Annotated in this window: 60 protein-coding genes and 1 riboswitch (2 of these 61 cut by a window edge); of the genes, 37 read left to right on the top strand and 23 right to left on the bottom strand. The window is 62.2% G+C overall.

Features of this window, described 5'->3' with window-relative positions; translation table 11 throughout:
* Positions 1-349, bottom strand: the 5' portion of a protein-coding gene (locus tag B0B52_RS03035; RefSeq protein WP_077592124.1) for a rhodanese-like domain-containing protein. Its footprint begins 44 nt before the window's first position; only the first 349 of its 393 coding nucleotides appear in the window; it begins with the start codon at positions 347-349; its stop codon lies off the left edge, out of view.
* 100 nt (positions 350-449) lie between these two features.
* Between B0B52_RS03035 and B0B52_RS03030 the strand changes: the two genes are divergently transcribed.
* Complete coding sequence (locus B0B52_RS03030; protein WP_077592123.1) at positions 450-1,496, top strand: homocysteine S-methyltransferase family protein; 1,047 nt, start codon at positions 450-452, stop codon at positions 1,494-1,496.
* Positions 1,497-2,141: 645 nt separating this feature from the next.
* Here the strand turns inward: B0B52_RS03030 and trxA are convergent.
* A complete protein-coding gene (gene trxA, locus B0B52_RS03020; RefSeq protein WP_077592121.1) occupies positions 2,142-3,041 on the bottom strand; it encodes a thioredoxin in 900 nt (299 codons plus the stop codon).
* A 179-nt stretch (positions 3,042-3,220) separates the two neighbouring features.
* Between trxA and purE the strand changes: the two genes are divergently transcribed.
* The 5 genes from purE to thiL all read left to right on the top strand — a co-directional run bounded on the left by purE (position 3,221) and on the right by thiL (position 8,142).
* Positions 3,221-3,730 carry a 5-(carboxyamino)imidazole ribonucleotide mutase gene (gene purE, locus B0B52_RS03015; protein ID WP_077592120.1) on the top strand — a complete coding sequence of 170 codons (510 nt, stop codon included), beginning with the start codon at positions 3,221-3,223 and terminating at the stop codon, positions 3,728-3,730.
* Entirely contained in the window at positions 3,727-4,950 is a 1,224-nt protein-coding gene (locus tag B0B52_RS03010) for a 5-(carboxyamino)imidazole ribonucleotide synthase (protein ID WP_077592119.1), read from the top strand. The genes purE and B0B52_RS03010 overlap by 4 nt, the downstream gene beginning before the upstream one ends.
* Positions 4,947-5,927 carry an L-threonylcarbamoyladenylate synthase gene (locus B0B52_RS03005; protein WP_077592118.1) on the top strand — a complete coding sequence of 327 codons (981 nt, stop codon included), beginning with the start codon at positions 4,947-4,949 and terminating at the stop codon, positions 5,925-5,927. Before B0B52_RS03010 ends, B0B52_RS03005 begins: the two co-directional genes overlap by 4 nt.
* A gap of 245 nt (positions 5,928-6,172) precedes the next feature.
* Positions 6,173-7,018, top strand: a complete 846-nt coding sequence (locus tag B0B52_RS03000) for an ATP-binding protein (protein WP_077592117.1) — start codon at positions 6,173-6,175, stop codon at positions 7,016-7,018.
* Between the two features lie 149 nt (positions 7,019-7,167).
* A complete protein-coding gene (thiL, locus tag B0B52_RS02995) occupies positions 7,168-8,142 on the top strand; it encodes a thiamine-phosphate kinase (protein ID WP_077592116.1) in 975 nt (324 codons plus the stop codon).
* On the opposite strand, the gene B0B52_RS02990 is transcribed toward thiL, so the two are convergent.
* Together B0B52_RS02990 and B0B52_RS02985 are read right to left on the bottom strand one after the other, a co-directional pair.
* Positions 8,130-8,501 (bottom strand): hypothetical protein, encoded by a 372-nt coding sequence (locus tag B0B52_RS02990; protein WP_077592115.1) that lies wholly within the window; start codon positions 8,499-8,501, stop codon positions 8,130-8,132. The two genes, thiL and B0B52_RS02990, sit on opposite strands and share 13 nt — an antisense overlap.
* 1 nt (position 8,502) lies before the next feature.
* Positions 8,503-8,682, bottom strand: coding sequence for a hypothetical protein (locus B0B52_RS02985; protein WP_077592114.1), 180 nt, complete (start codon positions 8,680-8,682; stop codon positions 8,503-8,505).
* Between the two features lie 133 nt (positions 8,683-8,815).
* Between B0B52_RS02985 and B0B52_RS02980 the strand changes: the two genes are divergently transcribed.
* The 3 genes from B0B52_RS02980 to B0B52_RS02970 are packed head-to-tail and all read left to right on the top strand — an operon-like array spanning position 8,816 to position 10,861.
* Positions 8,816-9,733, top strand: coding sequence for a LysR family transcriptional regulator (locus B0B52_RS02980; protein ID WP_077592158.1), 918 nt, complete (start codon positions 8,816-8,818; stop codon positions 9,731-9,733).
* 58 nt (positions 9,734-9,791) lie between these two features.
* Positions 9,792-10,337 (top strand): phosphatidylglycerophosphatase A, encoded by a 546-nt coding sequence (locus B0B52_RS02975; protein ID WP_077592113.1) that lies wholly within the window; start codon positions 9,792-9,794, stop codon positions 10,335-10,337.
* On the top strand, positions 10,334-10,861 hold the full coding sequence (locus tag B0B52_RS02970) for a CinA family protein (RefSeq protein WP_077592112.1): 528 nt from the start codon (positions 10,334-10,336) through the stop codon (positions 10,859-10,861). The genes B0B52_RS02975 and B0B52_RS02970 overlap by 4 nt, the downstream gene beginning before the upstream one ends.
* Here B0B52_RS02970 and B0B52_RS02965 read toward each other — a convergent pair.
* Positions 10,858-12,018: a nitroreductase family protein gene (locus B0B52_RS02965; RefSeq protein WP_077592111.1), complete on the bottom strand. Its 1,161-nt coding sequence runs from the start codon at positions 12,016-12,018 to the stop codon at positions 10,858-10,860. The two genes, B0B52_RS02970 and B0B52_RS02965, sit on opposite strands and share 4 nt — an antisense overlap.
* On the bottom strand, positions 12,015-13,055 hold the full coding sequence (locus B0B52_RS02960) for an epimerase (protein ID WP_174575466.1): 1,041 nt from the start codon (positions 13,053-13,055) through the stop codon (positions 12,015-12,017). The genes B0B52_RS02965 and B0B52_RS02960 overlap by 4 nt, the downstream gene beginning before the upstream one ends.
* A gap of 93 nt (positions 13,056-13,148) precedes the next feature.
* Between B0B52_RS02960 and B0B52_RS02955 the strand changes: the two genes are divergently transcribed.
* From B0B52_RS02955 to B0B52_RS02935, 5 genes are all read left to right on the top strand, one after another.
* The gene (locus B0B52_RS02955; protein WP_077592110.1) at positions 13,149-14,033 is read left to right on the top strand and encodes a LysR family transcriptional regulator; all 885 of its coding nucleotides are present in this window, start codon (positions 13,149-13,151) and stop codon (positions 14,031-14,033) included.
* 126 nt (positions 14,034-14,159) lie between these two features.
* Positions 14,160-14,726 (top strand): hypothetical protein, encoded by a 567-nt coding sequence (locus tag B0B52_RS02950; RefSeq protein ID WP_077592109.1) that lies wholly within the window; start codon positions 14,160-14,162, stop codon positions 14,724-14,726.
* A gap of 154 nt (positions 14,727-14,880) precedes the next feature.
* Positions 14,881-15,201, top strand: coding sequence for a quaternary ammonium compound efflux SMR transporter SugE (gene sugE / locus B0B52_RS02945; RefSeq protein WP_077592108.1), 321 nt, complete (start codon positions 14,881-14,883; stop codon positions 15,199-15,201).
* Positions 15,202-15,319: 118 nt separating this feature from the next.
* Positions 15,320-16,141: a hypothetical protein gene (locus tag B0B52_RS02940; RefSeq protein ID WP_077592107.1), complete on the top strand. Its 822-nt coding sequence runs from the start codon at positions 15,320-15,322 to the stop codon at positions 16,139-16,141.
* A 199-nt stretch (positions 16,142-16,340) separates the two neighbouring features.
* On the top strand, positions 16,341-16,775 hold the full coding sequence (locus B0B52_RS02935) for an FKBP-type peptidyl-prolyl cis-trans isomerase (RefSeq protein ID WP_254425613.1): 435 nt from the start codon (positions 16,341-16,343) through the stop codon (positions 16,773-16,775).
* 127 nt (positions 16,776-16,902) lie between these two features.
* Here the strand turns inward: B0B52_RS02935 and B0B52_RS02930 are convergent, their stop codons facing one another.
* Complete coding sequence (locus tag B0B52_RS02930; protein ID WP_077592105.1) at positions 16,903-17,886, bottom strand: LLM class flavin-dependent oxidoreductase; 984 nt, start codon at positions 17,884-17,886, stop codon at positions 16,903-16,905.
* 172 nt (positions 17,887-18,058) lie between these two features.
* Between B0B52_RS02930 and B0B52_RS02925 the strand changes: the two genes are divergently transcribed.
* From B0B52_RS02925 to B0B52_RS02875, 11 genes are all read left to right on the top strand, one after another.
* Positions 18,059-18,559, top strand: coding sequence for a nuclear transport factor 2 family protein (locus B0B52_RS02925; protein ID WP_077592104.1), 501 nt, complete (start codon positions 18,059-18,061; stop codon positions 18,557-18,559).
* A 2-nt stretch (positions 18,560-18,561) separates the two neighbouring features.
* A complete protein-coding gene (locus B0B52_RS02920; RefSeq protein ID WP_077592103.1) occupies positions 18,562-19,473 on the top strand; it encodes an alpha/beta fold hydrolase in 912 nt (303 codons plus the stop codon).
* 5 nt (positions 19,474-19,478) lie between these two features.
* A complete protein-coding gene (locus B0B52_RS02915; RefSeq protein ID WP_077592102.1) occupies positions 19,479-19,955 on the top strand; it encodes an OsmC family protein in 477 nt (158 codons plus the stop codon).
* The gene (locus B0B52_RS02910; RefSeq protein ID WP_077592101.1) at positions 19,952-20,677 is read left to right on the top strand and encodes a penicillin-insensitive murein endopeptidase; all 726 of its coding nucleotides are present in this window, start codon (positions 19,952-19,954) and stop codon (positions 20,675-20,677) included. The genes B0B52_RS02915 and B0B52_RS02910 overlap by 4 nt, the downstream gene beginning before the upstream one ends.
* A gap of 62 nt (positions 20,678-20,739) precedes the next feature.
* Positions 20,740-21,744, top strand: a complete 1,005-nt coding sequence (locus B0B52_RS02905) for a triacylglycerol lipase (protein WP_077592100.1) — start codon at positions 20,740-20,742, stop codon at positions 21,742-21,744.
* 20 nt (positions 21,745-21,764) lie between these two features.
* Entirely contained in the window at positions 21,765-22,226 is a 462-nt protein-coding gene (locus B0B52_RS02900; protein ID WP_077592099.1) for a GNAT family N-acetyltransferase, read from the top strand.
* A 298-nt stretch (positions 22,227-22,524) separates the two neighbouring features.
* Positions 22,525-23,136, top strand: coding sequence for a hypothetical protein (locus B0B52_RS02895; protein WP_077592098.1), 612 nt, complete (start codon positions 22,525-22,527; stop codon positions 23,134-23,136).
* A 23-nt stretch (positions 23,137-23,159) separates the two neighbouring features.
* Positions 23,160-23,792 carry a hypothetical protein gene (locus tag B0B52_RS02890; RefSeq protein WP_217349768.1) on the top strand — a complete coding sequence of 211 codons (633 nt, stop codon included), beginning with the start codon at positions 23,160-23,162 and terminating at the stop codon, positions 23,790-23,792.
* Positions 23,793-24,029: 237 nt separating this feature from the next.
* Entirely contained in the window at positions 24,030-24,434 is a 405-nt protein-coding gene (locus B0B52_RS02885; protein WP_077592096.1) for a GFA family protein, read from the top strand.
* 232 nt (positions 24,435-24,666) lie between these two features.
* Complete coding sequence (locus tag B0B52_RS02880) at positions 24,667-25,119, top strand: hypothetical protein (RefSeq protein ID WP_139351788.1); 453 nt, start codon at positions 24,667-24,669, stop codon at positions 25,117-25,119.
* Positions 25,120-25,317: 198 nt separating this feature from the next.
* Positions 25,318-25,713 (top strand): VOC family protein, encoded by a 396-nt coding sequence (locus tag B0B52_RS02875; protein WP_077592157.1) that lies wholly within the window; start codon positions 25,318-25,320, stop codon positions 25,711-25,713.
* A gap of 10 nt (positions 25,714-25,723) precedes the next feature.
* Here the strand turns inward: B0B52_RS02875 and B0B52_RS02870 are convergent, their stop codons facing one another.
* Positions 25,724-26,551, bottom strand: coding sequence for a UPF0149 family protein (locus B0B52_RS02870; RefSeq protein WP_077592094.1), 828 nt, complete (start codon positions 26,549-26,551; stop codon positions 25,724-25,726).
* Between the two features lie 87 nt (positions 26,552-26,638).
* Here B0B52_RS02870 and B0B52_RS02865 point away from each other — a divergent pair, with 87 nt between their 5' ends.
* Positions 26,639-28,306, top strand: a complete 1,668-nt coding sequence (locus B0B52_RS02865) for an FMN-binding glutamate synthase family protein (RefSeq protein ID WP_077592093.1) — start codon at positions 26,639-26,641, stop codon at positions 28,304-28,306.
* Positions 28,307-28,457: 151 nt separating this feature from the next.
* On the opposite strand, the gene B0B52_RS02860 is transcribed toward B0B52_RS02865, so the two are convergent.
* Positions 28,458-28,847 (bottom strand): tautomerase family protein, encoded by a 390-nt coding sequence (locus tag B0B52_RS02860; protein ID WP_077592092.1) that lies wholly within the window; start codon positions 28,845-28,847, stop codon positions 28,458-28,460.
* 106 nt (positions 28,848-28,953) lie between these two features.
* Here B0B52_RS02860 and B0B52_RS02855 point away from each other — a divergent pair, with 106 nt between their 5' ends.
* Positions 28,954-29,838 carry a LysR family transcriptional regulator gene (locus B0B52_RS02855; RefSeq protein WP_077592091.1) on the top strand — a complete coding sequence of 295 codons (885 nt, stop codon included), beginning with the start codon at positions 28,954-28,956 and terminating at the stop codon, positions 29,836-29,838.
* Here B0B52_RS02855 and B0B52_RS02850 read toward each other — a convergent pair.
* The 8 genes from B0B52_RS02850 to argS form a co-directional block, all read right to left on the bottom strand.
* Positions 29,835-30,260, bottom strand: coding sequence for a putative toxin-antitoxin system toxin component, PIN family (locus tag B0B52_RS02850; protein WP_077592090.1), 426 nt, complete (start codon positions 30,258-30,260; stop codon positions 29,835-29,837). The two genes, B0B52_RS02855 and B0B52_RS02850, sit on opposite strands and share 4 nt — an antisense overlap.
* Complete coding sequence (locus tag B0B52_RS02845; protein ID WP_077592089.1) at positions 30,261-31,628, bottom strand: class I SAM-dependent RNA methyltransferase; 1,368 nt, start codon at positions 31,626-31,628, stop codon at positions 30,261-30,263.
* The gene (locus B0B52_RS02840) at positions 31,625-33,160 is read right to left on the bottom strand and encodes an RNA polymerase factor sigma-54 (protein WP_077592088.1); all 1,536 of its coding nucleotides are present in this window, start codon (positions 33,158-33,160) and stop codon (positions 31,625-31,627) included. The genes B0B52_RS02845 and B0B52_RS02840 overlap by 4 nt, the downstream gene beginning before the upstream one ends.
* 142 nt (positions 33,161-33,302) lie before the next feature.
* Positions 33,303-34,070 (bottom strand): LPS export ABC transporter ATP-binding protein, encoded by a 768-nt coding sequence (gene lptB / locus B0B52_RS02835; RefSeq protein ID WP_077592087.1) that lies wholly within the window; start codon positions 34,068-34,070, stop codon positions 33,303-33,305.
* 8 nt (positions 34,071-34,078) lie between these two features.
* Positions 34,079-34,705 (bottom strand): lipopolysaccharide transport periplasmic protein LptA, encoded by a 627-nt coding sequence (gene lptA, locus B0B52_RS02830; protein ID WP_077592156.1) that lies wholly within the window; start codon positions 34,703-34,705, stop codon positions 34,079-34,081.
* Positions 34,706-34,907: 202 nt separating this feature from the next.
* A complete protein-coding gene (locus B0B52_RS02825; RefSeq protein ID WP_077592086.1) occupies positions 34,908-35,555 on the bottom strand; it encodes a thiol:disulfide interchange protein DsbA/DsbL in 648 nt (215 codons plus the stop codon).
* Between the two features lie 77 nt (positions 35,556-35,632).
* Entirely contained in the window at positions 35,633-36,262 is a 630-nt protein-coding gene (locus tag B0B52_RS02820; protein ID WP_077592085.1) for an SPOR domain-containing protein, read from the bottom strand.
* A 47-nt stretch (positions 36,263-36,309) separates the two neighbouring features.
* A complete protein-coding gene (argS, locus tag B0B52_RS02815; RefSeq protein WP_077592084.1) occupies positions 36,310-37,986 on the bottom strand; it encodes an arginine--tRNA ligase in 1,677 nt (558 codons plus the stop codon).
* Positions 37,987-38,101: 115 nt separating this feature from the next.
* On the opposite strand from argS, the gene B0B52_RS02810 reads away from it, so the two are divergent.
* Both B0B52_RS02810 and B0B52_RS02805 read left to right on the top strand, forming a co-directional pair.
* Positions 38,102-38,398: a PsiF family protein gene (locus B0B52_RS02810; protein ID WP_077592083.1), complete on the top strand. Its 297-nt coding sequence runs from the start codon at positions 38,102-38,104 to the stop codon at positions 38,396-38,398.
* Positions 38,399-38,489: 91 nt separating this feature from the next.
* A riboswitch (glycine riboswitch) is annotated at positions 38,490-38,583 on the top strand.
* Between the two features lie 216 nt (positions 38,584-38,799).
* Positions 38,800-40,107 (top strand): D-amino acid dehydrogenase, encoded by a 1,308-nt coding sequence (locus B0B52_RS02805; protein WP_077592082.1) that lies wholly within the window; start codon positions 38,800-38,802, stop codon positions 40,105-40,107.
* Positions 40,108-40,143: 36 nt separating this feature from the next.
* Here B0B52_RS02805 and B0B52_RS02800 read toward each other — a convergent pair whose 3' ends face one another.
* The 3 genes from B0B52_RS02800 to B0B52_RS02790 are packed head-to-tail and all read right to left on the bottom strand — an operon-like array spanning position 40,144 to position 42,788.
* On the bottom strand, positions 40,144-40,593 hold the full coding sequence (locus B0B52_RS02800; protein ID WP_077592081.1) for a DUF2214 family protein: 450 nt from the start codon (positions 40,591-40,593) through the stop codon (positions 40,144-40,146).
* A gap of 13 nt (positions 40,594-40,606) precedes the next feature.
* A complete protein-coding gene (locus B0B52_RS02795) occupies positions 40,607-41,530 on the bottom strand; it encodes a LysR family transcriptional regulator (RefSeq protein WP_077592080.1) in 924 nt (307 codons plus the stop codon).
* Between the two features lie 49 nt (positions 41,531-41,579).
* Positions 41,580-42,788, bottom strand: a complete 1,209-nt coding sequence (locus B0B52_RS02790; RefSeq protein WP_077592079.1) for a CaiB/BaiF CoA-transferase family protein — start codon at positions 42,786-42,788, stop codon at positions 41,580-41,582.
* Between B0B52_RS02790 and B0B52_RS22400 the strand changes: the two genes are divergently transcribed.
* Complete coding sequence (locus B0B52_RS22400) at positions 42,787-42,927, top strand: hypothetical protein (RefSeq protein WP_168173463.1); 141 nt, start codon at positions 42,787-42,789, stop codon at positions 42,925-42,927. The genes B0B52_RS02790 and B0B52_RS22400 overlap by 2 nt on opposite strands.
* Positions 42,928-43,134: 207 nt before the next feature.
* Here the strand turns inward: B0B52_RS22400 and B0B52_RS02785 are convergent, their stop codons facing one another.
* A complete protein-coding gene (locus tag B0B52_RS02785) occupies positions 43,135-44,061 on the bottom strand; it encodes an aldose 1-epimerase (protein ID WP_077592078.1) in 927 nt (308 codons plus the stop codon).
* A 52-nt stretch (positions 44,062-44,113) separates the two neighbouring features.
* The gene (locus B0B52_RS02780; protein WP_077592077.1) at positions 44,114-45,055 is read right to left on the bottom strand and encodes an SMP-30/gluconolactonase/LRE family protein; all 942 of its coding nucleotides are present in this window, start codon (positions 45,053-45,055) and stop codon (positions 44,114-44,116) included.
* A gap of 151 nt (positions 45,056-45,206) precedes the next feature.
* Between B0B52_RS02780 and B0B52_RS02775 the strand changes: the two genes are divergently transcribed.
* The gene (locus B0B52_RS02775; RefSeq protein WP_174575467.1) at positions 45,207-45,992 is read left to right on the top strand and encodes an SDR family NAD(P)-dependent oxidoreductase; all 786 of its coding nucleotides are present in this window, start codon (positions 45,207-45,209) and stop codon (positions 45,990-45,992) included.
* A 10-nt stretch (positions 45,993-46,002) separates the two neighbouring features.
* On the opposite strand, the gene B0B52_RS02770 is transcribed toward B0B52_RS02775, so the two are convergent.
* On the bottom strand, positions 46,003-46,962 hold the full coding sequence (locus B0B52_RS02770; RefSeq protein ID WP_077592075.1) for a LysR family transcriptional regulator: 960 nt from the start codon (positions 46,960-46,962) through the stop codon (positions 46,003-46,005).
* A 106-nt stretch (positions 46,963-47,068) separates the two neighbouring features.
* On the opposite strand from B0B52_RS02770, the gene B0B52_RS02765 reads away from it, so the two are divergent.
* From B0B52_RS02765 to B0B52_RS02740, 6 genes are all read left to right on the top strand, one after another.
* A complete protein-coding gene (locus tag B0B52_RS02765; protein WP_077592074.1) occupies positions 47,069-48,520 on the top strand; it encodes an aldehyde dehydrogenase family protein in 1,452 nt (483 codons plus the stop codon).
* Positions 48,521-48,574: 54 nt separating this feature from the next.
* Complete coding sequence (locus tag B0B52_RS02760; protein WP_077592073.1) at positions 48,575-49,540, top strand: ABC transporter substrate-binding protein; 966 nt, start codon at positions 48,575-48,577, stop codon at positions 49,538-49,540.
* Positions 49,541-49,603: 63 nt separating this feature from the next.
* Positions 49,604-50,674, top strand: coding sequence for a multiple monosaccharide ABC transporter substrate-binding protein (gene chvE, locus B0B52_RS02755; protein ID WP_077592072.1), 1,071 nt, complete (start codon positions 49,604-49,606; stop codon positions 50,672-50,674).
* A gap of 105 nt (positions 50,675-50,779) precedes the next feature.
* On the top strand, positions 50,780-52,285 hold the full coding sequence (gene mmsA, locus B0B52_RS02750; RefSeq protein ID WP_077592071.1) for a multiple monosaccharide ABC transporter ATP-binding protein: 1,506 nt from the start codon (positions 50,780-50,782) through the stop codon (positions 52,283-52,285).
* Between the two features lie 156 nt (positions 52,286-52,441).
* Positions 52,442-53,668: a multiple monosaccharide ABC transporter permease gene (mmsB, locus tag B0B52_RS02745; RefSeq protein WP_077592155.1), complete on the top strand. Its 1,227-nt coding sequence runs from the start codon at positions 52,442-52,444 to the stop codon at positions 53,666-53,668.
* Positions 53,665-54,634 carry the 5' portion of a sugar ABC transporter ATP-binding protein gene (locus B0B52_RS02740; protein ID WP_077592070.1) on the top strand. 560 nt of this gene lie beyond the right edge of the window, so the window shows 970 of its 1,530 coding nt (coding positions 1-970); the start codon lies at positions 53,665-53,667; the stop codon falls past the right edge of the window. Before mmsB ends, B0B52_RS02740 begins: the two co-directional genes overlap by 4 nt.

The raw sequence follows: 54,634 nt of genomic DNA, 5'->3' as shown, positions 1-54,634 counted from the left end.
GGGTGGAGCGCTGGAACTGCTCATCCAGCTCTCCCTCAAAGCCGTGCACGACGTTGATCACCTCGCTGAAGCCCGCTGCTTCCAGCGCCTGGCCCGCGGCCAGCGTGCGCTGGCCCGAGCGGCAGATCAGCAGGACCGGCTGCGCCTTGCTGCTGGCTTCGCTTTCCACCGCTGCCGCAAATTTTTGCGCATCAGGCGTCAGGTCGGGGTACTCGTACCAGGGCACGTTGACCACGCCGGGCGGGCGGCCCACGTACAGCGACTCGATTTCCATGCGCACGTCGACAAACAGCGCGTCGGGGTGCTGCTGCAGGTAGTCCCAGGCTTCTTTGGGTTGGAGGTGTTTCATGGTCGGGTCCAGACTGAAGCGCTATTGTCAGGCATGTCAGCGGCCCCGGTCCATAACCGCAGGGTTTGTGGGTGCAGGGGCTGCGCCTTAAAATCGGGGCATGAAGCAAGCCATCTACACCCGCGGAGCCGCGCTCCCTGCCATCCTGGAAAAACGCATTGCCATCCTCGACGGCGCGATGGGCACCATGATCCAGCGCTTCAAGCTCAATGAAGCGCAGTACCGCGGCGAGCGCTTCAAGGACTTCCACAAGGACGTCAAGGGCAACAACGAGTTGCTGAGCCTGACACGCCCGGATGTCATCCAGGACATCCACGAAGGTTACCTGGCCGCCGGCGCCGACATGATCGAGACCAACACCTTCGGCGCCACCACCGTGGCCCAGGCCGACTACGACATGGCCGACCTCGCGGTCGAGATGAACTACGAGTCTGCCCGCATCGCGCGCGCCGCCTGCGACAAGTTCTCCACGCCGGAGAAACCCCGGTTTGTCGTCGGCGCCCTCGGCCCCACCCCCAAAACCGCCAGCATCAGCCCCGACGTCAACGACCCGGGCGCGCGCAACACCAGCTTCGAGGAGCTGCGCAAGGCCTATTACGAACAGACCGAAGCGCTGGTCAAGGGCGGCGCCGACGTGTTGCTGGTCGAAACGATTTTCGACACACTCAACGCCAAGGCCGCGCTGTTTGCGATCGACGAATACTTCGACAACAGCGGCGAGCGCCTGCCGCTCATCATCAGCGGCACGGTCACCGACGCCTCGGGCCGCATCCTGAGCGGCCAGACCGTCACCGCCTTCTGGCACAGCGTGCGCCATGCGCAGCCGCTGGCCATCGGCCTCAATTGCGCCCTGGGTGCGGCGCTGATGCGCCCCTACATCCAGGAGCTGGCGCGTGTGGCCGGCGACACCTACATCAGCTGCTACCCGAACGCCGGTCTGCCCAACCCGATGAGCGACACCGGTTTCGATGAAACACCTGACGTGACTTCTCGCCTCTTGCGCGAGTTTGCCGACGAGGGGCTGGTCAATATCGTGGGGGGCTGCTGCGGGACGACGCCTGAGCACATTGGGGCGATTCATCAGGCGGTTGAGCCGCTGGCGCCTCGGAGCATTCAGCGTGGGTTCTTTTATAAGGAAGCGGCTTAGTTCGCTTTGGCCCAACCGTTGGTGGTGTGACAACAAGCCGGGGGTTGCCCGGCAGCAAGTAACTTTCTTTTGCTTCGCCAAAAGAAAGTCACCAAAGAAAAGGCGACCCCGCTGCCTGCGTCCCCTTCGCTGCGCTACGGGGCGACCTGCGGTGCTCGGTCCAGCCGGGGCCGGGCTCGAACTCGCTACGCTCAGACAATCGCCCGTCCTGATCCGTCTGGACCTCCGCTCCTCGGCGCAGTCAGAAGGGGTGGGGAGCGGAAACGCAATCGGGATCGAGCTCCGGCGAGGACGCGCTTTGCGCGTCCTCGCCTCCCCGAATTGGTATTGGTTTTCGGTCTTCCTTCCCCCACCCGTCGGGCTGGGCCGAGGAGCACAGCCGAAAATGGACCAGGGCGAGCGATTGTCTGAGCGAAGCGAGTTCGAGCTCGACCCCATTTTCGGCGAGCACCGCAGGTTGCCCGTAGCGAAGCGAAGGGACCCAGACCATCGGGTCGCCTTTCTTTTCCTTAGGTTTCTTTGGCGAAGCAAAGAAAAGTAAGTCGCCCGCCGGGGCGAGACCCGGCTTGCTGGCATACCTCAAGGCACGAGCTAACCAACATGGATCCCGGATCAAATCCGGGATGACTCACCAAGAAGGGGGAGTCAGCTCAGTACAACACTGCTCAACCGCCGCCGGTAAGTAGCCACCACCGGATCATCCGGCGGAATCTGCCCGTCGGCGACCTTGACCCTGGGCGGCTCGATGATTTCCAGGATGGACACAAAGGTCTTGCGTGCCAGTTCCTCGTTCCAGGACTTGTCGCGCATCAAAATTTCCAGCAACTCGTCCATCGCCGGCACCCAGCGCTGCTGGCTCATGTGCAGCTGCGCCAGCGCGTAGCGTGCATCGAAATCCCGTTTGTTGGCTGCAAGTTTTGCATCAAATCCGGCTTGAGCCCGTTCCGCGTCTGTGTGAGTAGCTCCTGATTCGATAGCGTTGAACCAGTGCTGCAGGGCTTCGAGCTTGCGCACCACCGATGCCTTGCTGGCCACTGGTGCAAAAGCGGTTTTGGCGTGTTCAAGCTGGCCGTGCTGCAGCAGCAGGCGGATGTAGTCGAAGCGCGCGTTGTCGTTGGCGGGGTCGGTGACGACGGCTGCCTGCAGTTTTTCCAGCACCGCAGCCGGGCTGGTGTCTTCCGGCTCGGCCATTTCTTCCTCGGCAGGTGGCAGCTCTTCGGCCGGCGGCAGGTGTTTGTCGAGAAACTCCTTGACCTTGCCTTCCGGCAGCGCGCCGGCAAAACCATCGACCGGCTGGCCGTTGACCATCAATATGCAGGTCGGGATGCTGCGGATGCCGAAAGCGGCGCCCAGTTGCTGCTCCTGGTCGGAGTCGATCTTGACCAGCTTGAAGCGTCCGCCGTAGGCGATCTCGACCTTCTCCAGGATGGGGCCCAGTGATTTGCAGGGCCCGCACCATGGTGCCCAGAAATCAATCAGCACGGGGGTGGTCATGGAAGCCGCAACGACTTCCTCTTCAAAATTGGCAATGGTGACGTCGATCATGGTGCTGGGCAAATAAGGGTGGATCAGGGAGTTTTCAACAGGCACGGTTGCGCCGCGCAGGGACGATAGCACGCGGCGCGAGGTCCGCAGCCCTGCCTCGGGCCGTCCAGACCGTAAAATCGCCGCTGGCATCGAACGATTGGCGGCATAGACGGCACAGACGGCCCGGAAGGCAACACATGACAACAACACAAGATCAACAGGCGCCGCTGATAGGCGTGGTGATGGGCTCCAGCAGCGACTGGGCCACGATGCAGCATGCCGTGCAGATCCTGAAGCAGTTCGGTGTGGCGCATGAAGCGCGTGTGGTTTCGGCCCACCGCATGCCCGACGAGCTGTTTGCCTATGCAGAACAGGCCGCCGGGCGTGGCTTGCAGGCCATCATTGCAGGCGCCGGCGGCGCGGCGCACCTGCCGGGCATGCTGGCCGCTAAAACCGCGGTCCCCATCCTGGGCGTGCCGGTAGCCAGCAACCATCTGCAGGGCGTCGATTCGCTGCACAGCATCGTGCAAATGCCCAAAGGGGTGCCGGTCGCAACCTTTGCCATCGGCAATGCGGGTGCCGCCAACGCCGCCCTGTTTGCCGTGGCCATGCTGGCCACCCATGACAAAACATTGGCCGACAAGCTGCAGGCTTTCCGCGCCGAACAGACCGCCGCCGCGCGCGCCATGACGCTGCCGCCGGCATGAGTTTTTCGCCGATTTTTCCAGGTTCCACCGACGCGTCGGGCCAGCCCGCCACCCTGGGCGTGATGGGCGGCGGTCAGCTGGGCCGCATGTTTGTGCATGCCGCGCAGCGCCTCGGCTACTTCACCGCGGTGTTGGACCCGGACCCGCAAAGCCCCGCGGGCTGCGTCAGCCACCACCACATCCAGACCGGCTACAGCGACGCGGGCGGCCTGAAACAACTCGCCTCGCTGTGCGCTGCCGTCACCACCGAATTCGAAAACGTGCCGGCCGATGCCCTGCAGGCGCTGGCCGCCAGCCGCCCGGTCGCGCCCGGCGCAGCGGCCGTGGCCATTGCGCAAAACCGCATCGAGGAAAAAGCCCATTTCACGGCCAGCGCCGGCGTGGCGGGTGTGACCTGCGCGCCGTATGCGGTGATTGAAACGGCAACGCAACTGGCGGCGGTGCCGGCCGACCTGCTGCCCGGCATCCTGAAAACCGCGCGCATGGGTTACGACGGCAAAGGCCAGGTGCGCGTTGCCAACATGGCCGAGCTTGCGGTGGCCTGGGCTGATTTGAAGGGCGTGCCCTGCGTGCTGGAAAAGCTGCTGCCACTGAAGGCCGAGTGTTCGGTCATCGTTGCGCGCGGCTGGGACGGGGCCACCACCGGTTTTGCGCCGCAGTACAACGTGCATGTGGGCGGCATCCTCGCCGTCACCGCGGCTTATGAAGGAAATATGCCTTCAGCCCTTGCATTACGGGCGCGAGCAGCTACTGAATCCATAGCAAATCACATAGACTACGTCGGCGTGCTGTGTGTGGAATTTTTTGTGATCGACGACGGCAGCGCCGATGGCGCGCTGGTCGTCAACGAAATGGCGCCGCGCCCGCACAACAGCGGCCACTACACGATGGACGCCTGCGATGTTTCGCAGTTTGACCTGCAGGTGCACGCCATGGCGGGCCTGCCGCTGCCTGCGCCGCGCCAGCATTCCCCGGCCATCATGCTGAATCTGCTGGGCGATGTGTGGTTCGATGCAGCGGGCCAGCCACGCACGCCTGACTGGCAGGCCGTGCTGGCCCTGCCGGGTGCGCACCTGCACCTCTATGGCAAGCTGGAAGCGCGTGCCGGCCGCAAGATGGGCCATCTCGCCATTACCGGCGCGGACATCGCAGGGGTGAAAGCGGCTGCGCGCCAAGCCGCAAAAATCCTGGCCTTGCCCGGCCTGGACTCACTGGGATGATTCGCGACGGCCTTGACCCTGCGGCGATTGCCGAGGCTGCCCGGGTGATCCAGTCCGGCGGCCTGGTCGGCTTTGCCACTGAAACGGTGTATGGCCTGGGTGCCGACGCCTCCAGCGACCAGGCTGTGGCCGGCATCTTCGCGGCCAAGAGCCGGCCCAGTGACCACCCGCTGATTGTTCATGTGGCCGACCCCGCGCAGGTGGCCGACTATGCTGCCAGCGTGCCGCCTTTCGCCAGTCGCCTGATGCAGGTCTTCTGGCCTGGGCCCCTGACGGTGATCCTGCCGCGCAAGTCCGGCGTTGCCGCGGCAGCCGCCGGCGGGCAGGACTCCATTGGCCTGCGCTGCCCCGCGCACCCGGTGGCGCGCGCCCTGCTCAAGGCCTGTGTCACCGGGGTAGCTGCACCCAGCGCCAACCGCTTCGGCCGGGTCAGCCCGACCACCGCGAAACATGTGGCTGAAGAATTCGGCGACAGCCTGCTCGTGCTTGACGGCGGGCCGTGCGAGGTCGGTATCGAGTCCAGCATCGTCGACTGCACACGCGGCCGACCGGTGCTGTTGCGCCCGGGCGTGCTCACACGCGCCCAGCTCGAGGCTGCTTGCGGCCAGCCGGTGCTGAGCAACGAGGAGTTCATGGGCGCCGAAGCCCCGCGCGCTTCCGGCACGCTGGAGTCGCACTACGCCCCCAATGCCAAGGTCCGGCTGATGGATGCCAGCGCCATCCAGACCGCACTCGACCTGCTGGGCCCCGACGCCGCGCACATCGCGGTGTATGCACGCGCAATTGTCCGTATCAAGTCGACGCAGGTGCTTTACCGCCGCATGCCCGACGACGCAGCTGCCACAGCGCAGCAGCTTTTTTCCGTGCTGCGCGGTTTTGACGCGCAAGGTGTCAAGCTGATCTGGATCGAACACCCGCCGGTTGATCCGGCCTGGGATGGCGTGCGTGACCGGCTGGTCCGCGCGGCCGCAAGTTGACGGCCAGCCAGGTTTTCAGTCCAGGCTGATGCCGGCCGGGGCTGACAGAGCCGGGAGCGAGAGTTGTTTGTAGAGAACCTGGCCCAGTCTGCGGCACACGGTCGGTATGGGGTCGCTCAGCTTGACGGCCAACTGCCCTGCAGTGCATAGTGGGCTGGGCCGCATCGACCCCTAAAGGACCTTGATGACATTTGCGTTGAACCTGACAGGCCGCCGGACCCTGGCAGCCGGACCCCGAGGCTGAGATGGCTGCATCCTCAGAATCTCTCGCCGTTAGTGCCGTGCCCGCCATGGCCGCGTTGCTGCAGAAAATACGTGACGGCAGCGACGCTGCTGCGGCAGAACAGGAAATCCTGCGCATCACCGGCCTTCTCGAAGACGAGCTGAACCAGCGCAGCGCCGAAGCGGCGGCAGCCAACAAGGAGCTGGAGAACTTTTCCTATTCGGTCTCGCATGACCTGCGCGCCCCGCTGAGCACGATTGACGGTTTCAGTCGGCTGCTGGAGGGCGCCGTGGCCAAGGGCAATACGGAACGCAGCACGCACTACCTGCAGCGCATACGCCTGGGTGTGGGCAATATCAATGAGCTGATCGCTGCGTTGCTGACGGTGTCGCGTCTGCTGCGCGCGCCCATGACGGTGCAGCCGGTGGACCTGACTGCCATGGTCGACGCGTCGTTTACCAAGCTGCGCGAAACAGAGCCCGAGCGCGCGGTGCAGATCGAGGTGCAGGCTGGGCTCGCTGCGCAGGCAGACCCGACATTGCTTCAGCAACTGGTGGATCAATTGGCCAGCAATGCCTGGAAGTTCACTTCAAAGAAAGAGCGCGCCGAAATCGCTGTCGGTAGCCAGGCCGGGCCGGATGGCGAGACGGTTTACTTCTTCAAGGACAACGGCGCCGGGTTCGACATGGCCCACGCTGAAAAGCTGTTTGGTATTTTCCAGCGCATGCATGTGACGTCGGATTTTCCCGGCATCGGCGCTGGGCTAACTACGGTGCAGCGCATTGTGATGCGGCATGGCGGACGGGTTTGGGCCGAGGCTGCGGCTGAACAAGGTGCCACGATTTATTTCACATTGCCTGGGGGCTGAAGGTTGCGAATTCTTTCCCGCAGATTGTGGTTTTGCCTGCGTCTGCTGGCCGGGACTCGCCCGCCGGGCAACCCCCGGCTGGCAGGCACACCACAACATCTGAATTAACCGAGCGACAAAAAACACCGGTCACCCGTTATGCTCCCCTCATGGGTGAATTCGACCTGATCGCACGTTATTTCAAACGCCCCGCAAAACGCGCGGTGCTCGGCGTCGGTGACGACTGCGCCTTGTTGCAGCCAGCGGAGGGCATGCAGCTGGCCATTTCAACCGACATGCTGGTGGAAGGTCGGCACTTCTTTCCTGATGTGGACCCCTTCACGCTGGGACACAAGGCCCTGGCCGTCAACCTCAGCGACCTCGCCGCCTGTGGCGCGCAGCCGCTGGCCTTCACGCTGGCGCTCGCCATGCCGCGCGCCGACGAAGCCTGGCTGGCCGCCTTTTCGCGTGGCATGTTTGCGCTGGCTGACACGCACGACTGCGAGCTGGTCGGCGGCGACACCACGCAGGGGCCGCTGAACATCTGTATCACCGTGTTTGGCGAGGTACCGCGTGGCCAGGCGCTGCTTCGTTCCGGGGCGCAGGTGGGCGATGACATCTATGCCAGCGGCACGCTGGGTGAAGCCAGGCTGGCACTGGACGCACTGCGCGAGCACGCGCCGCTGCCGGATGAGCTGTTGACGCTGGCCCGCACGCGGCTGGAGCAACCGACTCCGCGGGTGGCGCTGGGCATGGCCCTGCGCGGAATCGCCACCGCAGCCATCGATGTCAGCGACGGGCTGCTGGGCGACCTGGGGCACGTGCTGGAAGCATCAGGTGTCGGTGCATCCATCGACACATCAATTGCTATTCATTTAATAGCTGCCAGCGCCCAAATTACAAGGGCTGAGAAGCTTTTTTCTTATGAAAAGATGCTGGGCTACGTGCTCGCCGGCGGGGACGACTATGAACTCGCCTTCACCGCGCCGCCTTCAGCCCGGCAAGCTGTGCAGGAAGCAGCGCAACAGGCGCGCACCCCGGTGACGCGTATCGGCCAGATCGAGGTTGCGCCGGGCATTCGCCTGCATGACGCCCAGGGACAGGTGCTGCCAAAGCGTTACGCCTCGTTCGATCACTTTGCCTGAACCGGCGTGAGCTTTCGGGCCAGCTGTGTGCGCCCGCCATAACCCCAGTCCGACGCGGGCAACTCGCGCACCACCACATAACTGGCTTCCTCCAGCCGACCGCCGCTGCCGAGCTGACGCTGAAGTTCGCCAAACGCCGCCTGGATAAACGCGGCCTTCTCGTCGGCCGTGTTGGTGCCCGCCGTGATGCTGATCTCCAGCATCACCGTTGGCCGCTCTGCTTCGCGTGCACTTACATACCAGCGGGCGGCCGGCAGATCCTCGATCAAAACCGCGGTGAGCTTAGTCAGGGCCTGCGCGAGTTGCCGGTAACGTGACGGATTCTGGAGTGGTGCTATTTTCAGGCTCAGGGTCGGCATGTCATGCCTCCCGCGGCAGTCGTCGTGCAACTGGGCTGCGCGCTGCGTGGATCAGCTGCTTTGCCAACCGCGCGGCCTGATGCCAGAAGGCCCGGATTGCCTGTCTGCGCAATTCCTGTGCGGCGAGCCTGGCAGCATCGTGCAGGCGTTGATAGTTTTCGTGGTGAAGTTCGCTGTACATGGTGTGGTCCTTTCATGGCCGGTTGGTGAAGGCAACTTTAGGCAAAGCCCTTCCGGCGGGAAACAGCACACGGTGCAATTGGGTTTTGCAAACGCCGCAAAGGCAACGCGTGCAGGCTGGTTACCATGGCACCATGCGCGACCTCAGCTTTGACGACATGCACCTGTTCGCCCGCGTGGCCGAGCTCGGCACACTTTCGGCCGTGGCCCGCGAGCGCGACGTGCCGGTGAGCCAGATCTCGCGCACCCTGACACGCATCGAAAAAGCCTGTGGTGCCCGCCTGATTCATCGCAGCACCCACGGCCTGACACCCACCGTCGAAGGCCAGACCTTTCTGCAGTATTGCCGCCGGCTGACGGGCACGCTCGATGAGCTCGAAGGCGAATTTGCGAGCAAGTCACGCCAGGCCAGTGGCTGGGTACGTGTGGCAGCCAGCACGGTGGTGGCCGAATATCTGCTGATCCCCAGTTTCGAGAGCCTGCAGCAACGCCACCCCGGGTTGTGTGTGGACCTGCTCGTCGAAGACCGGTTGGTGGACATGGCCCACGACGGCATTGACATCGCCATCCGCACCGGCGTTCCCACCTCCGACACCGTGGTGGCGCGGCAGCTCGGCACGCTGGGGCGCAGGCTGTACGCCACGCCCGGCTACCTTCAAGCCCATGGTGCGCCCAAGCACCCGGATGACCTGCACCAGCACCGGCTGATCACCAACAGTGCAGTCACCATGCTCAACCGCTGGCCGTTTGTGATCAAGGGCAAGCCGGTCGTGGTGGTCGCCGAGGGCCATTGGCGTTCGGGCAGCACCGGCATCACGGCGCGGCTGGCCCTGCAGGGCCTGGGCATTTCACGCTTTGCCACCGTGGTGGCCGAACCTCTGGTGCGCCAGGGCCTGCTCGTGCCCGTATTGGCCGATCTGGTTGACGAACAACCCAGCCCCATTTACGCCGTGACGCTCACCAGCCGGCATCGTCTGCCCAAGATCAAGGCCTGCATCGACCACTGGGCCCAGTGGTTCGCCAATGCCGAGGGCGTCCAGCGCCCCCGCTGAAGGGCGTATGACGACCTGCCCATAATCAGTCTTTCGACACCTGCCCCAAGCAATCCCGATGAATCCCTTTCCCAACGCCGCTCCTGCTTCCGCGGAGCCGCCCTCACCACCGCGACGGCCCACAGCCCGTTTCATGCTGTCGCACCCGGCCCACCTGCTGGCGCTGGGCTTTGGCGCAGGTCTGAGCCCGGTGGCTCCGGGGACCGCCGGCACGCTTTGGGCCTGGCTTGCCTACGTGGTGATGGCCTCCTGGCTCACCGAAATGCAAATCGGCTGGCTGATAGGCACGGCCACGCTGGTCGGTTGGTGGGCCAGCACCGTGACCGCCAAGAACATGGGCGTGGCCGATCCCGGCAGCATTGTCTGGGACGAGGTTGTGGCCTTCTGGCTCATCCTCTGGCTGACCATGCCCATGGGACTTTGGGGCCAACTCGCAGCCTTTGTGCTGTTCCGCTTTTTTGATGCGGTGAAGTTCGGCCCCATGGCCTGGGCCGACAGGACCTTCAAGGGTTTTGGCTGGCGCGGGGGCTTCGGCATCATGGTGGACGACCTGGCAGCGGCCTTCTGCACGCTGCTGGTCATTGCGGGCTGGAGGTTCTGGTGAGCAAGGATTTGCTATTAAAAAGTGAGCTGCTTGCGCCCGAACTAGCTGGGCTGGTGGCCGATTTGATGCTCAAAAAGGGCTGGTTGCTCGCCACGGCCGAAAGCTGCACCGGCGGCTTGATCTCCGCGGCCTGCACCGACCTGGCGGGCTCCAGCAACTGGTTCGAGCGGGGCTTTGTCACCTACTCCAACGAAGCCAAGACAGAGATGCTGGGCGTCGACGCCGCCTTGATTACTGCGCACGGGGCCGTCAGCGAAGAAGTTGCGCGCGCCATGGTGCAAGGGGCCATCCAGCATTCCAGAGCCCGGGTCGCCGTTGCGGTCACCGGCGTGGCAGGCCCCACGGGCGGCAGCCGCGCCAAACCGGTAGGCACCGTGTGGTTCGGCTTCATGGTCGATGGGCATCTCAGCAGCGAGATGCAGCGTTTCAGCGGTGACCGCGCGGCGGTTCGCACAGCCACGGTGCAGCACGCGCTGCAGCGGCTGGCGCAACTGTTGGCCGGCACGCCACCGGCATCAAACTAAGCCTTGATGAGGTGCGCCTCCATACCGCGACGCGGTGCAGGCCCGACGGCGGGCGCATAACCCAGCCGTGTCCACATCTGAACCGTGTAGCGCGGCTGCGGCGCTTCCAGCAGGGCGTGGATGTCGGCATAGGGCCGCGCCTGTTCGGGGTATTCCTGCAACGCCTGTGACAGCGGCTGCATCGACAAGCCTTGTGCGGTTGCGGCCAGCTGCGCTCGGGCGTAGGCTCGGCCGGCGTTGACCTGGGTCTTGCGGTCATTGCCTTCGGTCACCATCCAGAAAAACGCCGGCGTGGTCGCGATCTTCGCGTTGAAATCCTTGATCTGCCCGGTGGTGGCCGTGTCATCCGGCCCCGGCGCCTTGCTGCGGTCGAACAGGCCGACTGCCGTCAGCGCGCGCACCATCGGTGTGTTGATGCTCAATCCATCGCGGTGTTCGGCAATCTCACGCGGGCCAACGCGCAGCACCTTGAACGATTCCAGGATGGTCCTGGGCGTGACGAGTTCGATGCGCCAGGCTTCGCTCGCGATGGCACGGTGTTTCTGCAGTGCGTCAGGCTGGGCCGGGCCGACAAAACCCGTGCGCACCGGGTGCGGCGCAACACTCGCAGCGATGGCCTGCACGGCGGCCGGAGCGGGCTCACGCAGTTCATAGGCTTCGCGGTTGGTGCGCCGCGTGAGGATGTGGGCGAACAGCGGGTCCGGCTTCACGGCGGCATCCGGGCTCAGGCGGATGCGCGCCACAGGCCGCTTGTCCAGCGCGGCCGGGCCGAACTCGCCTTGCGGGAAGAGCGCGATGTCGGCACGCAGGCCCTTCTGCCGGGCGGCAAGATCGAGCAGTTCCAGGAAGGTTCCCTGGCTCATCATGATCTGGCGCGACAGCGGGTCGGTCTCGGGCAAGAGGCGCGTGAGGTCGCAGTACAGCATGATTTCGCCGGGCTGACGCAAATCCACCAGCCAGGACTGCAGGTTGTGCGAATGCGGCGCCAATATCGCGTAACTCAGGATCCAGTGGCGAACATCGACCGAGTCAGCGGCCGGGCCATTCCAGGCCTGCACCGCTTCAGGCGGCAGGCTGGACGAGCAGCCGGCCAGGCCAGCGGTGGCACCCAGCACCATGCCGCCGCCCGCCAGGCGAACAAAACTCCTGCGGTTCATGATGCGCTCCTTTCAAAAGCTTGCATCGTCACCGTACTCTCTTTCACGGCACTCTCTATGCGCTGCGTCAACAGGCCAAGCTCTGCCATTGACGCTCGCACCGCCTCGGGAAACGGCGTATGCGGCTCGGCGCCGGTCAATGCAGCCATGCGGGTGTTCACCAGCGCATGCGGCGTGCGCCACTGGTAGCGCATTTCACAGAGAGCCGCCACCTGTGGCAAAACCAGTCCGAGCGCCCGCATCATCCACCACGACAGGGAAACGCTGCGCAAGCTGCCGCCGGAGGGCAGCCATCCGTGCTCGCGGGCAATGGCGCCCAGCGCATCGGCCCAGTCCTGGCCCGTCAGGCTGTAGCCGGCGAAATGCAGCGCCTCGAAGGCCGCAAGCACATGCCGGCGACCAGCCACCGCGACAAAACTGCTCGCCATGTCAGGCAGGTAAGCCCAGGCGGTAGGCACGTTCATGGCCCCGGGGTAGGTGAGCTTGCCGCGCTGGATGTCCTTGAGCATCACTTGGTCCAGCCACGAGCCCGTGCCGCTGCCGAAAAAATCGCCGCCGCGTATCACCACCGCTTTCATGCGGCCGTCCTGCGTCGCGGCGCGCACCCGTGCTTCGCTGTCCATGCGCATGCGGCCCTTGAAGGTGCTGGCCGCCTGCACCGTATCTTCGCGCAGCTGCGCCGGCATGGTTTCGCCAAAGTTATACACACTCGCAGGCAACATCAAGGTAGCTCCCAGCGCACGCGTCACGTCGATGGCGGCCTGCGTCAAGCCGGGCAGGTCCCTGCGCCAAGCCTTGTGTGTGTAGACCGGGCTCAGGCCCTGCACCACCACATTGGCGCCGCGCGCCGCTGCGGCAAGGCGGGCGGTGTCGCCCGGCTCGGCGGCCAGCCATTGCACCCCGGCGATTGCCGGACCGGCGACGCCGGGCCGCAACTGCGCATGCACCTGCCAGCCCGCCTGGGCAAAAGCACGGGCCGCCGCGAGCCCAAAGCGCCCACGGGCGCCGAGGACAAGAACGATGGATGGCTGTGTCATGAAGAGCTCCTTGAATAAACAGTTAATGGGGTCATTGTGGAAACAGGAAAGCTGTTCGACAATTACCTAACTGCTTACATCAGGTATTCAAAAATGAATAACAACTTCGACTGGCGCCTGGTGCGCTCCTTTTTGGCAGCTCTCGACCAGGGCAGCCTGCTGGGCGCATCACGCGTGCTGTCCACCACCCAGCCCACCATCGGCCGCCACATTGCGGAGCTGGAGGCGCAGCTGGGCGTGTTGCTGTTCGAACGCACCGGCCGCGGCTTGTTGCCTACGCCCACCGCCTTGCAGCTGGCGACTGCCGCGCGCGCCATGGACAGCGCCGCGCATGAACTCTCGCGCAGTGTGTCGGGCCTGGAGCCGGGCATTTCGGGCACGGTGCGGGTCACGGCCAGCCAGCCGGTCGCCTGCTACCTGCTGCCGACCATCCTCGCGCAGATGCGGCTGGCCTTGCCCGACATCCAGATTGAACTGGTGCCCAGCAACGCGGTCAGCAACCTCCTGCGGCGCGAAGCCGACATTGCCCTGCGCATGGTGCAGCCCGATCAGGCCAGCCTGGTGGTCAAGCGCATCGCCAAAATCACTTTGGGCACTTATGCACACCGTGATTACCTGCGCCGGCGAGGCACCCCGAAACAACCCCAAGACCTGTTAAACCACGAGCTGGTGGGCGGCGACCGCGACGAGGCCATCCTCAAAGGGATGGTCGGTTTTGGCCTGCCGGTGACGCGCGAATCATTTGCGTTTCGTTGCGACGACCTGATTGCCTACTGGGAGGCGGTGCGCGCCGGCCTGGGCATTGGCTTCATTGCCGACTACCTGGCCGCGACCGACAAGGACGTGCTGGCCGTACTGCCGATAATCAAGGTGCCGCCCATTCCGATCTGGTTGACGGTGCACCGCGAAATCCGCACCAGCCGGCGCATACGCGCTGTTTATGACTTTATTGCCCAGGCTTTGCCAAAAGCGCTATGAACGATTCGCCGGAAAATGCCAAAAAGAATGGAATCCCGAAGACCTCTGACTCGCCCCTGCATTCATAATCAGGCGCGGCCAGGCCTTGCGCTTGATGGCCGACACCAACAAAACCGGGAGAAAACCATGTCCGTCCGTCTCGTCCTGTCCACTCTTTTACTGGCCGCCGCACCCACCGCACTGTGGGCGCAAGGCATGCCGGAGGGTTATCTTTGCTGCAATCTGCGCACCGACGGCAAATGGATCACCGACATCAACTACGCCGAGAAGGGCAAACGGGTGCTGCCGGTGGGCACGCCAGTCAAAGTCACGGGATATGGCCGTTATCGCGTGATGGCGGAAATCGACGGTTCGTCGCAGATTCTGGGCAATGACTACAGCCGCAACCTCCCGCTGGACGCCTTTGCAAAGCGCTATGTGGTGGCCGTCAATCCTCAAATTCGGATCAGTACTTTCGATCCCCGCACCCGCGAAGCCATCAAGACCGGCCGGCTTTTCAACGGCATGACGCGCGAGCAGGTGCTGATGTCCGTCGGTTATCCCACCAGCGACGAAACGCCCAACCTCGACACGTCCATCTGGCGCTACTGGCTGAACCAGTCCGAGGAGTTCCAGGTGGTTTTTGACGCGCAGGGCATTGTCAAGGAAGTGGGCGCCTTGCCACTGTCGCGCCCCAAGATACTGATGGAATAACCCGTCCACGCCAAACCCATGCCCGCCGTGGGTGGTTGCCGCGCCACATCGGCACCGGCTTCAAGCTTCAGGTCAAATCAGGCTCTAGCCCTTTTTAATCGGGCACTGACAGCTATTATTTATATAGCACTTGAAGCAACGAAGGAGTTTGGCCATGCCGTGGGTTCTGTTGTTTATCGCCGGCCTGCTTGAGGTGGGCTGGGCCATCGGCCTGAAATATACCGAGGGCTTCACCCGGCTCTGGCCCAGTGTTGGTACGGTGGCGGCGATGACGCTAAGCATCGTGCTGCTTGGTCTGGCCATGCGCAGCCTGCCGGTTGGAACCGCTTACGCTGTGTGGACCGGCATAGGTGCGGTGGGCACCGTCACCCTGGGTATCGTGCTGTTTGCCGAACCCGCAGCAGCCGCGCGGCTGGTCTGCGTGGGTCTGATCGTCGCCGGAATCCTGGGCCTGAAACTCACAAGCGCTGTGTAGCTTTGTAAAGTAGGTGATCCCCGCCTGGCCGCACGGCAAGGGCCGTGTACAGTCATTTTTCTAACCTGCTTTCTCGACCGGCGGCGAAATTGCCGACGAGCAGGTTTCCAAAGGTTCAATGCGAACAAGTGACTGGTTCAAGGCAGGATTGGGTTTTGCGGGCGCCGCCAGGCACCTGGCTCCGGTGCTACTGCTGCTCGCATCGAGCGTCCACGCGCTTGAATTTCAATACAGCAACCCCTTTCCCGAAGGGCCGCTCGCAGGGGTGGCTCGCAAGCTGACGATCAGTGGAGAATTACTGCCCGGCGACACCGAGCAGTTCAAGGCGTCAATGCGGCGCAATCCTGTTGATGCGTGGTACGCACTGGGCCGTGTGGAAATGGCCATCACCGGCGGCGACATTGCAGAGGCCATGCTGCTGGCAGAGCTGCTCGCGCCCCTGTACCCGCACACCGTCGCCACCGCCGATTGCGCAGGTGCCTGCGCCATCGTATGGCTGTCCGGCGCCTGGCGACTGCTGCCCGTCGGTCGCATCGGCCTGCAAAAACCTGGCCCGGCACCGACTGTGAACAGCACCACACCGCGGGACGCGCCGCCGCTGTATGACACGCGCATGGACCTGTTGCGCGACTACCTGTACAAGCAAGGCCTGCCGCCACCGGTATTCCAGCGCTGGTCGGCCGACAGGAACGAGCGGGTTTACTGGCTGTCGGCTCCGGAGGTCAACGCCACCGGTACCTGGCCCCCTTATTACTACGACAAGCTCAAGACCCGCTGCCCTCCGCTCGATGCCACGGAGGAAAGCTATCACGCGCTGCGGCGCTGTGCGGGCAGGCTGGTGATCAGCCAGAAAGCCTTTGCTTTCGACAAGATTCTGTCCGTGGTGAAGGACCCGTGGTGGAGTCAGAACAAGGACGAGCTGCTTAACGCGCCGCGGTAAGGATGTAGCCCCCACGCTTGTCACTGCGTGTACTGCGCTGCCCCCCCGAGGGGGCCGCTGCGCCTGCGGACTGGCGGAGCCAGTTCCGCGGCCCTGGCTTGCATTTGCAGGCCACAGGCTAGCTCACTCATCCCTGCCTGCACCACGCTAACATGGGTGCATGGCCTGCTTCGCGGTCAACATCATCCAAGGAGTTTTTGTGCGATCCATTCTTTATGCTGGCGTTTTGTCCCTCTGTGTTTTGCCCGCCGCCTGGGCGCAAGCCGATGCGGCTGCAGCTGCGGCTGCGAAAGAGGCCGGTGCGTCGGTCACTGCCAGCGGGCTTGTTTACCGCTCGCTGAAAGACGGCACCGGTGCCAGCCCGGCGGCCACAGATACCGTCAAGGTGCATTACCGCGGCAGCTTTCCCGATGGCCGCGAGTTCGACAGCTCTTACTCCCGCAACGAGCCGACGGAGTTTCCGCTGAACCGCGTGATTGCCTGCTGGACCGAAGGCGTGCAAAAAATGAAGGTGGGCGGCAAGGCCAAGCTGACCTGCCCGGCAGCGATTGCCTACGGATCACGCGGCGCGGGTGGCGTGATTCCACCGAACGCCACGCTGCAGTTTGAGATTGAACTCCTCTCCGTCAAATAGCCCCCACGCTTTTCACTTCGCCTTCGGCTGCGTGTAATACGCTGCCCACCGAGGGGGCTGCTGCGCCTGCGGGCCGGCAAAGCCGGACCCGCGGCCCTGGCTTGCACTTCCGCTCCTGAGAGTGCGCTCAGCCCTGCAGGCCCGCCGTGATCTCGTACGAGCGCAGGCGCGCTTTGTGGTCGAAGATCTGTGAGGTGATCATCAACTCGTCAGCACCAGTGCGGGTCACAAAGGCCTCCAGCGCACGGCGCACCGTGCCCGGCGCGCCTATGGCCGAGCAAGACAGTGTCTGTTCAAGAATCGCTCGCTCGGGCGGTGTCAGCCGTTCTTCGTAACCGGCCACAGGCGGCTGCAGGCGCGAAGGCCGGCCGCTGCGCAAATTGACAAAAGCCTGCTGCATGGAAGACGACAGCAACTGTGCCTGCTCGTCGTTGTCTGCCGCAAACACGTTGAAACCCAGCATCACATAGGGGCGCGCCAATTGCTCCGAAGGACGAAAGCGGCTGCGATACACCTCCATGGCCTGCATCATCTGCGCCGGTGCGAAGTGCGAGGCAAAGGCGAATGGCAGGCCGAGCTGGGCCGCCAGCTGCGCGCCGAACAGGCTGGAGCCGAGAATCCACACCGGCACCTTCAGCCCGGCACCAGGCACGGCGCGCACGCGTTGCCCCTCGGACACCGGTTCGAAGTAATTCATTAGTTCCACCACATCCTGCGGAAACTCGTCAGGATTGGCGTTCAGGTCGCGGCGTAACGCACGCGCGGTGACCTGGTCAGAACCGGGCGCGCGTCCCAAGCCCAGGTCAATACGGCCGGGAAACAGCGATTCAAGCGTGCCGAACTGCTCGGCAATCACCAGCGGTGAATGATTGGGCAGCATGATGCCGCCGGCACCAACCCGGATGCGTGTGGTGCCACCGGCCACATGTGCCATGACGACGGCCGTGGCGGCACTGGCGATACCGGGCATGCCGTGGTGCTCGGCCAGCCAGAAGCGTTGGTAGCCCCAGCGTTCGGCATGTTGCGCCAGGTCCAGGGTGTTTCTCAATGATTGGGCAGCATCGCTGCCTTCCACGACGGGGGACAGGTCCAGAACGGAAAATGGAATCATCCGGAGCAGGTGGGTCGGTTTGGCGCAATATCAATCCCTATCAATCCCTTTCAATCCCGCTCAATGGCTCGCCTGTCGCCCGTGTGCCTGCCACCGCTTACAGGTAAATACGCAGATGCAGCGGGACGGTGTACGATTTCTCAGCCCCCCCACACTCCGAGAAAGCGGTTTTATGCACCCCAATGAGCAGACTCTCGAAAAGTTCTACAGCGCATTTGCGCGGCTGGACTCGGACACAATGGCCCAGTGTTATGCCCCCGACGCTTCTTTTGACGACGAGGCGTTTTCGCTGCGCGGGCACGAGCAGGTGACAGGCATGTGGCACATGTTGTGCGACGCCACCAAGGCCAAGGGGCGCGACGTGTGGAAGCTGGAGTACAGCGGCATCAAAGCCGATGTCACCGGCGGCCAGGCGCACTGGGAAGCGCACTACCGCTTCAGTACCACCGGGCGCATGGTGCACAACATCATCGACGGGCGCTTTACCTTCACACCGCAAGGCCTGATTGCCACGCACCGTGACCGCTTCAACTTCTGGGCCTGGTCGCGCCAGGCGCTGGGCACGCCGGGCCTGCTGCTGGGCTGGACCCCGTTTCTGCGCAGCAAGGTACGGGCCACCGCAGCCGCGAATCTGAAAAAATACCTGACCTCACGACAACGAAGCGGTAGCTGAATATGGCCTCGACTTTGCCGATCTCCTGGTTTGAAGGCTTTCAAGCGCGCGACTTCGAGGTCAATGGCACCTCCATCTTTGCCCGCTATGGCGGCAATCCCGCAGGCCCGGCGCTGTTGCTGTTGCACGGTTTTCCGCAATGTCATGTGATGTGGCACCGCGCCGTGCAGGCACTGCAGGCGCGCTTTTTCCTGGTCCTGCCCGACCTGCGCGGCTATGGTGACTCTTCCAAGGTGGCCGGCCTGCCCGATCACAGCAACTACAGCAAGCGCAACATGGCGCAGGACGCGCTCAGCGTGATGGATGCGCTCGGCCGCAGCCGGTTTTTTCTCTGCGGCCATGACCGTGGCGGACGCGTGGCACACCGCCTGGCCGTGGATCACCCGGGGCACGTCGAGAAACTCTGCCTGATCGACATCGCGCCCACGCTGGACATGTACAACGCCACCGACATGCGTTTTGCCACGGCCTACTACCACTGGTTCCACCTGATCCAGCCCAACCCCTTGCCCGAAACCATGATCGGCGGCAACGCCCTGGCCTACCTGCATGCCAAGCTGGGCGGCTGGGGCAGCAGCGGCCTGAGTTATATCGAGCCCGAGGCGCTGATCGAATACGAGCGCTGCTTCTGCACACCCGAGGCAATCCACGCCGCCTGCGAGGACTACCGTGCCAGCGCCGGCATTGACCTGGTGCATGACCGCGAAAGCCGGGCGAGCGGGCGGAAGATTGCCTGCGACACGCACATTCTCTGGGGTGAACGCGGGGTGGTGCACAAGCTGTTTGAACCGCTGGCCCTGTGGCAGGCCCAGTGCAGCGGCGTTGTCAGCGGCCAGCCCATGCAAGCCGGCCATTTCATTCCCGAAGAATTGCCACTGGAAACCGCCCACGCGCTGCATCAATTTTTCAACTGAACATCATGTCGCTCTACACAGCCGAAGTTTTATGGTTGCGCAATGAAGGTGACTTTGCAGGCAACCGCTACAGCCGCCGGCACCTGCTGCGGTTCGACGGCGGCCTGGAAGTGCCGGGTTCTTCCTCGCCGCACGTGGTTCCGCTGCCTATGTCTGACGCCTCGGCTCTGGACCCTGAGGAGGCTTTTGTCGCCTCGCTGTCCAGCTGCCACATGCTGTGGTTTCTGTCGATTGCGGCCAAGCGTAAATTCTGTGTCGACCGTTATTTCGACGCCGCAACGGGTGTCATGGAGAAAAACGCCGAAGGGAAGGTGGCCATGACTGTCGTCACATTGCATCCCGACGTGACATTTTCCGGCGAGCGCCAGCCCACACGCGAAGAGCTGGACCAATTGCACCACAAGGCGCACGATGCCTGCTTCATTGCCAACTCGGTCAAGACCGAGGTGCGCTGCGAGCCGGTGTACGGTGCGCCGGCATGAGCAGCCCGGCCGGGAGCCTGCGTCGCATCGGCACATGGGCAGTGTCCTGCGCTGTCGCCGCAGTCCTGGCCTGCGCCTTCCCGACATATGCGGCGGCACAAGAGAGCCAGTGTTATGGCGAGATCAACAGGGGGCGCATCGAAGGCTCGGTGCAGGTTCCGCCCAAAGGGCCCAACTTCGAGGTCATCGGCTGGAGCGGCGCAGCCCGCCGCACCTTTGTGCATTCGGCCGTGAAGAAAATTCTGGAGCAGGCCTATGCTGCCACCGCTGAAGTCATTCCGGATTCGGTTTTCCTGATCGGCGAGACAGGGCTGGCCGATGGAGGCCCGATCACGAACCACCACACCCACCAGCGCGGCACGTCCGTGGACCTGTTCGTGCCCGCAAAAGACGCGGAAGGCAAGCGTGTGCTGATCCCCAGCCGGCTCGACAACGGCTTTGGCTACAAGGTCCGCTTTGGCGCCGATGGAAAGTCTGCCGACCCCTCCGTCACCATCGACTTTGAAGTGCTCGCCGAACTCATCTACCAGTTGAGTGAGACTGCCCGAAAAAATGGCTACGGCGTAGACCGGGTCATCCTTGTCCGCGAGCTGCAGCTCAAACTTTTCGGCACCCGGCACGGTTCGTATCTCCGATGGAAGGTGAACTTCTGGGACGATCCCGGCGCGCGCCACGACAACCACATCCATGTCGACTTTGCCATTCCGTGCAAGCCGCTTTGAAACCTGACCTTGCCTGTACCTCAAGGCTTGACTTCAGCAAAGCGCATTTTTTAGGACTGCCCATGAACCGTATTGCCACTCTCCTTGCCCTGGTGGGCCTGCTCGGCGGCTGCGCTTCGCACGACGGAATACATGCCGGAGACCTGGAGCCCGGACGCCTGACCTCATCTGACATCAGCCTCAACATCCCCGGTCTGGGGCCTTGCACAGACAACCCCGACCGCACCTTACGCCTCGACGCGAGCCAACCGGTCCACATCCTGGTGCACGGCTGCTTCGGTTCATCCGGCCAGTTTCGGGCCCTGGCCCAGGTGCTGGCTTTTCATGGCCAGCAGTCGGCCTGCTTTACCTACGACGACCGCGCCAGACTCACCGAAGGCGCTGACGCACTGAGGCACGCCGTCAGCAAGCTCGCGGCGCAATCCAGCGTTCCCCACGTCACGGTGATCGGCCACAGCCAGGGCGCGCTGATCGCACGCAGGTCGATGACAGAACCTTCCTCCGCAGCACCCTCCGGCCGCGCGATCGATGTTCGCCTGGTGACCATCTCCGGGCCGTTTGCCGGCATCGAGTCGGCCAGGACTTGCGGCAAGAGCTGGCTCTATCCGCTCACGCTGGGCATGGTGCCGCTGAGCTGCTATCTGGCGACCGGCCCGAAGTGGGCCGACATCACCTATTCCTCGCCCTTCATCCGCGAACCCGGCGCCTTGGCGCAACAAGTCGCCAACTACCTGAAGATAGACACCAACGAGCGCGGCACCTGCAGGCGCGAAGAGGGCGGGCGTTGCGCAGAGGGTGACGAGATTTTCTCGCTGGCGGAGCAGCGCAACTCCCTGATCGAAACCGACAGGCGGGCGCGCCGGGTGGAAGTCGATGCGGGCCATGTCGAGATCGTTGGCGACAAACGCGTGGCCCCGACAAAACTGATCAAAATCCTGCAGGACGAGGGCATTCTCCGCGCCACACCAACAGCGCGCCAGTACGCCTTCAGCCTGCTGCTCTCGCGGGTCTACCAGGACGATACAGTGATGCCTCCGGATGCCGTGAAGACCCGCTCACGGCACTGAACCTCAACACCTTTCCAAAAATGACTACTCCTCTTCGCATACGTCCGATTGAACAAACCGACTTCCAGGCCTGGGTGCCGCTCTGGGACGGCTACAACGCTTTTTATGGCCGCAAGGACGAGACCGCACTTGCGCCCGAAATCACGCAAGCCACCTGGCAGCGCTTTTTTGATCCGGCCGAACCCGTCTTCGCCCTGGTGGCCGAGCGTGACGGCAAGCTGCTGGGAATCACCCACTACCTGTACCACCGCAGCACCACCCGCTTTGAACTCACCTGCTACCTGCAGGACCTGTTCACCGACCCGGCCGCGCGCGGCAAGGGCGTCGGTCGCGCGTTGATCGAAGGTGTGTACGAGCAGGCGAAGGCTGCACACATCAAACGCGTGTACTGGCAAACCCACACCACCAACTCCGCCGGCCGGCTGTTGTATGACAAGGTGGCCCAACACCTGGGCTTCATCGTTTATTCGCATGATGTTTGACAAAGTTCCGAAGTGAGTCCCATGGCCTGCCTCAATTTGCTACCAATTGGATAGCTGTTGGCGCCCGTATTCATTGGGCCAACAGCCAAAAGCACTCGGCAATGTGCCCAGCCTGCGCGCCAGAGAGCAAAAAGGAAATTTGCGATGTTTCACAAAATTCTATGGCTGTATGAATTTTCAGCGTATTGCAGTACAACTGAACAATCACGTCACTTGTAGGAGATTTTGATGCCCAGGTTAAACCGTAGTAGCCAAGTTATGCTGCAGATTTTGTGGTCTAAATTCAGCTAGCAATCACATGACCTTCGCCGATATTTCGCCTGCTGTGTCGGTCATTGCGCTGCTGGTCTCGCTGTTCACCGCTTGGTTCACCATATTCAGGCGCGGCACTGTCCGGAGTACACACCCTTCCTTCGTGTCATTCAGCTACGACTTTTCGGTCGGCAAGGAGCCATGGGCAAAAGTCTTTCTGCGAACACTTATTTTCAGCACGGGCAAACGAGGCCAAGTTATTGAGAGTCTCTTCCTCCGCGTCCGAGAAGGTTCAAGGACCGCTGAGTTTTCGTTCTGGGGCTATGGTGACAAAGATCTCATTCGCGGTAGTGGGCTCTTCATCCCAGAGTCAGGCCTTGCCACCAATCATCATTTCAACCCGATCAACCGCACACCTCTCTTCTTGTTTTCAGCTGGTACCTACACGCTGGAGCTCGTGGCCAAGCTGGTTGGTCAGTCCTCCTTGGTTTCTTTGTGCAGCGTCGAACTCGAAGTAAAAGATAGTCCATTCGGGTCCGCAATCTCACGCGATGCAGCCATCTATTTCAATTGGTCGGCCGAACAACAGCGCTATATCGCCTCGAACGAGACTAGGTCAGGCCAAGTTCATGCACTTTCCGATCCGCGTACTAGCTAATCCGTCAATCAACCGAACAAGCAATGGCGAGCGTCAATTGCTCACTTCTGCTACGTCGATATCGCCGTTGTTTGCTGCTTATCTCGAACGTGAAGCGTCATACTCCAAACACACAACAAATGCCATCCATTCACCGATCTGAACTCCCGCACGGAGCCCTTCTGAGCAAATATCAGCACGGAGAAGCGCACGCGGATTGCTACGTCACGGAGATGGCGCGACACATTTCCCAGGCCGAGTATGTCGAGGCCTTTTACACAACTCCCTTGTTCAAGCTTGAGAGGCTGCTTCTTGCACGGCTCGTTTCGAAACCCTCGACGGACGCGCAGGCCAGCCAACTGGCTTCAGAAACACTTGATTCGTTTGCCGCGTGGAGCGTTGAGGACCGGCGTGAAGATCAGTTGCTCATGTGCGACTTTCAAGGGCGCACACGTTCATGGTTGATGGTCATCCCTATGGAAGGCGAAAACTCCGCAGGCACGCGCTTGTACTTTGGGTCCGCTGTGGTGCCAGCGCGTGTCGCAAGGGACGGCGCCCAAACACCCGGCTTGGGCTTGACCTTTCGCTTGCTGCTTGGCTTTCACAAGCTGTATTCCCGCGCACTCCTGTTCTCGGCGAAATCCCGTTTGATGCGACAGCGGCCCACGCAGCGCTGAGTCCACGCTCCGTCGGCAGCAAATGATTTCAAACGGGGTGCGTGCCACTCGGATTCTTGTCGATCACTGGAAGTGAAAACAATGGTGGGACTGCCCAATTCCACCTTTGCGCGGTCTGCTGACACCCTCCGTTCGCAGTTGAACATGACTGCATGTGTTGCGCTGCAAGTGGGATTGACGGTGTAAATTCCGTTGGGCATCATTCAAGATTTGTCCCTCTCACTACGGAGCAAATGCATGAAGAAAACCTACCACGGCAGTTGCCACTGCGGCGCAGTACGCTACGAGGCAGACCTCGATCTGAGTACCGGCACCGGAAAGTGCAATTGCTCAATCTGTACCAAGACGAGGAACTGGGGCGTCACTATCAAGCCCGCAGATTTCCGCCTGCTTTCCGGCGAGTCCGATCTGAGCGACTACCAGTTTGGAACAAAGAGTGCGCATCACCTGTTCTGCAAACATTGCGGTGTTCGCCCGTTTGGCCGCGGATACATCGAACAGATCGGCGGAGACTATGTCTCCATCCAGGTGGGCACACTCGACGATGCGTCCCCCGAAGAACTCCTGCAAGCGCCTGTCAAGTTCTTCAACGGGCGGGACAACAGCTGGTGGACGGAGCCCGCGGAGACGCGGCACCTGTAGGCAGTACCCCGGAGTGAGTACCGTGGGCCGCGGCAATTTGCTATGAATTAGATAGCTATTGGCGCCCGTACTTATTGGGCCAACAGCCTGAAATACTCCGATCTTTTTCCGTATCGCGTTTCAGAGGCGAAAAAAGGCATTTTGCGGTGTTTCGCAAAATTTTCATCCCTGCATGAATTTGCGGTGCGTTGCGGTAAAAATTTAACAAGTACGTCATGGACCGAATGGTTTAATGCTCAAGCAATTTGCCGGCCGGAAAACAATGCCTCATCCACTGCGCGAGACCATCAAGGAAAGGTTCTACCCTTTCGCAGAAGACCGGGGATTTGCACGCGTCAAATCCGGCAACTCGCTGTTTACGACTTTTCGCAAGAGTGACGGCGACATTGCATACGAGTTTGAGATTCAGTGGGACAAATACCACCGTCCTTATTTCGTTCTCAATTTCAACCTCCCTGAGGGAGCGAACGTACTCACCCGAACGAAGCGTGGTCGCCTGCAGCGCAAGAGGGGCGGTCCAATGAGTTGTTGGTTCAACCTCCGCAAGCCTTGGCTGGAGATCCTCCGAACTGGTCAGTTTAGGTACACGCCCGACGAAGTGGTAGACCATCTGATTTCATGCTTCCCAGAGATCGAAGCATGGTGGTCAAACGGCACCGAGGGACCACATGTCTACTGCATCTAAAGTGCAGGTTAACCAGGCGGTCAAACGGGCCACCACAAGCTGCTCTCGTGGTCCGTCGGCGCTTCCAGAGGAAGAGAATGACCACCGTGTACCGCTCGTCATCGCCCTTGCTCAAGATGCGCTTCAGGATGCCAGTTAACGCGGACGCCCGCGCTAATTCAGGCGTTGGGCGTCATAAGATTCACCTCGGAGGTAACCGTGTTCTCACATGTCTTCGTCGGCGTTAGCGATTTTGATCGCGGACTTGCGTTCTACAACCCGTTGATGGAAGCACTCGGCATCCAGGCTCGCTTCTGCGATAGAAGCCGACCATGGGCGGGCTGGCAATCCAATCCCGGTCCGAGGCCCCTTTTCCTGATCGGCAAGCCATACGACAGCCTTGCACCCGAGCCAGGTAACGGCAACATGGTTGCGTTCCTCGCAGAAACCCGGGCCGCCGTAGATCAAGCCTTCAGCATCGCTCTCGCCCATGGCGGCACGTCAGAGGGGTTGCCAGGTCTGAGGCCCGAGTACCACGAGAACTACTATGGCGCGTACTTCCGGGATCCTGATGGAAACAAGCTTTGTGTGGCCTGCCATTCACCCCTCAGCTGAAGCCCAAGTTTTAACCCGCCCCATGACACTTCTTGTATTTCTTGCCGCTGCCACAAGGGCATAAATCATTGCGGCCAGGCGCGGCTTCTTTGTGCACCGTGGCCACTTTGGCGCCAAAGCTGCGCCAGAAACCGCGCAAGTCGTACACCGCCCACAGCGCTTCGCCGAATTGTTCAAGCCGCGTTTCGCTGGCACTGGGCGCGGCGTCTTCGCCCAGCATGGGCATTTCCATCGGGCCCGGGTCGTCTTCGGTCAGCTCGATGATGGCGCCCAGCGCTGTGTCGAGTGCGTCGACGGCCTGCTTGTCCTTGGCTTCCTGGCGTGACAAGGCCCACTCATCGGGCCAGGACTCGACGGCGTACATGAAACCCAGCGCCCAGACCTGCGCAAACGAGGGCACGCTGGCCATGTCGATGTCTTTGCGTTCTTCTTCTGGCAGTTGGGCCAGCATGCCGCGCATGTCGCCGACCTGTGGGTAAAAAGCGCGTTCGTCCTGCAGGCTTTTTACGTCTTCATCCAGTGCGCGGCAGATGTCCTGGTAGCGGCGCGTCCACAAATCCATGAACTGCGCGCGCTGCTCCTCGCTGGCAAACAATTGCCTGGCGGCGGCCAGGTCTTCGGCACCCTCGAAGTCGAGCAGCACGGCCATGAATTCTTCTGACGGGATTTCACGTCGGGTGCAGGCCAGCGCGGCCATGAAGCCCTCGCAGAACTCCCACTGCGGCGTTTCTTCCTCGCGGCTGCGCAGGTCGTCGAGGATGTCATCCAGCGTCTCGAAATCTTCGGGAGCCAAGGCGCCCGGAAAAGGGGCGCCGGGTGGGGAAAGTGCGTCTGTCATGGGGTGTCCGTGGCGTTTTAACTCGTATGATTGGCAGTGTAGCCTCAGGCCCCCAGGGCCCTGCGCCCAACCATTGCGGAGACCCGTATGCTCGACCGTCTGAACGCTGTGTACCCAGTCCGCTACATGGCTCTCGCCCTGTGCCTGGCTGGCTTTATGGTTAGCCTGGCTGCGCTGCTGATTTCAGGCCACGGCTGGCCGGCGCTGTTGCTGTTTGGTGTGCCTGCGAGCGTGGGCTTGCACGACATCCGGCAGACCAAAAGCTCCATTCTTCGCAACTACCCGGTGATAGGCCACCTGCGTTTCATCCTGGAGTTCATACGTCCGGAGATGCGCCAGTACTTCATTGAAAGCGACGCGGAGGCCGCGCCCTTTTCCCGCTCGCAGCGTTCTTTGGTGTACCAGCGCGCCAAGGGCGAGCTGGACAACCGGCCTTTCGGCACGCAGCTGGACGTGAGCCAGCATGGCTACGAATGGATCAACCATTCGGTGCAACCTACACACATTGCCTCGCACGACTTCCGCATCACTATCGGCCCGAAAGCGGCCCAGCCCTACAGCGCCAGCATCTTCAATATCTCGGCCATGAGTTTCGGCTCCCTGTCGGCGCCTGCCATCCTGGCGCTCAACAGTGGCGCCAAACGTGGCGGCTTTGCGCACGACACGGGCGAAGGGTCCATCTCGCAACACCATCGTGTGCACGGCGGCGACCTGATCTGGGAAATCGGCTCGGGCTATTTCGGCTGCCGCAACGATGACGGCAGTTTCAGCGCTGAACGCTTCACGCTCAACGCGAGCCATCCGCAGGTCAGGATGATTGAACTCAAGCTGAGCCAGGGCGCCAAACCCGGGCACGGCGGCATCTTGCCGGGCGCCAAGGTGACGCCCGAGATTGCGGCAGCGCGCGGCGTGCCGGTAGGCAAGGACTGCATCTCGCCCTCGTCGCACAGCGCGTTTTCAACGCCGGTGGAGATGATGCAGTTCATCGCCCGGCTGCGCGAACTCTCGGGCGGCAAGCCCACCGGCTTCAAGTTTTGCATTGGCCACCCGTGGGAATGGTTTGCCATGGTCAAGGCCATGCTGGAAACCGGCATCACGCCGGACTTCATCGTGGTCGACGGGGCCGAGGGTGGCACCGGCGCCGCGCCACTGGAATTCACCGACCACGTGGGCGCACCGGTACAGGAAGGGCTGCTGCTGGTGCACAACACACTGCTGGGCGTGGGCCTGCGCAACAAGATCAGCCTGGGCAGCGCCGGCAAGATCATCAGCGCCTTTGACATTGCACGCATGATGGCGCTGGGTGCCGACTGGTGCAACTCCGGGCGGGCCTTCATGTTTGCCTTGGGCTGCATCCAGGCGCAAACCTGCCACACAGGCAAGTGCCCTACAGGCGTCACCACGCAGGACCCGGCGCGCCAGCAGGCATTGGTGGTACCCGACAAGGCCGAGCGGGTGTGGCGCTTTCACCAAAGCACGCTCAAGGCACTGAAGGAAATTCTGGAAGCGGCAGGCTTGCGTCACACCAACGAACTCACCGCGCACCATATCGTGCGGCGCATCAATGACACCGAGGTGCGCTTGCTGTCAAACTTGGTGATGCATGTGAAGGAAGGCTCGCTGTTGAACGACCTGGACAGCCAGCACCAGGTCTTCAAGCTTTACTGGCCGCTGGCCAGCGCGCACAGCTTTGCGGTGACCCCACCGCCGGAAAAAGCTTCCAGCCCCTCCCGCCCCTTGCCAAGCGCTGCCTGAGTTCCCGGCTTCAGGTCTGATTTGCTACCTTATTGATAGCTGCTTGCGCCCGCGCATAAAGGGCTCATAACCATTTGTGCTGAATATTTTTTAAAACGGCCACTTCAGGCGTATCCACCCGTACCGATCTATCCGCATGCAGCGCCGGCAGCTACTGTGCCGAATGACCGTCATACGCCCGGCCGCAACCCAGCGACCAGTCTATGGGCGAGTTTTCCGTCAACGTGATCATGATGTCGTCCGGAACAAAGCCTGCTGCCACCGCCTTTTCAACCACGTAGCCATACAGCTTGCGCTTTTGATCGTCACTACGACCCCCCAGGAAAGTAATTTCCACGATCGATGCGTCCGGCGTGCGCATCACATCCGGAAAGGTGGGGTTCAGGATCATCGCGCTGGGCTGAAACCGCGAGATGAGCTGGAAGCGGTCATCGGCGGGCACCTTACAGGTTTCAACCAGTCCCTCGTGAACGGCATCCGCAAGCGCCCTGACTTGTTCTTGCGAAAGGTGTTCGGGCACTGAAATACGGGCTAGTGGCATGTCGATATCTCCAATGGAAGTGAAAATCCACTGTATAACGACGAAAAATGCAGATAAATAGCCCGCACGGTCACTTATTCAGACCAAAACTGCAAGAATCAACGCCATGCAATCCACCGATGACATCGGCCTCTTTGTCCGCACGGTCGACCTCGGAACCTTTGTTGCCGCAGGGCTGGAAGCTGGGCTGAGTGCGTCGGCGGTCGCACGTATCGTGTCCCGGCTGGAGCGTAGGCTTGGCGCGAAGTTGCTGCATCGCTCGACGCGGCGGCTCGTGCTGACCCAGGAGGGGGAAACCTATCTCGTCCATGCCCGCGCCATCGTGGCTGCGGTGGAAGAGGCCGAAGCCCAGGTCCGGCTGGGTCATGGGCGCCCGCGGGGCCTGGTCCGCGTCAACGCAGGAACTGCGTTTGCCAAGCACAAGCTGGTCCGCCTGTTGCCGCAGTTCCAGGCGCAGTACCCGGAAATCTCCATTGAACTGACAGTCAGCGATCAGCGGATTGACCCCGTCCTCGATCAAATCGATGTCACCATCCGGGTGGGGCCTCTGCAGGACTCTGAACTTGTGCTTCTGCGCCTGGGTACGGTCAGTCGCATCATTGCCGCCAGCCCGGATTACCTGGCCCGCAAGGGGATTCCGCTGCAGCCCCGTGATCTGCTGGACCACAACTGCCTGCAGCTAAGTGGTTTTGCGCGCCTGGCGCAATGGCCCATGCTGGAGAACGGAAAACGCGTGATGCTGCCTGTAGAAGGCTCCATCGCCTGCGACAGCGCCGACCTGCTGCTTGACCTGGCACTGGCGGGTGTCGGCATCGTTCGCCTGGGTGATTTTCTGGGCGAACAAGCCCTGGCCGAAGGGCGCCTGGTGCCCTTGTTGTCAGAATGTCATGACAGGGACCCGACCCCGTTATCAGCGCTGATTCTTCCGGGGCGGCAAAACATTCCACGGGTACGCGCGTTCATCGACTTCCTGAAGGCCGCCCTTGCCTAAATTGCTGCTTGCGCCCTGACCCCAAGACTTGCCAGCCGCCTTTTCATCGAAAGCACTGCGCGGTCTTTGCTCAGCAGCAGGGCTTGTCCCGCGATCGCCAGGTCGATGAATTTCTGGTCATCCGGGTCGCTGCAGGTCACGCAGGCTTTGTCCGCGACTTTCGTCAGGCGGGCATGCCGGTCAAAATTCGCCAGCACATCGGCTGCGCTTAGTTTGTAAAACGCCAGGCGCGGAACAATTTGTGGGTAAGCCAGCACGCGCTCCAGCTCATCACGCATGGCCTGCGTAGCCACCCAATCCAGCTTGCCGGCTTCCAGCGCCGCCTTGAGCGGAAGGGCCGCGGCATCGTTGAAGACAAAAACATCGAGCACGATGTTGGTGTCGAGCACCACGCAGGCGCCGTTGCGTGCGGGCGTGGCCATTCAGGAAGTAGCTGCGGGCTTGTTCTCGCGGGCCGAGCCGGCCACCATGTCGAAGCGGAACAGGCGGCATTCGATGGGGCCGTTCCACATCGGTACGCGGCGTGACTCCTTGAGGCGCATTTTTTGCGGCAGCTTCATATCGGGTGTGAGCACGTGGGCGGTCCAGCCGGCGTAGTTTTTCTTCCAGTGGCTGGCCAGCTGGGGAAAGAAGTCCGAGACCTCCTCGCCAGTGGCAGTCTGTGCCTGCTCCCGGCCCTGGTTGGCACCCCGGTCGCGGCGCGGCGCAGCGCCCGACTCGTCGCGCTCATCGCCTGACCCCTGCGCCAGCGGCTGGCCAAACTCGTCGATGGCCTCGCCCTGGAATTGTGTGGAGCGGCGCTGGTCCCGGCCCTGCACGGCCGGAATGCCCGCCACACCGGCCACATCGATACGCTCACCATACGGCGGGTTGACCAGCATCACGCCCGAAGGCGCGGGCGGCATGCGCTGCAATGCGTCGCCCCCGCGCAGCTGCACGGCGCCGGCCACCCCTGCGCGCTCGGCATTGCGCTGGGCAAAGTCGACCATGCGGAAGGACACATCGCTGCCGAAAACAGGCGCCATTGGTTCGGTGATGGCGGCCTCGGCCTGGTCCAGCAGGCCTTCCCACACATGCGGCTGGAAGGGCACAAATTTTTCAAAGGCAAAACGCCGGCCCATGCCGGCCGCAATGTTGCGGGCGACCTGCGCCGCCTCGATAACGATGGTGCCGGAGCCGCAGCAGGGGTCGTACAAGGGCACGCCCTGTTTGCACAACTGGTCCCAACCGCTGGCGGCAATCATTGCCGCGGCCAGGGTTTCCTTCAGCGGGGCATCGCCCTTGTCCTCGCGCCAGCCGCGCTTGAACAGCGGCTCACCCGAGGTGTCGATGTACAGCGTGACGGTGTCGGTGGTCAGGTGCACGTAGACGCGCACGTCGGGCCAGCGCGTGTCGACATCCGGACGCACATCGTATTTGTCCCGGAAGCGGTCGGCAATCGCGTCCTTGATCTTGAGCGCGGCAAAGTTCAGGCTGGTCAACGGGCTGTGCTGCGCGGTGATCTCGACTTTGAAGGTCTGCTTGGGTGTGAACCAGATCTCCCAGGCCACGGCCGCAGCGGCGTTGTAGAGGTCCTGCTCGCTGCGGTAGCTGTTGTGTGCCAGCTCGATCAGCACACGCTGCGCCAGGCGGCTGTGCAGGTTGAGTTGCAGCGCGTCGCGCCAGGAACCCGTGACCTGCACGCCCGCGCGCCAGGCTTTGCCCTGGTTGCCGGTGATGCGCTTGACTTCGGCGGCCAGCAGCTCCTCCACGCCCGCGGCGCAGGGCAAAAATAACTGGAGTTGGTTCATAGAGATTTTCTGAGGTTGGCCGGCGCAATTCGCAGGGCTTCGCGGTACTTGGCAACGGTGCGGCGCGCGCATTCAATGCCCTGTTCCTTGAGCATCTCGGAGATCTGGTTGTCGCTGAGCGGTTTTTTCAGGTTTTCGGAAGCAACAAACTGCTTGATCAGCGCGCGCACCGCGGTGCTTGACGCATTGCCGCCGGTTTCGGTGCCCAGCGCAGAGCCGAAGAAATACTTGAGCTCGAAAGTACCGAAGGGCGTGCTCATGTATTTGGCGGTGGTCACGCGCGAGATTGTTGATTCATGCAGGCCCAGCTCGTCGGCGATTTCGCGCAGCACCAGCGGCCGCATGGCGAGTTCGCCATGGGTGAAGAAGTTTTTCTGACGCTCCACAATCGCGCTGCTCACGCGCAGGATGGTGTCGAAGCGCTGCTGGATGTTCTTGATGAACCAGCGCGCCTCCTGCAGGCGCTGCTGCAGGGCCTGGCCGCCCTGGCCCTTGTTCTGCTTGAGGGCGTTGGCATAGATGTCGTGCACGCGCAGGCGCGGCATCACGTCGCTGTTGAGCGAGACCTTGAAGCCGCGGCCCGACTTGACGACCAGCACATCGGGCACGATCAGGTTGCGCTCGACATTGACAAAACGCCGGCCCGGCTTTGGGTCCAGCCGGCCGATCAGCGCAATCGCACCCTTGATCACACTCTCGGTAAACCCGCAGAGCTGGGCCAGGCGCTTGAAGTCGCGCTTGGCCAGCAGCTCTATGGGCTGCTTGCACATGGCCATAGCGGCGCGGGTTTCGTCGCAGTCCTTGCAGTCCAGCAGCTGCAGGCCCAGGCACTCGGCGAGGTTTCGCGCGCCGACGCCGGCGGGCTCCATGTGGTGCAGCAGCTTGAGCGCCACGGCAAACTCGTGTTCAAGTTGCTCCAGCTGTTCGAGGTCGTCCCCGGCCAGGCCGGCCGCCAGCGAGGCCAGGCTGTCTTCCAGGTAGCCGTCATCGTTCAGGGACTCAATGAGGAAGTGCAGCGCGGCCTTGCCTTCGGGCGACAGGCGCAGCGACAGGGCCTGGCGGTGCAGATGATCCTGCAGCGACTCTTGGTTGCGGGCCAGCTCGGTGGCGTCGACGTCGCTGTCGTCGTTGTTGTTCTTGCGCGGCGTGGCGTCACCACCCCATTCGTTGTCGTCCGGCGCGGTGTCCACGCTGCCGTCGCCGTCCCAGCTTTCCTCCAGCTTGGCTTCGCTGCTGGGTTCAGCATCATTTGAGCTCGCAGCCCCCGTATCGTCTGGATTGCTTGCTACGGATTCTGTAGTGGACTCAAACTCCCGCGTTTCCAGGCTGACCGGCGTATCGACCTGGCCGAGGCCAAAATCCTCACGCGGCGCCGCCTCTTCGGCCAGCTCAAGAAACGGATTTTCGTCAAGCATCTGCTCAACTTCCTGGCTCAGCTCAAGCGTCGACAACTGCAGCAGGCGGATCGACTGCTGCAACTGGGGCGTGAGCGCCAGATGCTGCGAAACGCGTAGCGAAAGACCTTGTTTCACGTCTGCCCCGCAAAGCCACCAGGGTTGGACGAGGGCGGTTGTTCAAGCGTGGGCCGTGGAACCGGCTTTGCCGGGCCGCAGGCGCAGCCCCCTTGAGGGGGGAAGGGGCTACACGAAGTGAGCCAACGACGGGGGGGAGCCATCACATCTTGAAGTGCTCACCGAGATAGACCCGGCGCACATCGGCGTTGTTCACGATTTCAGAAGGCGTTCCGGTCGCCAGCACATGGCCGTCGCTGATGATGCAGGCGTGGTCGCAGATGCCCAGGGTTTCGCGGACGTTGTGATCGGTAATGAGAACACCGATGCCGCGGGATTTGAGGAAACCGATGATGCGCTGGATCTCGATCACCGCAATCGGGTCGATGCCAGCGAAAGGTTCGTCGAGCAAAATGAAGCGTGGCTGCGTCGCCAGCGCGCGGGCAATTTCGACGCGGCGCCGCTCGCCACCGGACAGCGCCGGCGCGGGCGAATCGCGCAGGTGGTCCACGCGCAGGTCCTGCAGCAAGGAATCCAACCGCTCATTGATAGACGCTGCGCTCAGCGGCTTGCCGGCCTCGTCGGTTTGCAACTCGAGCACGGCGCGCACGTTCTGCTCCACCGTGAGTTTGCGAAAGATCGAGGCTTCCTGCGGCAGATAACTCAGGCCGAGACGCGAGCGTTTGTGAATCGGCATGTGCTCGACCGACTCGCCGTCAATCGTGATCTCGCCGGCATCGGCGCGCACCAGTCCGACGATCATGTAAAAGGACGTGGTTTTGCCCGCACCATTGGGGCCGAGCAAACCGACCACCTCCCCTTTTTGCACTGTCAGGGATACATCCTTGACGACCTGGCGGCTTCCATATGATTTTTGCAGGCCGGTGGCGACCAGACGACTAGGGGGAGCAGTTTCCGGAGACACATCCATGGGGAGATTTATTTCTTGTCATTGCCCAGCGTGGTGCTGGGACGCAAATTGGGCGACGGGCCGGTCGCCGGCGGCGTCACGGGGGCGCCTGGCGCGGGGGTTTTGCCGCGCGGGGCCAGCAGGGCGCGAATGCGCCCGCTCGGATTGGCAGCCGTCTTGCCCTGAGGGCCGCTGTCAACGGTAAATACGTCTGTCTTGTTGTCATAAACAATCAGATCACCGGTCGTTTCATCGGCCAGGGTGGCGCCCATGTACCGGCGTAGCACCGCTCGCCGGATGAATTTGACGGTGTCGGCGCGGCTGTCGTATTCGATGCGTTCGCCTTCGCCTTCGATGTATTCGTCCACCCCGTCGCGCTTGCGCCGATAAAAGGCCAGCTTGTCGGGCGCGGCAATCACAATCGCCGCCTGGTAGCCTTCCACGTCCTGTTTCACATCAACCCGGGCGCCCCGGATGATGATGGTGCCCTTGGTGATAACGACATTACCGGTAAAAACGCTGGTCTGGTTGAGGTCGTCATAACGCAGGGCATCTGCCTCGGCGTTCATGGGTTTCTCACTGTCGGCTTTTTCGGCCGCGACCGGAAAAACCACCAGGGTTGCGGCCAGCATCAATAAACAGGCGGAGGTTTTCATAAAGGCACGAATCTTGCTGCTTTTGTTGTGTTGACTCATTGTAGCGACGCATCCCGGTGGGAACGGACGCCGCACACAAAAAACCCGCCGGTTCAGGGGCGGGTGGCAGGCCGGCCTGCTCAGAAGGCCGGAAGGTATGGCGCAAAGGGCCCCCGGACCGGCACACCACGATGCGGGGTGCCAGACTCAGGCGGGCAAAAACCTAGCCCTTGCGAACCTCGTTGATCAGGTAATCAGTGATGATGAGAGCACGCTCCATGGTTTGCGCGAGGGAGCCCGAGGTATAGAAGCGCCCTGCAACGCCCAAGGCAGGAACGCCATCAATTTTGTAGGCATCCTGCAGCTGCGTGGCCTTGCGCGCCTTGGTGGCGACAGAAAAAGAGTTGTAAAGCTCGAGAAATTTCGCTTTATTGATGCCCTGCTTTTCGACCCAGGCGGCGATCAGGTCCGGCGTATTGAGCAACTGCTTTTCCGCGTGAATGGCGTAAAACACTTTTTTGTGCAGTTCCTGCACCTTGTTCATGGCTTCGAGCACATAGTAAAGCCGCTGTTGTGGCTCGAAATCAGGACGGAACGCGATCGGCACACGGCGAATCACGACGTCCTTGGGCGCTTTTTTGATCCACTCTTCCAGTGCCGGCTCAAAACGGTTGCAGTGCGGGCAGCTGTACCAGAAGAACTCCACCACTTCCACCTTGCCTGCCGGCGCCTCCACGGGCGCCCGTTTGTCCAGCGCGAGGTAGTCACTGCCCTCCTTGGGCGCCTGGGCCTGGGCCACAGTGGCGAAAGTGCCAAGGGAAGTAGCTGCGGCCACCGAGGCGGCGGAAATCGAAAATTCACGTCGTTGCATCAATCATTTCTCCGTTAGTGCGCAAGGTTTGACACCTTGCCGCCAGAAAGTTCAGTCCTGCCCGCCGCAAGGCATGGTTATCGCTGAACCCGAACCAGCGCGGTTTCCACGCCGCTGGCATCGAGCCGCTCTTTGGCCTTTTCGGCCTCGTCCTTTTTGTCGAAGGGGCCCAAGCGCACGCGGTAGACAGTTCGGCCGGATTGCTCGCGCTCGGTCACCTTGGCCTGCAAGCCCATCAAGGATATTTTGGCCCGCTGCTGCTCGGCGTCTTCCGGCGTGCGGAAGGCACCCACCTGCACAAAATAGTTAAAGGGGTCGGTACCCGCAGGCGCGGCACCAGTTACAGCAGGCGCTTCGGGAGCTGGCGGAGCGGCCTGCTTGGCCTTGGCCAGATCGCCGATCGGATCGGCCGAAGGCTTGGCGGGTTTGGCCGTCGGTTCAGCCGCCGGTTTCTGCTCGCCCACTGGACCGGATGCCGGGGTCGAGGCTGGCTTGACCGGGTTTTTGCCATACAGCGGCGCATTCGGGTCCCAATCGCGGTTCTTTTTGGCTTCAGCTGCATCATGGTCAGGGCTGCGCGACTGGCTTTTGTTCATGAAGGGAATGGGCACTTTCGTGACATACACGGCCACCGCCAAGGCAGCGGCCAGGCCAATCAGCGCGCCAATAATGAGCCCAAGCAGGGTCCCGCCTCGTTGTGTATGCATGCCTTGCCTGGTGATAGGGAAATTGCGCGCCATGATTTCGTCGGTCCTTACATCTTGCGCGGGGCGTCCACACCCAGCACAGCCAGTCCATTGTGCAACACCTGTGCGGTCGCAGCCACCAGTGCCAGGCGCGCCAGCTTGACCACATCGTCCTCAACCAGGATGCGTTCGGCATCGTAATAGCTGTGGTAGCAGGCGGCCAGTTCGCGCAGGTAAAAAGCCACGTCGTGCGGCGCAAAACCGGTGGCGGCATTGGCGAGCATGTCGGGGTATTTGGCCATCAGCAGCATCAGCGCCTGGGCCTGCGGACTGCTCAGGGCCGAGAGGTCCGCTCCCTTGAGTGTGGCCGTGTCGCCGCCCCAGGCTGCCAGCACGGAACAGATGCGGGCGTGGGCGTATTGCACGTAATACACCGGGTTTTCATTGTTCTTGGCCAGGGCCAGATCAATATCAAACACATACTCGGTGTCGGGCTTGCGGCTGAGCAGAAAAAAGCGCACCGCATCCTTGCTGGTCCACTCGATCAGGTCGCGCAGCGTGACATAACTGCCGGCGCGTTTGGAGATTTTCACTTCCTCGCCGTTACGCATCACACGCACCATGGTGTGCAGCACGTAGTCGGGGTAGCCCTCGGGAATGCCGGCGCCTGCTGCCTGCAGGCCGGCACGCACGCGCGCAATCGTGCCGTGGTGGTCCATGCCCTGGATGTTGATGGCCTTGGTGAAGCCGCGCTCCCATTTGGCGAGGTGATAGGCGACGTCGGGCACGAAGTAGGTGTAGCTGCCGTCGCTTTTTTTCATCACGCGGTCTTTGTCGTCGCCGTAATCGGTGGACTTCAGCCAGAGCGCGCCATCCTGTTCATAGGTTTTTCCGGCGCCCTTGAGCCTGGCCACCGTCGATTCGACCCGGCCCGAGCTGTACAGGCTGGACTCGAGGTAGTAATTGTTGAAACCAACCGAAAAGGCTTTCAGGTCCAGGTCCTGCTCGTGGCGCAGGTAGGCCACGGCAAATTGGCGGATGGCGTCCAGGTCCTCAATGTCGCCCGATGCGGTGAATTCTCGGTCGTCGGATTTGACGGTTTTTTTGGCGATGAAGTCGCGCGCGATGTCGTCGATGTAGTCGCCGTTGTAGGCGGGCTCGGGCCAGAGCGCGTCACCAGGCTTCAAACCTTTGGCGCGGGCCTGTGTGCTGGTGGCCAGCGTGTGGATCTGCACGCCGGCGTCGTTGTAATAGAACTCGCGATAAACATTCCAGCCCTGGGTGGCGAAGAGGTTGCAGATGGCATCGCCCAGCGCAGCCTGGCGGCCATGGCCCACATGCAGCGGGCCTGTCGGATTGGCGGAGACGAACTCGACAATCATGCGCCGCGCTTCCTCTGCGGGCTTGACGCCGTATTGCGCGGCGGCCGTGAGTATCTCGCGCACCGTGGCCTGTTTGGCGGCGGGCTTGAGCCGGAAATTGATGAAGCCTGGCCCGGCGATCTCGATCGCATCGACCCACTGGCTGTAGGCCGGCGCAGCCAGCAGCGCCTCACGCAGGCCTTCGGCCACCTGGCGCGGATTGAGCTTGAGGGGTTTGGCCAGCTGCATGGCAGCGGTGGACGCAAAGTCGCCATGGGCCGCCACCTTGGGCGACTCAAAGGCGGCCTTGGCACCGGCGCCGGGTGAAAGCTTTTCCAGCTCTGCGGCCAGGACCGCGAGCAATTCTTGTTTGACTAGGAGCATGCGTTGATTTTACGGTTTGCGCTGGGACGGTCATCCGGCCTGTCGCAACACGCGTTATGTACTGGAATTCCAGCCGGGATTCAATCCAACCCGTTTTCCCAATATTGGAGCCGCCATGAAAAAACTGTTGTCCCTGATCGCTGTCTCTTTCGTCCTGTCGACGGGCCTGTCTGCGGTGGCCCACGCCGCCGGCGAACCCGCCAAAACCACCCAACAGACCAAGATGGGCGCGTGCAACAAGGAGGCTGAAGGCAAGAAGGGCGACGAGCGCAAAGCTTTCATGAAGCAGTGCCTGAGCGCCAAGGCCGAAGCGCCCGCGCAGCAAACCAAAATGAAGACCTGCAATGTGGAAGCCAAAGGCAAAAAAGGCGATGAACGAAAGGCCTTCATGAAAGAGTGCCTGAGCAAGTAGGCTCTGCCTCCCGTCACGACCAACCCCGGCAGCCTCGCTGCCGGGGTTTTCTTTTGCGGCGCGCCATCTGCAATTGCGGCATGTCACAATGGAGCTTCATTCAAGAGAGTGTTTGCGCCCCGGGCGCAGGCCGCCGAAGGCGCAATCTCCCATGATCGCTCAGGCTCCCGTATTGAATGAAACACGCCGAATCTGGAGAGAGTTGCCGCGCAATGCGGCAACCACCGAAGGAGCAAAGCCCGGCCAGCGCCGAATGCGCTGCGGGTTGAATCTCTCAGGTACCAAGGACAGTGGGAGCGGCACCTTGACGGGTGTACGCTGCCGCCTTGAGATGCTATTTATTTCATAGCTGCTTGCGCATACCCGACAAGGGCTTGCGACCTTCTTTCCTTGGAATTCTCATGAAAGTCACTGTTTTGGGTGCCGGCGTCACCGGCATCACCTCTGCCTGGTTTTTGCATCAGGCCGGCCACGAAGTCACCGTCATCGACCGCCAGCCCGGCGCGGGGATGGAAACCAGCTTTGCCAACGGCGGACAGGTCTCCGTCAGCCATGCCGAACCCTGGGCCAACCCGGGCGCACCGCTGAAGGTGCTGAAGTGGCTGATGCGTGAAGACGCGCCGCTGCTCTTTCGCTTGCGCCCCGACCTGAACCAGTGGCTGTGGGGGCTGGACTTCCTGCGCCAGTGCACACCGGGCCGCACGCGCCACAACATCAAGCAGATGGTGAACCTCGGCCTTTACAGCCGCGCCACACTGCAGAACCTGCGCGCCGCCACCGGCATCGATTACCAGCAGAAAACCGAAGGCATCCTGCACTTCTACACCAGTGAAAAAGAGTATGCCGATGCGCAGGCGCCGGCGGCGCTGATGCGCGAGTACGGGTGCGAGCTCGACATGAAAACACCCGACGAATGCATTGCCATCGAACCGGCGCTGGCCGCCAGCCGCGGCCAGCTCGTGGGTGGCAGCATGACGGCCAGCGATGAGTCGGGCGATGCCCACCAGTTCACGGCCAAGCTGGCAGCCCTGTGCGCTTCGGCCGGCGTCGAGTTTTTGTACAACACCCGCATCGTCGGCGCGCGCCGGGAGGGCGGCGCGCTGGCGGGTGTGCAGATTGCCAATGCCGACGGCATCGTCAGCGAAGTCCAGTCCGACGCCTATGTGATGTGCCTGGGCGCCTACAGCCCGCAGTGGGCGAAGTTGTTGGGCCAGACCCTGCGCATCTACCCGGCCAAGGGCTACTCGGTCACCCTGCCTGTGATCAACGAGGCGGCTTCGTTCAATGTCTCGCTGACCGACGACGAGTACAAACTGGTTTTTTCGCGCCTTGGCAATCGGCTCCGCATTGCCGGCACGGCCGAGCTGGGCGGCTACAACACCGACCTGAACCTGGTACGCTGCGAGGCCATTGTGCGGCGCGTGCGCCAGCTCTTCCCCGAGATGACGGATGGACAAAATGCGCAGTACTGGACCGGGCTGCGGCCGGCCACGCCGTCCAACGTACCTTACATCGGCGCCTCGACAACCCGCAAGCTGTTCCTCAATACCGGGCACGGCACGCTGGGCTGGACACACGCCTGCGGCTCGGGCGCAGCGATTGCCGACATCGTGAGCGGGCGCGTGCCGGAAGTGGACTTTGCGTTCACAGGCCTGGCGCAGGAGCGCAGGCAAATCTCGCTGGGCAAGCCGGTGGCGGCTCAGCCCTGAGTCCGGCGCAGGCGGGTGCGGGCCGCATCCGTCCTTTTAACCAAAGCCGCGCGCCAGAAACACCGCGGCCAGCGGGATAAAAGGCAGGATGTGCGCCTGCACCATCACCAGCCTGCGTGCCTTCTGCACCGAGGCCGCATCGGGCAAGGCGCCGCTCGCACGCAGCTCACGCTGCCATCGGGCAAACATCAGTGTGGGCTTGATGGACAGCAGCCCGATGGCAACAAACAGCCCCAGCTTGACATAAAACAGCGGGTTGGTGACATACCAGCCCATGCCTTTGGCACCGAGGAAAACGCGCAGCAGGCCTGTCAGGAGAACGGCAACGGCTGCGATGCCGTAAATCATGTCGATCTTGCGCAGGCGCTCAACCACCGCTGCGTTCAGCCATTCAGAACGGCACAGGGCCGCCTCGCTCGCAAGAAACACCACCATGGTCAGAATGGTGAGGATATGGACATAAGCGAGCAGGGCTTCCAGTGTCATGCGATGTCCTTTTTCAGTGGCGCGGCGCGCGCAGGCTGGCCCAGAACTCGGGCTGTCCGTAGTTATGCTTGAGAAAATCTATCCACAAACGCACCCGCAGCGGCAAGTGCTTGCGCTGGGGAAACACCGCGTAAATGCCGTTCGGTGGCGCATTGAAGTCCTGCAGCAGCGCGACCAGCTTGCCTTCAGCAATTTCGGCCTCGACTTCCCAGGTGCTGCGCCAGGCAATGCCGTAACCTTCCATGCACCAATCGTGCAGGACCTGGCCGTCCGAGCAGTCGAGCGGCCCGCCGGGTTTGAGGTGCACCACGTCACCTGCAACCTGGAAAGCCCAGCCGCGGGTTTGCGATGCGTCGCTGGACAGGGTCAGGCAGTCGAATTTCGCCAGGTCGGTGGGATGCTGCGGCGTGCCATGGCGTTTGAGGTAGTCGGGAGTGGCCACGCACAGGCGGCGGTTGTCCGCCATGCGCACACTGACCAGCGACGAGTCAGGCATGTCACCCACACGCACCGCGCAATCAAAACCCTCACCCGCCAGATCGACCACGCGGTCGCTGAGGTTCAGCGAGATCGTGACATCCGCATGCAGCTGGCGAAAGCGCGGCACCAGCGGTGCCACATGGCGGCGCCCGAAGCCGGCAGGCGCCGTGATACGCAGGTGGCCGCTGGCCTTGACGCCGCCGGCCGAGACACTGGCCTCGGCATTGGCAACATCAATCAGCAGTCGCTGACAGTCCTCAAGGAAGGCACTGCCTTCATGCGTCAGCGTGATGCGGCGCGTGGTGCGCACCAGCAGCTTGACCCCCAGCCGCTCCTCCAGCGCATCCAGCCGGCGCCCCATGATGGCCGGCGCCACACCCTCGGCATTGGCGGCGGCAGTCAGGCTGCCGCGCGTGGCCACTGAGACGAAGGATTCCATCTGCTTGAGTTTGTCCATGGCCAGCGATTATGCGCACGAAAGGTGGCAATGGGTGCTCAAAGGTCTTTTATTGCGCCACGGCTACCACGGCTCCAGCCACCAGCGCAGCAACCTCCGCTTCGCTGTAACCCAAGCTGGCCAGCAGGCTGCGGCTGTGCTCGCCGAGCGCGGGCGGGTTCAGGCGAACACCGGGCCGCTCACCAGCCAGGGTCAGCGGCAGCAGCGGCACTTGGGTCGCACGGCCATCCGGCAGTGTCAGGGGCGCCAGCCCGCCTGTCTGCTGCAGGTGCGGATCGTCAAACAGGTCTTCGGGCCGGGTGATGGGCGCAAACGGCAAGCCGTGCAGCTCGAACAGCGCGCTGAGTTCCGCCGCCGTTCGCGGCGCCAGGCGTTCACGCAGCAGCGGCAACAGCCAGCTGCGCGCACGAACCCGGTCGTTGTTGCTGTCCAGCCGGTGGTCGGCCCGCAGGTCGGCCAAACCGAAGGCATCGCAAAACAGCTGCCACTGGGTGTCGCTGACCACGGCCAGGAAAACCTGCGCACCATCCTGCACCGTGAACACGTCGTAAATGCCCCAGGCCGAGATCCGCCCCGGCATGGGCGCAGCCGGCTGGCCCGTCACGGCGAACTGCATCATGTGCTGGGCCACGAGGAACACATTGTTTTCGAACAGTGCGGCCTGGACCTCTTGGCCCTTGCCGGTTTTTTCGCGCGCAGCCAGCGCAGCCATGGCACCTATGGCACCGAACATGCCGCCCATGATGTCGTTGACGCTGGCACCGGCACGCAGCGGGTCGCCGGGCCGACCCGTCATGTAGGCCAAGCCGCCCATCATCTGCACCACCTCATCGAGCGCGGTGCGGTGGTCGTAGGGGCCGGGCAAAAAACCCTTGTGGCTCACGTAGATCAGCCGCTCGTTCAGCTTCGACAGGCTGGCGTAGTCCAGCCCGAGTTTTTTCATGGTGCCGGGCTTGAAGTTTTCACTGACGATGTCAGCGGTGGCAATCAGGCGCAATGCCGCTTCGCGGCCTTCGGGCTGCTGCAGGTCCAGCGCAATGCTTTTCTTGTTGCGGTTGAACATCGGGAAAAAACCGGCGCCGGAACCCAGCAGCCGGCGCGTGTTGTCGCCGGCCAGGGGCTCGACCTTGATCACCTCGGCCCCCAGGTCGGCCAGTACCATCCCGCAGGTCGGGCCCATGACCATGTGGGTAAATTCGACAACGCGTATACCTGCATAAGGCAGGTTTTTTTGTCCGTCGGAAGCGGTCTCAGGCATGAAGACCTCTCTGCACAAGACCTTCCGGAAGGCAGGCCTCGGGCGTCATGCCGCAGTTTTGAAGGAGGGTTTGCATGTCGCTATTGTTGTGAAGAACTGCATCATTCTCTCTGCTGGAATACTGGCCCAGGGCTTTTGACGCGTCAAGCAAGGCTGCGCACAGGAACGGCCTGGAAGCCATCCGCGGCCACACCCGGGCCGACAATGCCGCCGCTTCCAATCGCTCGCGGCACAGGCGCTCCAATTTTGATAGCTACTAGTGCCGATGGGATAAGGGCTGGAGACCAAAAAGATCATCAATCGCATACAAAGATGCGGGAGCGGGGCTCATGCGCAGGCAACGGGCTCAGGCTTGTGCCGCGAGCGGCGCGACGCGCCACTGGATGTTGAGCGAGAACTGTTCACCCTGGCCAAGCACACGCAGGCCGGGCTGCCCCGGCATATGGAAGGCATCGATGGGCTGCGTGATGGGCTCAAAACAGAAAGCCGGGCCTTGCGGTGGCCGATAGATCAAGCAGAAATGCTGCGCGGCACCACCGTCCTGCTCGAAGTCCGGCATGTCAGCCGTGAGCTGCAAGCCCAGCTCGGGCCAGACAATGCTGGCCTTGCCGCCCCAGCCGGTGTAGCCGTTGTCGATGAGCGGGCCGTTGGCCGGCGCGCCCTCGTTCAGGTTCCAGCCCACCGGAAAACGGGTCGTGTGCGCAACTGGCAGCGGGTCGTCTCCGCAGAGCCAGAGGCCCTGCACCGGCGCGGTGATTCGCGTGGCCGGCGTGCGGGGAAACCAGGGGTGCACGCCCAGGCCGTAAGGCAGCGGCTCGGCGCCGAGGTGGCGCACCTGCACTCGCTGGTCCAGTCCGCCCTCCACCAGGCGGAAGGTCTGCACGGCTTCATAGTCACACGGGTTGCCGTCAAAGCGGTGCGACGTCAGCGTCATCACCAGTGTGTCGGCGGCCGGTTGCGAGATCTGCCAGGGCTGCAGCCAGCCGTCACCATGGATGGGATAGGGCTCGCCAGCGCGGTTCGGGCGCGTGGCGTGGAACCGCCCCTCGTGCGTGAAGCCGCCGCCGCTGATGCGGTTGGACCATGGCACCATGGCAAAGGAAGCTGTCTGGTAAAGATCGATTGTCTTGCCGTCCCACGGCCGCCAGAGGTCCAGGGGCCCCTGCGGACGGTCGAGTTGCCAGGCGGCCACGCTGCCGCCAAGCGAGGGAACCAGCCCAAGATGCTGGCCAGCGTTGCGCAGCCAGACGACGGGATGTGCGGACTCTGTCATGGAAGAACCTTCACGGGCAAAACAATCATGGGGGAAGCAGGCTGCACGGCCATTAACCGCCGAACAGGCTGGCAGGCAAGCCCGGGCTGTCGACGGCAACCGCAAACAGGCCACCGGCCAGCGGCTCGGCGGCAAGCTGTTCAGGCGTGAGACCGCTTCGGGCGGTGGTGATATAGAGTGTGCGCAGATCAGGCCCGCCAAAGGCGCAGTTGGTCACATGGCGTGTGGGCAGGGTCACGCGGCAGAGTTCCTGCGCGCTCACCGGGTCATGACAGCTGATGCAGGCGCCGCCCCAGTGTGCGATCCACAACCGGCCGGCGGCATCCGTGGTCATGCCGTCGGGCACACCGTCGTCCGCTGCAAAAGCCAGCCAGAGCCGCTTGTTCGAAACTGTTCCTGTCGCAGCGTCGAAGTCATACGCATGAATGTGGCCATTGACCGTGTCGTTGAAGTACAGGGTACGGCCATCGGCAGACCAGGTCGGGCCATTGGTCACGGCGAAGCCTTCGTCATGGCGGGTGCAGCGGCCGTCCGGGTCGTACCGGTAAAGCGCACCGGTGGGCGCCACGCAGTCAAAGTCCATGGTCCCGCCCCAGAAGCGGCCTTGCGCATCACACTTGCCGTCGTTGAAGCGGTTGCCGGGCAGCGCCGGTTCGGGCTGGTGCAGATAGTGCGGTTCGCTGTCGACCGCGGGGTCAAACAACGCGAAGCCGCGGCGCATGGTCACGATCAGGCCGGGCAGGTGGGTCCGTTCGGCCAGCGCGGAAATTTCTTCTGAAAAAGACCAGGTGGTGCGGGTAATGCTGGCCGGGTGGTAGCGATGCAGGCGGCACGCGAGAATATCCACCCAGTACAGGGCTTGCTCTCGTTCCGACCACATGGTGCCCTCACCCAAGCGCGCCCGGGCGGGATTGACACATTCAACAGCGCCCAGCACCGGCGTGCTCAGGGGCTGTCGATCCGTGTCTGCGGAGGTGTCTCGAATCGGGCTCACTCATCTCTCCAAATGCTGGTCTGCGTGCATGCGCCGTCCACGGCCTCTTGACGCGGTGGATCATATCAATGCATAGTGATGTTGGAAACTTATTATTTTTATATTTATTGATACATAAATTGCAATGTCAAACAATTCGACTTCTCCTGCCATGCGCACGGCCCCTTCAAGCAACACCCTGTCCCACTTTCCCAGCCTGAAGAACCGGTCTGTTTTTGTCACCGGGGGCGGAAGCGGTATAGGCGCCGCCATCGTGACGGCTTTTGCAGAGCAAGGCGCGCGCGTGGCCTTTATCGACGTGGCAAAGGAAGCCAGCGAGGCCTTGGCGGAAAACCTGGCGCAAGCGGGGCACGTCCGGCCATGGTGGCGAACCTGTGATGTCAAGGATGTGACTGCGCTGCAGACCGCCATCACCGAAGCGGCCGGGGCGTTGGGAGACTTCTCGGTACTGGTTAACAACGTTGCCAGCGACGACCGGCACAGCCTGGAGTCCGTAACGCCTGCGTATTACGACGAGCGCATGGCGATCAATGAACGGCCCGCTCTTTTTGCCATCCAGTCGGTGGTGCCGGGCATGCAGCGGCTGGGCGCCGGCTCCATCGTCAACCTGGGTTCGACCGGCTGGCAAGGCAAGGGCGCCGGCTACCCCTGTTATGCCATCGCCAAATCCTCGGTGAACGGCCTGACGCGCGGACTTGCAAAGACGCTGGGCCAGGATCGCATCCGCATCAACACCGTATCACCGGGCTGGGTCATGACCGAGCGGCAAATCAAGCTCTGGCTGGATGCCGAGGGCGAAAAGGAGATCCAGCGCAACCAGTGCCTGCCCGACAAACTGCTGCCCCATGACATTGCGCGCATGGTGTTGTTCCTGGCCTCCGACGACGGTGCCATGTGCACCGCACAGGAGTTCAAGGTGGACGCCGGTTGGGTTTGACCTTTAACCTTTAATCCACTTCGAGCCTGCGTCCGTAGAGTGTCAGGCTCGCGGTTTTCAGCGCTTTCATCATGACCTTGGCGGCAGGCGATGGCAGCCGGTCGGTGCGGGTGATGATGCCGAAAGCGTCCATGTGGCACGGCATGGCCAGCGGCAGCACAGAAACGATGCCGTGCGCCGCGTAATACCGCGCCACATCCGCCGCAAGCACCGCCACCATGTCGCTTTGCTGCAGCATGCGCGTGATGAAAAGCAGTGCTGACGACTCGATCACGTTGATGGGTGGCGCCAGCCCGTCTTCCTGAAACATCAGCTCGAACCGGTGCCGGAGCACACTGCCCGCAGGCGGCACAATCCAGCCGGCCGCCACCACGTCGCGCAGGGTCAGGCCGGTCATGCCCAGCAACGGGTGCCCCGGCCGCGCCACGGCGCACACCGGCTCCTCGGTCAGGGGCTCGTAGCGCAGGTTGGTCTTGTCATGCTCGGCAAACAGGCGTGCCACGAGGATGTCGAGCTTGCCCTGCTCCAGCCGCTCCAGCAGCACCGGGCTGGTTTCGATGTCCAGTGAAATACGCAGGCTCGGGTGCTCCTGCTTGACCAGGGCGACCGCCGGCGGCAGCAAGGCCAGCCCGGGCGAAGTGATCGCACCGATGCCAACCTGCCCGAAGTGGCCGGTCTTGAGGGCGGTGAGCTCGTCATGCGCCTGGTTCAGGCTGGCCAGCGCCATGCGGGCATGCCGGATCATGGTCTCGCCATACCAGGTTGGCCGCATGCCTCTGGGCAAGCGCTCGAACAGCGGTACTTCCAGAACGTCTTCGAGGTCTTTCAGCAGCTTGGAAGCGGCCGGCTGCGTCATGCTGAGCACCTGCGCGGCTCGATGAATATTGCCCTCTTCGGCCAAAGCCACCAGCAACAACAGTTGCCGGGTTTTGAGCCGTGCGCGTATGAACCAGTGGTTGTAAGTGCTCATCGGGTTTTCCAGAATGCATGGATTGATATGCATTTTGTCAAAAAAACGATTGGATTGATATCAAAATTAATCCTAGACTGCAGGCCGATATGAAAAAGAGGCTTTCATGAAGTTTGGCGAGATGCAGCAAAATGCGCGGCACTACATCAATGGCCGCTGGGAAACCGGTACCACCACCGGGATCAGCGAGAACCCTTCGGATACCCGGGAAGTGGTGGCCGAGTACGCACGAGCCGACCGCAACCAGACCGAACTGGCGATTCGGGCCGCTTCCGAGGCCCTGCCGCACTGGAGTCACAGCACGCCGCAGCGCCGCGCAGACGTACTCGATCAGATAGGCAGTGAAATCCTGGCGCGCAAAGACGAGCTGGGCATGCTGCTGGCGCGGGAAGAGGGGAAAACGCTGCCGGAAGGCATTGGCGAGGTGGCGCGCGCCGCACAGATATTCAAATTCTTCGCAGGTGAAGCACTGCGTATTCCCGGAGAGACCATGGCCTCGGTTCGGCCGGGCATCCAGGTCGACATCACCCGGGAACCCGTCGGTGTGGTGGGAATCATTGCGCCGTGGAATTTCCCATTTGCCATACCGGCCTGGAAAATCGCTCCCGCCCTGGCCTACGGCAATACGGTGGTCTTCAAGCCTGCCGAGCTGGTCCCTACCTGCGGTTGGGCGCTGGCAGAAATCATTAGCCGTTGCGGGCTCCCGGCTGGCGTCTTCAACCTGGTCATGGGCAGTGGCCGCGAAGTCGGGCAGACGCTGGTGGACCATCCCCTGGTGAATGCCTTGAGCTTCACCGGCTCGGTGGCGACCGGTGAGCGCATCCTTCAGTCCACCGCCGCGCGCCGCGCCAAGGTGCAGCTGGAAATGGGCGGCAAAAATCCACTGGTGATCCTGGCTGACGCAGATCTCGACCAGGCGATCGAATGTGCGGTGCAAGGCTCCTACTTCTCGACCGGCCAGCGTTGCACGGCATCAAGCCGCCTGATTGTTGAGGCGTCAGTGCATGACGCTTTCGTGGCCCGGTTGCGCAACCGCCTGGCTGGGCTCAAGGTTGGTCACGCGCTGGAACGGGGCATCGACATCGGGCCGGTGGTGGACCGCAACCAGCTTGAACAGAATCAGTCCTACCTGGAGATTGCGCGCAACGAAGGCGCCGAGCACGTCTGGGGCGGGGAGCTGCTGGAACGCCCGACACCTGGGCATTACATGAGCCCGGCGCTGTTCCTGGCCCGACCGGAGCATCGCGTCGCACGCGAAGAAATTTTCGGGCCCGTCGCCTGCGTGTTGCGCGCCGATGACTACGACCATGCGTTGGCCCTGGCCAACGACACGCCTTTCGGTCTGTGTGCCGGCATTTGCACCACTTCTCTCAAACACGCCACGCATTTCAAACGCCACGCCGAGGTGGGCATGACCATGGTCAACCTGCCCACCGCAGGCGTCGATTTTCATGTGCCGTTTGGCGGGCGCAAGGGATCGAGCTACGGTCCACGCGAGCAGGGTCGTTACGCCGCGGAGTTTTATACCACTGTAAAGACAGGCTACGTGCTAGCCTGAGTCACTGAAGATCACCAGAGAACTGTTAGTTTTTATTTCAACCAAGGAGACAATATGAAGCTGAATCGTCGCACCCTCGCTGCCGCACTTGCCTGTGCTCCCCTTGCCGGCCTGCTGCCGGCCTCGGTCCTGGCACAGAAGCCCATCGTTCTTGGCTTCAGTCAGGTCGGTGCCGAGAGCGAATGGCGTACCGCCAACACCGAGTCGATCAAGTCGGCAGCCAAGGAGGCCGGCATCGAACTCAAGTTCTCCGATGCACAGCAGAAGCAGGAAAACCAGATCAAGGCGATCCGCTCCTTCATCGCGCAAAAGGTGGACGTGATTGCGTTCTCGCCGGTCGTCGAGTCGGGTTGGGAAACCGTGCTGCGTGAAGCCAAGGCCGCCAAGATTCCCGTTGTCCTGACCGACCGCGCAGTGAACACCAAGGACACCTCGCTGTACGTCTCCTTCATGGGCTCGGACTTCGTGGAAGAAGGCCGCAAGGCAGGCCGCTGGTTGGTCGAGAAGATGAAGGACCAGAAAGGCGAAGTGAACATCGTCGAATTGCAGGGTACCGTGGGCTCGGCACCCGCCATCGATCGCAAGAAGGGCTTTGAGGAAATCATCAAGGCCGACCCGAAGTACAAGATCATCCGTTCGCAGACCGGCGACTTCACTCGCGCCAAAGGCAAGGAAGTCATGGAAGCCTTCCTCAAGGCCGAGGGCAAGAAGATCAACGTGCTCTACGCGCACAACGACGACATGGCCATCGGCGCAATTCAGGCCATCGAGGAAGCGGGCATGAAGCCGGCCAAGGACATCACCATCATCTCGATCGACGCCGTCAAGGGCGCCTTCGAAGCCATGATCGCCGGCAAGCTCAATGTCTCCGTGGAATGCAGCCCGCTGCTGGGCCCACAGCTAATGTCGGCCGTGAAAGACATCAAGGCCGGCAAGCCGGTTCAGAAACGTATCGTTACCGAAGAAGGTATTTTCCCGATGGAAGTTGCCGCCAAGGAATTCCCCAAGCGTAAGTACTGATCTGCATTCGCGACGGTGCGTCTGATACTGGGGCGCACCCCCACATTCCAAGGAGAGAACTTCATGAAGCGTACATTTCTTCAGGCCGCGCTGGCTGGCCTCGTTCTGGGCACCGTTGGCATCGCGCCATCGGCCTGGGCGCAAGACAAGGGCAGCATCGGCATTTCGATGCCGACCAAGTCTTCGGCCCGCTGGATCGCCGACGGCGACAACATGGTCAAGGTGCTCAAGGAGCGCGGGTACAAGACGGACCTGCAGTACGCCGACGACGACATCCCGAACCAGTTGGCACAGATAGAGAACATGCTCACCAAGGGCGTGAAAGTGCTGGTGATCGCCTCCATCGACGGCACCACACTGTCCAAGGCGCTGCAGAACGCAGCCGACAAGGGCGTCAAGGTCATCGCTTACGACCGGCTGATCAAGGGTTCAAAAAATGTGGACTACTACGCCACTTTCGACAACTTCCAGGTCGGCGTGCTGCAGGCCACGTCGATTGTTGACAAGCTGGGGTTGAAGCAGGGCAAGGGGCCCTTCAATATCGAGCTCTTCGGTGGGTCGCCCGACGACAACAACGCTTTCTTCTTCTACGACGGCGCCATGAGTGTGCTCAAGCCCTACATCGACAGCGGAAAGCTGGTGGTGCGCAGCAAACAGATGGGCATGAACAAGGTCGGCACCCTGCGCTGGGACGGCTCGGTGGCGCAGGCGCGCATGGATAACCTGCTCTCCGCCTACTACGGCAAGGAGAAGGTCCACGCGGTGCTGTCGCCGTATGACGGCTTGTCCATCGGCATTTTGTCCTCCCTCAAGGGTGTGGGTTACTGCACCGCGCAGCAACCGTGCCCGGTGGTCAGCGGCCAGGACGCGGAGATCCCCTCGGTCAAATCCATCCTGAAGGGCGAGCAGTACTCCACAGTCTTCAAGGACACACGCGAGCTGGCCAAGGTAACGGCCAACATGGTGGATGCCACGCTTTCCGGCAAGCAGCCCGAGATCAATGACACCAAAACCTACAACAACGGCGTGAAGGTGGTTCCCTCCTACCTGCTCAAGCCGGTGGCAGTGGATGCATCCAACTGGAACAAGGTGCTGATAGGCAGCGGTTACTACAAAGAGTCGCAGATCAAGTAAGCCGTTGAAGCAGACGGTCCCGCGCCACAAGGCACGGGACTGCCTGCGCTCAATGGTGCGAATCACTTTTGCACCAAAGGACAGGCATTGGAAACGATTCTCGAGATGCGCGACATCCGCAAAACCTTCCCCGGGGTGGTCGCGCTGGACAAAGTCAACCTGCGCGTGCGCGCGGGTGAAATCCACGCCTTGGTCGGCGAAAACGGCGCCGGCAAATCGACCTTGATGAAAGTGCTTTCGGGGGTCTACCCGCACGGCTCCTACAGCGGCGAGATCGTCTACGACGGGCAGGAGCGCCGCTTCCTGGGCATTCATGACAGCGAACAGCTGGGCGTCATCATCATTCACCAGGAGCTGGCACTGGTTCCCCTGCTGTCGATTGCGGAAAACATCTTTCTGGGCAAGGAAACCGCAAAACACGGCGTGATCGACTGGATGGCCGCGCATAGCAAGACGCAGGCCTTGCTGAAAAAAGTGGGGCTCAAGGAGTCGCCCGCCACGCTGATCACCGACATCGGCGTGGGCAAGCAGCAGCTGGTGGAAATCGCCAAGGCCCTGTCCCGTCAGGTCAAACTGCTCATCCTTGACGAGCCCACGGCCAGCCTCAACGAAAACGACAGCCAGGCACTGCTGGACCTGTTGCTCGAGCTCAAGGGCCAGGGCATCACCTGCATCCTGATTTCACACAAGCTCAACGAAATTTCACGCGTGGCGGACGCCATCACCATCCTGCGTGATGGCAGCACGGTGGAAACGCTGGACTGCCGCGCCGACACCGTCAGCGAGGACCGCGTGATTCGCGGCATGGTGGGCCGGGAAATGGCCGACCGCTACCCACCACGCGAGCCGCAAATTGGCGAGACCGTGTTTGAAGTGCGCAACTGGAACGTCCACCATCCGCTGCATACCGACAGGCAGTTCATCAAGAACGTCAATCTCCAGGTGCGCCGCGGCGAGATCGTCGGCATCGCCGGGCTGATGGGCGCCGGGCGCACCGAACTGGCAATGAGTATTTTTGGCCGTTCATGGGGCCACCGCATCAGTGGCCAGGTGTTGCTTCACGGAAAAACCATTGACGTGAGCACGGTGGAAAAAGCCGTTCGCCACGGTCTGGCTTACGTCACCGAAGACCGCAAGGGCAATGGCCTGGTGCTCGGGGAAGACATCCAGTTCAATGTGTCGCTGGCCAATCTAGACGGAGTTTCAACCGCTACCGTGATCAACAGCGGCCGCGAATACCAGGTCGCGCAGCGTTACCGGGAAAAACTTCGCATCCGCTGTTCAGGCGTCGGCCAGAAAACCGTCAACCTCTCGGGCGGCAACCAGCAAAAAGTGGTGCTCAGCAAATGGCTTTTCACCAACCCCGAAGTCCTTATCCTGGATGAGCCCACACGCGGCATCGACGTGGGCGCCAAGTACGAGATCTACGCCCTCATCGCGCAGCTTGCGGCCGAGGGGAAATGCGTGATCTTCATTTCCTCGGAAATGCCCGAGTTGCTGGGCATGTCGGATCGCATCTACGTGATGAACGAAGGCCAGTTCATTGCCGAAATGCCGACTGCAGAGGCCTCCCAGGAAAAGATCATGCGAGCGATTGTGAAAGCGAGCTGAAAATGAAACACCCCCTGCGTCGCTTCGCGCCTTCCCCCTCTCCTGCGGGAGGGGGATGTCACCCGTGGCCTGGCAAAGCCAGTTCCACGGTGGCCCTGGCCTGGGTCACGCCAGCCTCAACGGCTGCAGGTGCGCGCCACACAAAGAATGACTGACATGAGCCAGATGACACCCACCCCGAACGCTACCGCATCTGCCCCTGCCGACGCGACGGCTGCTCACGGCAAATCGCCACTCGACTACCTGAAGCACAACTTCCGCGAGTACGGCATGCTGATCACGCTGGTGGCCATCATGGCCTTTTTCCAGTACATGACCGAGGGCACGCTGATGCAGCCCCTCAACCTTACCAATCTGGTGCTGCAGAACAGCTACATTGTCATCATGGCGCTGGGCATGCTGCTGGTCATCGTGGCCGGGCATATTGATCTGTCGGTGGGATCGGTGTGCGGTTTCATAGGCGCCCTGGCGGCCGTGCTGATGGTGCAGTACGAGTGGCATTTTGTGCCGGCCTCGCTGCTGTGCCTGGCTTGCGGCGCACTGATAGGCGCAACCCAAGGCTGGTTTATTGCCTTCTTCCGCATTCCTTCCTTCATTGTCACCCTCGCCGGCATGCTGGTGTTCAAAGGGTTGGCGCTGGCATTGCTGCAAGGGCAGTCAGTGGGGCCCTTCCCCGATTCCTTCCAGATGCTCAGCTCGGGCTTCATGCCCGACCTGCTGAATGCCGAAGGGCTGCGCATGACCTCGCTGCTGCTGGGCGTTGCCGTAGCGGGCCTGCTGGCAGTGGCTGGCCTGCGCACGCGGGCGAACCAGCTCAAGCACGGCATTCAGGCTGAACCGGCGGTCATCTTCTTCACGAAAACGGCCGTGTTTGCCGCACTGCTGGTTTACTTCAGTTACCTGCTGGCTTCGTACAAGGGCCTGCCCAATGTGCTGATCGTGATGGCGCTGCTGATTTTCCTGTTCGACTTCATCACCAGCCGCACCACTATCGGCCGCCGGGTGTACGCCCTCGGCGGCAACGAAAAAGCCGCCAAGCTCTCGGGCATCAAGACCGAACGCCTGTCCTTCTACACCTTCGTCAACATGGGCGTGCTGGCGGCACTGGCGGGCCTGGTGTTCGCGGCCCGCCTGAACACAGCCACACCCAAGGCGGGCCTGGGCTTTGAGCTGGACGTGATCGCTGCCTGCTTTATCGGCGGGGCCTCCGCTTCTGGTGGCGTGGGCAAGGTCATGGGCGCAGTGATCGGTGCCTTTGTGATGGGTGTGATGAACAACGGCATGTCCATCCTCGGCGTCGGCATCGACTACCAGCAGGTCATCAAGGGTGTGGTGCTGCTGGCCGCGGTGTTTGTCGACGTCTACAACAAGAACAAGGCATGAACGAAGCGGCCAGTCCCCAGCCCGTGCTTGAGCTCACGGGCATCCACAAGCAGTTTGCCGGCATCCCGGCACTGCACGACGTGCGCCTGCGCCTGTACCCCGGCGAAATCCATGCGCTGATGGGACAGAACGGCGCGGGCAAGTCCACGCTGATCAAGGTGCTCACCGGTGTGCTGGAAGCCAGCGGCGGGCATATGCAGCTGGCCGGCCAGCCAGTATGGCCCAGCTCGCCCCTGGCCGCGCAGCGGCTGGGCATCAGCACGGTTTACCAGGAAGTCAATCTGTGCCCCAACCTCTCGGTGGCAGAAAACATCTTTGCAGGCCGTTATCCGCGCTGCGGCATGGCCCAGGGCTACCGCATCGACTGGGCCGCGTTGAATCGCCGCGCGCACGAGCTGGTTGGACGCATCGGCCTGGACATCGACGTCACGCGGCTACTGTCCAGCTACCCGGTGGCCGTGCAGCAACTGGTGGCAATAGCACGCGCCATCAGCATTGAATCGAAGGTGCTGATCCTCGACGAGCCAACCTCCAGCCTGGACGACGACGAGGTACAAAAACTCTTTGAGGTTCTGCGCCGCCTGCGCGATGACGGGCTCGCCATCGTTTTTGTGACCCACTTTCTCAACCAGGTGTATGCGGTGTCCGACCGTATCACCGTCCTGCGCAACGGCACCTGGGTCGGTGAGTGGCGGGCGAGCGAGTTGGGACCTCAGGCACTGATCGCGGCCATGCTGGGCCGGGAGCTGGCTGCGCAATCCGCAGCTGCAGCGGCACCGCCGCCGTTTGATGACGCAGTGCCGGCACTTCTGCAAGCAGAAGGTCTGGGCCAGACCGGCCAGCTGCTGCCCCTGGACCTGCGTGTGCGCGCAGGCGAAGTGCTAGGCATAGCGGGGTTGCTGGGTGCGGGGCGCACGGAACTGGCGCGGCTGTTGTTCGGTCTGGAGACACCTGATCGCGGTGTGC

The sequence above is a fragment of the Polaromonas sp. A23 genome (assembly GCF_002001015.1).
Taxonomy (GTDB): Bacteria; Pseudomonadota; Gammaproteobacteria; order Burkholderiales; family Burkholderiaceae_C; genus Polaromonas.
The sequence above is the reverse complement of the archived record's forward strand: the minus strand, read 5'-3'. Positions and strand labels throughout refer to the sequence as shown.

Coding starts and splice junctions, on each gene's coding strand:
- B0B52_RS03000 (WP_077592117.1), top strand. CDS start 6,173: ATGGCTGCATCCTCAGAATCTCTCGCCGTTAGTGCCGTGCCCGCCATG.
- B0B52_RS02855 (WP_077592091.1), top strand. CDS start 28,954: ATGCAATCCACCGATGACATCGGCCTCTTTGTCCGCACGGTCGACCTC.
- thiL (WP_077592116.1), top strand. CDS start 7,168: ATGGGTGAATTCGACCTGATCGCACGTTATTTCAAACGCCCCGCAAAA.
- argS (WP_077592084.1), bottom strand. CDS start 37,986: ATGCTCCTAGTCAAACAAGAATTGCTCGCGGTCCTGGCCGCAGAGCTG.
- lptA (WP_077592156.1), bottom strand. CDS start 34,705: ATGAAAACCTCCGCCTGTTTATTGATGCTGGCCGCAACCCTGGTGGTT.
- B0B52_RS02955 (WP_077592110.1), top strand. CDS start 13,149: ATGAATAACAACTTCGACTGGCGCCTGGTGCGCTCCTTTTTGGCAGCT.
- sugE (WP_077592108.1), top strand. CDS start 14,881: ATGCCGTGGGTTCTGTTGTTTATCGCCGGCCTGCTTGAGGTGGGCTGG.
- B0B52_RS03005 (WP_077592118.1), top strand. CDS start 4,947: ATGATTCGCGACGGCCTTGACCCTGCGGCGATTGCCGAGGCTGCCCGG.
- B0B52_RS02885 (WP_077592096.1), top strand. CDS start 24,030: ATGAAGAAAACCTACCACGGCAGTTGCCACTGCGGCGCAGTACGCTAC.
- trxA (WP_077592121.1), bottom strand. CDS start 3,041: ATGATCGACGTCACCATTGCCAATTTTGAAGAGGAAGTCGTTGCGGCT.
- B0B52_RS02915 (WP_077592102.1), top strand. CDS start 19,479: ATGTCGCTCTACACAGCCGAAGTTTTATGGTTGCGCAATGAAGGTGAC.
- B0B52_RS02900 (WP_077592099.1), top strand. CDS start 21,765: ATGACTACTCCTCTTCGCATACGTCCGATTGAACAAACCGACTTCCAG.
- B0B52_RS02960 (WP_174575466.1), bottom strand. CDS start 13,055: ATGACACAGCCATCCATCGTTCTTGTCCTCGGCGCCCGTGGGCGCTTT.
- B0B52_RS02870 (WP_077592094.1), bottom strand. CDS start 26,551: ATGACAGACGCACTTTCCCCACCCGGCGCCCCTTTTCCGGGCGCCTTG.
- B0B52_RS02790 (WP_077592079.1), bottom strand. CDS start 42,788: ATGCCTGAGACCGCTTCCGACGGACAAAAAAACCTGCCTTATGCAGGT.
- B0B52_RS02890 (WP_217349768.1), top strand. CDS start 23,160: ATGGCGAGCGTCAATTGCTCACTTCTGCTACGTCGATATCGCCGTTGT.
- B0B52_RS02860 (WP_077592092.1), bottom strand. CDS start 28,847: ATGCCACTAGCCCGTATTTCAGTGCCCGAACACCTTTCGCAAGAACAA.
- B0B52_RS02950 (WP_077592109.1), top strand. CDS start 14,160: ATGTCCGTCCGTCTCGTCCTGTCCACTCTTTTACTGGCCGCCGCACCC.
- B0B52_RS02760 (WP_077592073.1), top strand. CDS start 48,575: ATGAAGCTGAATCGTCGCACCCTCGCTGCCGCACTTGCCTGTGCTCCC.
- B0B52_RS02795 (WP_077592080.1), bottom strand. CDS start 41,530: ATGGACAAACTCAAGCAGATGGAATCCTTCGTCTCAGTGGCCACGCGC.
- B0B52_RS02905 (WP_077592100.1), top strand. CDS start 20,740: ATGAACCGTATTGCCACTCTCCTTGCCCTGGTGGGCCTGCTCGGCGGC.
- B0B52_RS02845 (WP_077592089.1), bottom strand. CDS start 31,628: ATGAACCAACTCCAGTTATTTTTGCCCTGCGCCGCGGGCGTGGAGGAG.
- B0B52_RS02975 (WP_077592113.1), top strand. CDS start 9,792: ATGAATCCCTTTCCCAACGCCGCTCCTGCTTCCGCGGAGCCGCCCTCA.
- B0B52_RS02825 (WP_077592086.1), bottom strand. CDS start 35,555: ATGCAACGACGTGAATTTTCGATTTCCGCCGCCTCGGTGGCCGCAGCT.
- B0B52_RS02920 (WP_077592103.1), top strand. CDS start 18,562: ATGGCCTCGACTTTGCCGATCTCCTGGTTTGAAGGCTTTCAAGCGCGC.
- mmsA (WP_077592071.1), top strand. CDS start 50,780: ATGCGCGACATCCGCAAAACCTTCCCCGGGGTGGTCGCGCTGGACAAA.
- B0B52_RS02925 (WP_077592104.1), top strand. CDS start 18,059: ATGCACCCCAATGAGCAGACTCTCGAAAAGTTCTACAGCGCATTTGCG.
- purE (WP_077592120.1), top strand. CDS start 3,221: ATGACAACAACACAAGATCAACAGGCGCCGCTGATAGGCGTGGTGATG.
- B0B52_RS02985 (WP_077592114.1), bottom strand. CDS start 8,682: ATGTACAGCGAACTTCACCACGAAAACTATCAACGCCTGCACGATGCT.
- B0B52_RS02940 (WP_077592107.1), top strand. CDS start 15,320: ATGCGAACAAGTGACTGGTTCAAGGCAGGATTGGGTTTTGCGGGCGCC.
- lptB (WP_077592087.1), bottom strand. CDS start 34,070: ATGGATGTGTCTCCGGAAACTGCTCCCCCTAGTCGTCTGGTCGCCACC.
- B0B52_RS02785 (WP_077592078.1), bottom strand. CDS start 44,061: ATGACAGAGTCCGCACATCCCGTCGTCTGGCTGCGCAACGCTGGCCAG.
- B0B52_RS02765 (WP_077592074.1), top strand. CDS start 47,069: ATGAAGTTTGGCGAGATGCAGCAAAATGCGCGGCACTACATCAATGGC.
- B0B52_RS02820 (WP_077592085.1), bottom strand. CDS start 36,262: ATGCATACACAACGAGGCGGGACCCTGCTTGGGCTCATTATTGGCGCG.
- B0B52_RS02910 (WP_077592101.1), top strand. CDS start 19,952: ATGAGCAGCCCGGCCGGGAGCCTGCGTCGCATCGGCACATGGGCAGTG.
- mmsB (WP_077592155.1), top strand. CDS start 52,442: ATGAGCCAGATGACACCCACCCCGAACGCTACCGCATCTGCCCCTGCC.
- B0B52_RS02930 (WP_077592105.1), bottom strand. CDS start 17,886: ATGATTCCATTTTCCGTTCTGGACCTGTCCCCCGTCGTGGAAGGCAGC.
- B0B52_RS22400 (WP_168173463.1), top strand. CDS start 42,787: ATGAAGACCTCTCTGCACAAGACCTTCCGGAAGGCAGGCCTCGGGCGT.
- B0B52_RS02895 (WP_077592098.1), top strand. CDS start 22,525: ATGACCTTCGCCGATATTTCGCCTGCTGTGTCGGTCATTGCGCTGCTG.
- B0B52_RS02805 (WP_077592082.1), top strand. CDS start 38,800: ATGAAAGTCACTGTTTTGGGTGCCGGCGTCACCGGCATCACCTCTGCC.
- B0B52_RS02865 (WP_077592093.1), top strand. CDS start 26,639: ATGCTCGACCGTCTGAACGCTGTGTACCCAGTCCGCTACATGGCTCTC.
- B0B52_RS03010 (WP_077592119.1), top strand. CDS start 3,727: ATGAGTTTTTCGCCGATTTTTCCAGGTTCCACCGACGCGTCGGGCCAG.
- B0B52_RS02990 (WP_077592115.1), bottom strand. CDS start 8,501: ATGCCGACCCTGAGCCTGAAAATAGCACCACTCCAGAATCCGTCACGT.
- B0B52_RS02775 (WP_174575467.1), top strand. CDS start 45,207: ATGCGCACGGCCCCTTCAAGCAACACCCTGTCCCACTTTCCCAGCCTG.
- B0B52_RS02810 (WP_077592083.1), top strand. CDS start 38,102: ATGAAAAAACTGTTGTCCCTGATCGCTGTCTCTTTCGTCCTGTCGACG.
- B0B52_RS03030 (WP_077592123.1), top strand. CDS start 450: ATGAAGCAAGCCATCTACACCCGCGGAGCCGCGCTCCCTGCCATCCTG.
- chvE (WP_077592072.1), top strand. CDS start 49,604: ATGAAGCGTACATTTCTTCAGGCCGCGCTGGCTGGCCTCGTTCTGGGC.
- B0B52_RS02800 (WP_077592081.1), bottom strand. CDS start 40,593: ATGACACTGGAAGCCCTGCTCGCTTATGTCCATATCCTCACCATTCTG.
- B0B52_RS02770 (WP_077592075.1), bottom strand. CDS start 46,962: ATGAGCACTTACAACCACTGGTTCATACGCGCACGGCTCAAAACCCGG.
- B0B52_RS02880 (WP_139351788.1), top strand. CDS start 24,667: ATGCTCAAGCAATTTGCCGGCCGGAAAACAATGCCTCATCCACTGCGC.
- B0B52_RS02965 (WP_077592111.1), bottom strand. CDS start 12,018: ATGAACCGCAGGAGTTTTGTTCGCCTGGCGGGCGGCGGCATGGTGCTG.
- B0B52_RS02850 (WP_077592090.1), bottom strand. CDS start 30,260: ATGGCCACGCCCGCACGCAACGGCGCCTGCGTGGTGCTCGACACCAAC.
- B0B52_RS02980 (WP_077592158.1), top strand. CDS start 8,816: ATGCGCGACCTCAGCTTTGACGACATGCACCTGTTCGCCCGCGTGGCC.